This is a genomic window from Rhodococcus sp. MS16 (genome assembly GCF_013277795.1).
Classification (GTDB): domain Bacteria; phylum Actinomycetota; class Actinomycetes; order Mycobacteriales; family Mycobacteriaceae; genus Rhodococcus_F; species Rhodococcus_F globerula.
Window position 1 is genome coordinate 57,672 of sequence record NZ_VBTM01000019.1, and the last position, 56,595, is coordinate 114,266.

The following is a 56,595-nucleotide window of genomic DNA, read 5'->3' on the forward strand; positions in this document are numbered from 1 at the left end:
GACATCACCTTCACGCTGCCGACCGCCGACGGCCCCCGCGCCGTCGAGATCCTGACCAAGCGTCAGGAAGACATCGGCTTCACACAGATCTTGTTCGACGACCACATCGGCAAGGTTTCCCTGGTCGGTGCCGGAATGCGGAGCCACCCGGGCGTCACGGCCACGTTCTGTGAGGCACTGGCCAAGGCCGACATCAACATCGATCTCATCTCGACCTCCGAGATCCGCATCTCCGTGCTGGTCAAGGACACCGAACTCGACGACGCCGTGCGCGTTATCCACGCCGCTTTCGGTCTCGGCGGCGACGAAGAAGCTGTAGTACACGCAGGAACAGGACGGTAATTTCTGATGACAACAATCGCTGTTGTCGGTGCGACCGGTCAGGTCGGCATCGTCATGCGCACTCTGCTCGAAGAACGTAACTTCCCCGCGGACAAGGTGCGGTTCTTTGCATCGGCACGCTCCGCCGGTAAGAAGCTGACGTTCCGCGGCGAAGAGATCGTTGTCGAGGATGCCGCAGCAACGTCCGACGAGGATCTGAAGGGCATCGACATCGCCCTCTTCTCCGCCGGTGCGACGCTGTCCCGTGCGCAGGCTCCGCGCTTTGCCGCGGCCGGTGCGACGGTTGTCGACAACTCTTCCGCATGGCGCAAGGATCCCGAGGTTCCCCTCGTGGTTAGCGAGGTCAACCCGCAGGACGCGAAGAACCTGGTCAAGGGCATCATCGCGAACCCGAACTGCACCACCATGGCAGCGATGCCGGTGCTCAAGGTTCTGCACGACGAAGCCGGTCTGCAGCGATTGATCGTCTCCAGCTACCAGGCTGTGTCCGGTAGCGGCATCGCCGGCGTCGAGGAACTCCTCGGCCAGGTGCGCGCCGTTGTCGGTGACGCCGAGAAGCTGGTTCACGACGGCAGCGCTGTCGAGTTCCCGGCCCCGAACAACTACGTCGCCCCCATCGCGTTCAACGTCCTGCCGCTGGCAGGTTCGCTGGTCGACGACGGCAGCGGCGAGACCGACGAGGATCAGAAGCTCCGCAACGAGAGCCGCAAGATCCTCGGGCTTCCCGATCTGTTGGTTTCGGGCACCTGCGTGCGCGTACCCGTCGTGACCGGGCACTCGCTCGCGATCAACGCGGAATTCGCCAACCCGCTCTCGGTTGCTCGCGCCAAGGAACTGCTGGCCGACGCTCCGGGCGTCGAGCTGGTCGAGGTTCCGACGCCGCTCGCCGCCGCCGGTGGCAACGCGTCGCTGGTCGGTCGCATCCGTCAGGACGAGGGTGTCCCCGAAGGCCGCGGACTCGCGCTCTTCGTCTCGGGCGACAACCTGCGTAAGGGTGCCGCGCTCAACACGATTCAGATTGCCGAGCTGCTGGTCGGCTAGATCTTTCGTTCGGTATCGGCCCCGCACCTAGGTGTGGGGCCGATGTCGTTTCGATAGGGAGTTCTAGTCGAGTTCGGAAATAGCGACGAGTCCGCCGAGGTACTCGGCATCCGAATACGCCTTGGCGAGAAGCACACCGAGTTCACCAAGAGCTTCGTGGTCGCCGCCGTACGCAACAAACATGCCCGCTTCGGGATCGGTGCCGAATCGGCCCTCAAGATGTGGTGCGTCGCGACCCACCACTGCATGGGCCACCGAAGCCCAGTCGTAGCCGGAACCTTCGAAGCCCTCTACCTGCTCGAATACCGCTGCCACCTTGCCGAAGTGCTGGTCGGTGAGCATCAGTGACCAGTTTCCGGGAGATGTTTCGAAGAGCTGCAGCGGTTCGATCGATGGTGATGTCATGCGTGTATTGAAGCAGATCCGACCGACAGGTTTCAGTGGTCTGCTAACGCCCGACCGACTGAGCGAGCGCAACGGCAAAGGCGGAAAGTCGTTCTCGGGTATACGTTTCGGGGTCGCTGACGGCCAACCGTCCGAGCATTTCGGCAAACGACATCATCGTGTGTGCGAGTAGGACCGGATCAAGGCCCTCGAGCTTCGGTTCGAGGGCAATCCCGGCGCGGGCCAGTTCTTCGGCGCGGGCGAAGACAGCTCCGCGAGAGAGCTTCAGCAAGCCGTGATACTCGCTGGGGGCGTTTTCGACAGACGTCAGAATCAGGCGCCAGCGCGTCGGGTTCTCGAGTACGGCGTCGACGAAGGCGCCAACGGTCCCGGTGTATGACGCCGCTGGGCCGAGCTCGCTCAGATCTGTTGGCATGGTTTCGAGCACCTGAGTGATGGCTCGCTCGTGCTCGCGGCGTAGGAGTGCGGCGACGAGATCGGTCCTGGTGTCGAAAATCGTGTAGAGGACAGGCTTGCCGACGCCGGCTTCGGCAGCGACGGATTCCATGCTGAGGTTGTGCAGGCCAACGCGGCCGGTGACCTCGAATGCTGCGTCGAGGAGCTGTTCGCGTCGTTGCTCGGGCGCCATGCGAGGGGCGTATTTGCGTCGCGGTGTGTCCGTTGTGTCTGCCTGTGACCTGGTCATCGTGTGCCTCACCTCCGCTCCCACCCTAATCTGCCTGCCACTTCTTCGTGAATAATACGCAACCGTTGTATTCGGCGTCCGCAATTGTTACGGTGGCGTTGTATTCAATGGTGGTTGGTGGGGCGGCAGAGATGAAGGGGACCTCGAATGTCTGGACTGGCTATGGATCGACCGCGAGAGGATTACGGCTTCTTCGGCCCTGGATCACCCAGTTGGAAGATCTGGGCCGCGCCGACAGCATTGATCGGCTTCCAGCGGTCGGTGGTGCTCGAGCACTTCGACCCCTTCCTTGCCGCGGCGGTGGCAGATATGAGTGGTATCTACAGTGATCCAGCGGGGCGACTCGACCGAACACTGGCATACTTCCTGACTGTCGCGACCGCCGACGGGCGGACGGCGATGGCCTTGTCCGACCATCTCATGACGGTTCATGCTCAGGCCACGGGCATCGAACCGATCACCGGAACTCGTTACAGTGCAAACAATCCGGCCTCGCAACTCTGGATCCATGTGACCGGTTGGCATTCGGTGCTCAAGTGCTACGAAATGTACGGTCCGGGTCCACTTTCTGCCGTCGAAGAGCAGCGGTACTGGGAGGAATGTGTAGTTGCCGCACAGTTGCAGACATGCAAGGCATCCGACGTTCCACGCTCCCGCGAAGAGGTACGTGAGTACTTTGCAGAGATCAGGCCGAGGCTGTGTACGTCCGAGCGCGCCGACCGAGCGATGCACTATCTGCTGAGAACGCCCAGGGCGCAGGGAAAGACGAAGTTCGCGACTTTCAGTCGATTGGTCGCGCCGGCAACAATCGCGACATTGCCGGGCTGGATGCGAACCATGGGTGGATTTGATCAACCGGCGTTGCTGGACAAGGCAATTGCACCGGCAGTGCGAACTGCGGTGCGTGTGGGTAGTTCGCCGAAGAATATGACCGCTGCTCTGAAAGTCATTGCGCCGATGACCGGCAAGGTATTGGAGCGCCATCTGCGTGACGAGCAACCTCTCGACCCGAGGGTTGTCACGCCGGCGGAAATTCGGGAGCGATTCCCGCGCATCACCAGAGTTCCGCAGGCAGTCTGACTGAACCCACGGCTTTTGGCACCGCATCGAGGTCTCCTTCGATGCGGTGCTCGGCCGTGTTCTGTTGTGCCTGAGACGTTTTCTCAGGTTCGATAGGTGTTGTTTGCCGGTCTTGGGTGTTGCTGCGGGTCGATCGCCGGCGGCGGAATGAACCAGGGTTTGTTGTCGGCGCCCATCCGGATCTCCCATTTGCCAACAAATCCGGTTTTGCGGTGCATGAGCCGATGATGTGAACGACACAGCAGGACAAGGTTGTTCATCACCGTCGGCCCGCCGTTCGACCAGTGACGGATATGGTGGGCGTCGGTCCACGCCGGCACGCACTCACACCCTGGGAAGGCGCAGCCTTTGTCCCGGGCGATCAATGCGACCCGTTGTTCGGCTGTGACCAATCGTTTTCCGGGTCTCGCATCGAGTGGCGCTCCGTGGTCGTCGAGTAGGACTGTCGACAGGAAGCAGTCGCAGCCGAGCAGTCTGGTCTGCGAGACCGACAGTGGTCCCATCCACGGCATGTGGCCCACGTCGAGATCGGAGAGGTCCGGATCGAGTGAAGCTTCTTCCTCTGCAACGGCTTCTTGCGCCGCGCAGTCTCGATGCTCGGCGAGATCTCGGGCATTGATGTGCACGTTCAGATGCGGCCGCTGGCCGCCGTCGATACCGGTTTTTGCGCAATCGAGATAGCGGCGGATCAGTTCGGTGAATCCGTCGGCTGTTCGCTTGGCTGCCGAACGGGCATCAGGAGTTCCGTCCGGTGCTGGGGTGGGCATGGTCAGATTCGACAGGGCAGAGAGTAGCATTTCGCCGGTGACGGCGTCGAAATCGCCTCGAACGACAACCCGACCGTTCAACGTCGACGCGATCCGGAGCTCGTTCCGGTCGATATCTTCGGCCGGTGGAATGTTGTCGGACTCGAACATTCGCTCCAACGTGGCGATGACGTACCGCAGCTTGGTTGTTGTCGCGTCGACTCCTGATGCCGCAGCCAGGAGAACGTCGATGCACTGGGGAAGTGCCTCGGCCGGCATTCCTTTTGGTGGGGACTCGCAGAACGAAATAATCAGTGCCGCATGATCAAACGAGCAATCTCCGGCGTCGAAGCGTTGTGCGACTGCGGGAAACGCCCGCAGTGCGACGCCAAGGGCGGCGATCTTGTTTCCGGCAGGGATCTGCAGCATCGTATTTGCTGCCAGCCATCGGCCGACGCCGCGGTAGCAGAGCACATGGTCGTCCGGGCGCAGCGAGAGTTCGTCGACCACGGCCACGCGGATCGCTTCGAGTCGCAAAATCTCCGCGCTCGCCTCGATTGCGGCCGAACGAAGGTCAGCTACCGGCGCTTGCCACAGCCTTGACCGTAATCCCACGGCAGAACCGGAAACCACATCTGACGTATCGATTCTCATTGAATTCCCCCGATCCGGATCCCCCGATCCGCATAACTCCATCCTAATCGAACACAGTTTCGAGTTCAAGGGTTTTCTCGAACTCTCGACTCGGTCTCGTCGATCAGGATGTCGAGTCCTCGGCGGAAGGCAGTCGGTGTTTGACCTCGAAGCCGCAGGGGTAATCCGGTCCGGATGCCGTCAGCGATAGGGGCCTGTAGTGGATGAACCTGTGGTGGGCAAGCCGCACAAGATCCGTCGACGCGCGGTGCTGCAGGGCTTGGGATTGATGGCAGGACTTGGCGCGCTGTCGGTGGGGTCCGCTTCAGCTCGGGAATCTGCGCACGCAGCTTTGCCTGACATCGACCCGCTGCGGCCGCTCCAATTGCCTTCGCCACGGTTGGAACCCTTTCGTGAGGCGCTGGTATTTCCGCCGAAATTGGCCGGTAGCGACCTGGAGCTTCGTGCCGCGTCGTCGATGCACCGGTTCCATCCTGACCTGGCGCCTTCGCCTTCGCTGGGGTACGGCGGGATGGACTACCTCGGGCCGACGATCGAGGCTCATGTCGAGCAGTCGTTAACGCTGCGGTACGCCAACGACATCACCACGCATCCTCTTGCCGCTGATGTGGATTCGCGTCTGCACGGTCTCAGCGACAACGATCGGACACAGGTTCCCACGTCGCTGCACCTGCATGGCGGTGTCACCGCGCCGCAGTACGACGGGAATCCCGAGTTGATTCAGCGTCCGGGCGAAGGATTGGTGCACGAGTTCGGCAATGCCCCCGGTAACGGGAATCCCAGCGGTAGCGGTAATCACTGGTATCACGACCACGCCATGGGGATGACTCGGCTGAACGTCTACGCGGGCTTGGCCGGTATGTATCTGCTTCGCGACAACTACGACACCGGTACGGCCGGCAATCCGCTCGGCTTACCGTCGGGGGAGTTCGAACTGCCACTGATATTGCAGGACAAGGTATTCACCTCCGACGGACGGCAAAGCGTCAGGTCGACGTGGACAACACCACAGGGTGCCTGGGATCCAGCGACGCCCGGAGACGTTGGCGTGGTGAACGGCGTTGTGTGGCCCAGAATCGAAGTGGCGCGGGGGTTGTACCGCCTGCGTGTCCTCAATGCCGCGTCGTACTCGGTGTGGAATCTGTACTTCGGAAATCGTATGCGATTCTGGGTGATCGGCTCCGAATCCGGATTGCTCGCAGCGTCAGCGCCGACGGATCATGTGCGTCTGAGCCCGGGCGAGCGGGTTGATCTCCTGGTCGACTTCGGCTTGCTCGAACCGGGTACCAGTGTGGAACTGCGCAACGATGAACCGGTGCCTTTGGCTGTGGCGCAACGCGGTACGCAGGTGATGCCCCTGTTCGCGCGGTTCGACGTGAGTAGCGCGAAGGGTTTCACCGGGTCGGTGCCGCAGCAATTGAGTTCCGCTGCCCCACCACCCCCGGCCGTGCCCGACGTAGTCCGCAATCTGACGATCATGCAACTGTCCCGGCCGTCGAGCTATCCGTCGATCACCATGTCGCTCAACAACTTGCGGTATACCGACTCGGATATCGAATTGCCGCGTCAGGGAACCGTCGAGCAGTGGAATCTGATCAACGTCACAACAGAGCCGCATCCGATTCACCTACACCTGGTGACTTTCCGGGTCTTGGGTAGGCAGAGCATCAACACACCTGCGTACACGGCTGCGTACCCGTTGCCGGATCTCGGGACGCGCTGGACGCCGTCGGCGGACGATTTCGTGACCTCGCCGATGCGGGCGCCGGAAGTGTGGGAGACGGGCGCCAAGGATACCGTCATCGTGGATGCCAACTCCATCACGCGCATCATCGTGCGCTTCCCGACGGCCGACGAACTGGGCTTCGATCCCGACGCCACGTTCCCCCGAGCTGCGGTGGTAGATCCTGCGATGAAGGAACCTGCGATGGAACACAGTGGACACGGTGGTGGATCAGGCGATCTGCAAGGGTACGTCTGGCACTGCCACATGCTCGATCACGAGGATCACGACATGATGTTGAGGTATCGGCTGGTGACGTAACCTTTCGTAGGGAGAGACGTTCCCACGAGGAGGCTGCTGTGTCGGAAGGTGCGCCCACCGGGCCCCTGGACGGATACCGGGTAATCGAGCTCGGCACGTTGATTGCCGGACCCTTCGCCGGGAAACTGCTCGGCGACATGGGTGCCGACGTGATCAAGATCGAGTCGCCGGATCGCCCAGACCCGCTTCGCACCTGGGGACAGGCGGAGCAGGACGGTCACCGATTCTTCTGGACGGTCCACGCCCGCAACAAGCGCTGCGTCACGCTGGATCTGCGGGTCGAGAAAGGTCGGGAACTGTTTCTGGATCTGGTCGAACACGCGGATGTCGTGGTCGAGAACTTTCGCCCGGGCACTCTCGAGAAGTGGGGTCTGGGGTTCGACGTGCTCAGCGAGCGCAATCCGAAACTGGTGCTGGCCAGAGTATCCGGGTATGGGCAGACCGGGCCGAAGGCCAAGAGCGCTGGGTATGCCTCGGTGGCCGAAGCTGTCAGCGGTTTCCGGCATCTGAACGGTTATCCCGGCCAGGCACCGCCGCGTATCGCACTCTCACTCGGGGATTCGCTCGGCGGGATGTTCGCGGTACAAGGTGTGCTGGCGGCGCTTCTGTCCCGTGAGCGAACCGGCCGCGGCCAGGTTGTGGACGTTGCACTCACAGAATCGTGTCTGGCAGTGCAGGAATCGACGATTCCCGACTACGATCGCGGCGGCATCATCCGTCAACCCTCGGGAACCAGGCTCGAAGGAATCGCGCCTTCCAACATCTATCAAACCTCCGAGGGAAACTGGGTGGTCATCGCGGCCAATCAGGACACGCTCTTCGTGCGGCTGTGCACGATAATGGGTCGACCGGAACTGGCGCAGGACGACCGATTCTCCAATCATGTTGCGCGCGGCAAACATCAGGACGAACTCGACGAGTTGATCGGCGCGTGGGTCGCGCTGCAGGACCCCAGCAGTCTGGTGGAGCGTCTGACGGAGGTGGGAGTTGTTGCCGGACCGATCAATACCGTCGAAGACGTGGTCAAGGATCCACAGTTGATCGAGCGCGGAATGCTGGTCGGTCACTACGACGACCGGATCGGTGAGGACGTCCTGGGCTTGGGCGTTGTGCCGACCTTCAGTGAGACACCAGGTTCTGTGCGGAATGCGGGAGCGTCGTCGCCGGGTCAGGACAACGCCTCCGTCTGGGGTGGACTCCTCGGGCTTTCGGACGACGAGCAGGCAACCTTGCTCGAGAAGGGAGTGATCTGACATGACGGTTACCGACGTCAGCATTCGTGAGGTGGGTCCGCGCGACGGGCTCCAGATCGAGGCCCCGGTGCCATTGTCGGAGAAACTTCGACTCGTAGAAGCTCTTGTTGCAACCGGTGTTCCGCGCATCGAGGCCACGTCATTCGTGTCACCGCGCGCCGTTCCGGCTCTAGCCGACGCAGAAGCGCTGGCAGCAGAACTGCACCGGTGGCCAGGTGTCGAGTTCTCCGCGTTGGTGGCCGGAATCGGCGGCGCAAAACGGGCGGTAGCGGCCGGTATGGGAACTGTCGAATATGTCGTCTCGGCCTCGAACGGTCACAGTGAAGCCAATACTCGGTCCACCACCGAGCAGGCTACCGAGCGTATCGGGGAGGTGGTCAAGATTGTTCACGACGCCGGAGGTCGAGTCGAAGTCATCGTTTCGACGGCGTGGGACTGCCCGTTCGACGGACCTACCCATCCTGATCGAGTGTTGCGGATTGCGGAGCAGGCCAGGGAATTCGGCGCCGATCAGTTCTCGATCGCGGATACTATCGGCACGGCAACTCCGGGGCGCGTCGCGCAGTTGATCGATGCGGTTGACGCCCATGTCGGCGACTACAACCTGGGCGTTCATTTTCACAACACACGCGGCAGTGGTCTTGCCTGCGCGCTGACAGCGGTGCAGCACGGAGTTCGGAACCTCGATGCCTCCACGGGTGGGCTGGGTGGTTGCCCGTTTGCTCCCGGCGCCAGTGGAAACATCGCCACCGAAGAACTGGTCTACATGCTGGGCGACATGGGCATTGCGACGGGGATCGATCTGGACGCGTCCATCCGCGCGGCAGGTGTCGCGGAAGAGATTGTGGGTCATGCCGTTCCCAGCAACCTCCTGCGAGCGGGTGACCGGATCAGGTAGCGGGAGCGTCGAGGTCATCGGACCGTACGATATTTCAGCATCATGTCGTGGTCCTCGTGGTCGAGAATATGGCAGTGCCACACATAGCCCTGGATCTGTTGTGCCGCAGTGTGATGGCCAGGGTGAGCTGGGTCGTCCGGGCTGAATAATGCGTCCGGATCGAATCCGAGTTCCTCGGCGGTGGGGAACCTTACGATGATTCGGGTGACGGTGCCGCCGTCGATCCGCACGGTGTCCTTCCATCCGGACTCCCACGGCGCCGGCCCGATCATGGGGCCCCCGAGAAATTCGTCGGCAGCAGGCGTCCACTTGTAACCGATAGGCGGTTGAGGATGTGCCGCTTGATATTCGAGGGTCTTCAAGGGTGCGCGTCCGAGAATGCGGAACATCACAAGGTGAAGGTGGATGGGATGTGGATCGGGCGTGATGTTGACGATGTCCCATTGTTCTACGGTGCCCTGCCGGGGCATTTCGATGTCGGTGCTGTCGAAGCGCAGATTGTTGAGAGACATGATGGCCGGAGGCAGGCGGAGTGCGTACGGCTGAGAGACGGTCACCGTTCGGATCACCGTGGGAACCTCGAGCGGCGGAAGCGCCGACGGTTGCCGTGCGCCGCCGCGAAGCGAGTTCGGCACAGTGCCGATGAACCCACGACGGGAATCGGCGACAAAACGGCAGAACACCGGCATCGCTACCTCGCCGAGCATTGCAGCCTGGAAGGGTGGTTGCTCGTCGTTGATCAATTCGACGGCATCACCTGCGCGGAAGCCGGTGAAATCCACGAGCACGTCGATGCGTTCGCCGGGTGAAAGCCGAAAGCTTGTCGTGCGTACCGGAGCGTCGAGTAGGCCATGTTCGTTGCCGATGACCGCGAAGTGCATCCCGTTGCTGAAGTGCAGGTTCCACACGCTGTACGACCCGGCATTGATGATGCGGAAACGGTACAAACCGCGTGCCACATTCATCCGCGGCCACACCTTGCCGTTAACCACACCGACGTCTCCGACGGCACCGCCCTCCCAGGAACCCTGCGGGACGATCGGGGTGGAACGCACGGATTGATACCCGTCGGCCGTGAAGATCTTCTCCTGGAGAATCAGGGGCATCTCGTACTCTTCGGCGGGTAGTCCCAGTGGGTTTCCCTCTCGGCCGGTGTCGAATTCGTCACGCAGGAAATACTGACCGGCCAACCCGGCGTAGACATTCAAGCGGGTGATGCCCATGGCGTGATCGTGGTACCACAAATGGCCCGCGTGCTGTTCGTTCGGAAAATGGTGAGTGATGCTGCGTCCGGGAGCTATGGCTAGAAGCGGATGCCCATCGCTGCCGGGTGGTGTGACACCGCCGTGAAGGTGCAGCGACGACGGGGGAGCCAGCCGGTGATCTTCGGTGACTCCGTGGATACTGGTGTCCATGTCGTCTGCCAGTGGATGGCGTTCGAGCCGGTTGGTGAAGTTCAGTGTGAGTGCCTCTCCGACATGGCATTCGATGGTGGGGCCCAGGTAGTGGTCACCGCCGAACCCCAGCGACGGCACAGCATCGAAATCCCGGTGGAATTGGTGGCGGTGTACAGCGGCGTCGAGTGAGAGAGTGGTTCCGGAAATAACACGCGGCCGGGGGAGTTCGTCGACGAAGGGCGTCATGGGAGGTGAGTGAAAGATCAGTGGACTGCGCAGTTCGCTCCGGGTCGGAGTATGCGTAGCCGACACCAAAGCCGCGCTGGTTCCAGCGAGGCCGATCGCACGAAACAAAGCACGCCTCGTGAACCTTTGGCTCACCGATTGCACCTCCTCCGAGATTCAGTCTTCCATACCGCACCGTATGGTATGGACGTCAGCTATGTCCACAACTCGGTGAAATACAGCTCGGTGCAGAAGAATTCGAAACACCCGCGGCGTAGGTCAGGCAACGAACTGGCGCCGTAAAGGTGGACGTGGTGTCGCGCAGTGATGCGATGGACCAGCCGTAGGCATCTATGATCGAGGAGTGAGAGTGAGAACTGAACGCGCCCGCGAGAACGGCCTGCGCTGATGGCGCGGGCCAACCGTCTGAGCGTCGAGAGTTGGCTCGACGCGGCCTTTGATCTTCTCGTGCGAGAGGGGGTTTCCGGGGTCAAGATTTCCACGTTGTGCGACGAACTCGGAGTCACGAAAGGCAGCTTCTACTGGCATTTCGACGATCTCGGCGCGCTGATGGAAGCGATGGCCGACTATTGGTGCGGCACACAGAACGACGCTGTGCGAGGGCTCGCGTCCGTCGAATCAATTCCGGTGGAGCAGCGATTCGAGATGATGGCCCAACTGCTGATCGACGAGCGCAATTGGTCCGTCGAGATCGCGGTGCGAGAATGGGCACGAAGTGACGAGAAAGTAGCCGAGGCTGTACATCAGCTCGATCAACGAATCTTCGATATCATCCAGGAAGCACTGTTGGAGTTGAATTTTGACGCCGAAGGTGCGCGCCTGCGGGCAGGTGCTCTGGTGTATGCCGGAATCGGATTCGTGCACGGCCGAGGAAGTCTCCCGACGCCCACCAGCGCCGAACTCCGAAAAATCTTCACGCTGCTGACGCAGGAAAGCTGATGGCGCAACGTCCACACTCGAATGCCTCATCGCTCATTTGAGCGCAACCATCTCGTGCAGAGTTGATCCTGTCCGCTCGATCATTTCCCCGTCGATCGTCACCTTCAGAACGAAGTCGGAACGGAAACGAAAATATCCGGGGCGGCCGAGAAGTCGATTCAGTACGGGCTTGACCAGTCGGGTTCGGGCTACCGGAACGTCAGCCAGGAAGTCGTGCGCATGAACTACCTCGCGCACCGTCAGCGTGAGATCCACCGACCCCGGAATGTGCAGACGCAGCGTCGACGGAAACGAGCGATTCGCGACGTCGTGGAAGACCGTCGGCCCTTCGGTCATTTCCAGTTCACCGTTGCTCAGAACGACACTGTCACCGCGGGCCAGCATCAGCGGCAGCGACCAGTGCTCGCCGTATTTCTTCTGGGTGTGCACGGTGGCGTAGACCAGTGAGAAGTCGTCGACATACAACCGCCCCCAGTACCAGCGATCGATGATCCGCTTCATGTCCCCGACGCCCCAGTTGTGGTCGTGATAGCCGCGACCACGGGCATCGAGTGTGGCGCCGCCGATAGTGACGGTGCCCGTCACCGAGGCGCGCGGTGCGCCGACAACCCAGGCGAAGAACTCGGTGTCCCCGTACGTGGTCTGTCCGCGTCCGGGCATCCAACTCGGTACCTCGTTGCGAAATTCGAGATCGAACACAATGTCTTCTTCTTCGAGATGCACTCTGTGTACCGGCAGGTCTCCCGAATCGAATTCGGCTACAGCGCTGTTCGGGCCTATCCGAACATCGCACTTGTCCGTTGATGCACTGACGTCGGCGGAGGAATACGGCTTGACGACTTCCCGGCGCGTACCGTCCGGGGAATAGATATGGATTTCGATTCCGGGTTTGCGATTGACGAGTTCGCGCAGTTGTAGCATCGCAACCACGATGTGCCCACTGTCGAGGTGAGCGTCGAAGTACCAGTGTTCGAAAGCAAACTTGTTGTCTGATGGATGCGCGCCGTTGTCGCTCGGGTGCGTTCGAGTGATCTCACCGTCTTTGCGTCCCGGTCCGTTCCACGCTTCCACGATATTCATTGTCGTCATCGAGCGACTCCTATCGTCGTAGTGCGCCACTTGCATCGAATGTGGCCTCGCGGCCCTTCATTTGTGCCTGGTACCAGTTTTCGCGGTGCTTGACCATCACCTTTTCCACGATCGCGCCGGTTCCGGGGACGCAGCGCCTGATCAATTCCATCGCGGTGATGAGTGGCAATCTCAGGACGGGTATGAATAGCCAGGGAATGACACCGGGCATCCGGTACTTGCGCCGTGTACCAGGGGCCATGAAGATCGCGGCGTACACCGAATTGATGCGAAAGTTGTACGCCTCTCGTAGCCGGGTGAGTCCGCGGTGGCCGTCGCGTGGCGCAAAAGCCTTCGGGTAACTCTCGATCAACTCACTGCCGTGCTTGCCGGAGTCGTAGGACCGCGACACGATCGTCATGGCCAGTGCGCGTAGGGAATCCGTGGCAGTTTCCGGGTACCACGTGGTGCGCACCCCCAAAAGGTGTCCCATGTACTTCTGGAAGTGGATCAGAGCCCGGATCTCGGACGGCGTCGTGTGGTAGCCGAGTGTCCACAGTGCGAGGCCAGGGGTGACGCTGCCGGCGATCAAAGTCAGGAGCATGTAGCTCTGACTGATAGGAAGCCCCCACTTCGAGGTATCCCATTCCGGGTGATTGGCTACTCGCGACCGCACGGACACGTGCATCACGCGAACCTTGAGAGCTGTTGCGCGACCGGCAGATCCAGGTTGGAGAAGTGCTCTCGGTTGGGATACGTCGATCCAGAATCGGCAGGTTTCGAGGAACCGGCGCAATGCGTTGTCGCCCGCATACCCGCCGGCGAGGGAGAGCGGCGTGGCAACTGCGGATTCGGTGTAGATTTCCAGTGTTTCCGCTCCTGCGAAACTGAACAGCATTGTGCCCCAGCGCCGCCAGATTGCAGCGCCCTGCTCGACCAGTGCCGGATCAACCCAGTCCGGTACCGTTTCGAATTCCTCGAACAGTGCGCGCATGGATTCCGGAGCGTCCGGCACGGCGTCGAGGCCATGGGTAAGGGCGGTTTCGAGCATGGCGCGGCCGGTTTTCGCCCCGGTCTCGCCGCGATAGACCTCGTCGACAAATCGTTCGGCGACGGGATCTCCAGTGAAGAGATCATTACAGAACTGTTGTGCCTGTTCGGTAGTGGGGAAGATGTCGGCACCGGTCAGCTTTTTGACGATTGTGCGTGCGCGAGCAATTCCGGGTTTTTGTATGCCTTCCCAATAGGGGAATGCCGTAGGGGTTCGATCGCTTGCTGTCATGTCACCGCCTGATAGCAGAGTCGCGAGATTAACCATACTATACCGTATGGTACTGATTGAGAAAGTTTATTTGAAGTCAGCCTGGACTGTTTTATGTTTTCGATCTACAGTCATCATGTGACCGAGACCACTTCCGATGTGAAAGTAAGCCGTACGCAGGCAGAACGTACAGCCACGATGCGTGGGCGACTACTCGACGCAGCCATTGAATCGCTGGTCGAACTGGGTTACGCGCGGACAAGCACCCAGGAGATCGCTCGGCGAGCGGGTGTATCCCGCGGTACTCAGCTCCATCATTTCCCGACCAAGGAATCTCTGGTCGTCGCCGCTGTCGAATACCTGGTGGACAAACGGCTGGCGGAAATCCTTTCGGCAGAGGTGGACAGTGGCCGCGGACTGGAGATACTGGCCGACGCGTTTTCCGGTCCACTGTTCTATGCAGCCCTCGAACTGTGGGTGGCGGCGCGCACCGACCCCGCACTGCATGCGGCGACTGTGCCACTCGAGCGCAAGGTGAGTGAGGCGCTCGAGTTCGGTAGCGCCGAAGTCTTCGGTGATCGCTTCGACTCCGAGGCAGTCGAATTGACTGTCGAACTTGTCCGAGGGCTTGCGGTGTCAGCCCTGTTCCGTACCCCGGAAGCCGACGAAGCGCTGCGCGCGCGGCTGCTACCGGCCTGGCAATCCCGAGTGGAGAACAAGTGAAACTTCCCGAACATGTCGAAACACTGATCGTCGGTGCCGGATTCGCCGGTATGGGTCTGGCGGCCAGAGTTCTTCGCGATGACCCGGCAGCGGATGTGGTGTTGATCGAGCGAGCCGCCGACGTCGGTGGCACGTGGCGAGACAACACCTACCCCGGTTGTGCGTGTGATGTGCCGACGGCGTTGTACTCGTATTCCTTTGCCCCGAGCGCAGACTGGAGTCATACCTTTGCACGTCAGCCCGAGATCTATGCCTACCTGAAGAAGGTGGCCGCCGATACCGGCGTGGGAGATCGAGTGGTTCTGAACTGCGAACTCGAGGCCGCGATCTGGGACGAGGGAATGTCACTGTGGCACATACAGACGTCCCAAGGAGCGTTGACGGCGAAGGCTCTGGTCGCTGCGACCGGAGCGCTGTCCACGCCCAAGGTTCCCGACTTTCCCGGTCTCGACCAATTCTCCGGTACCACTTTCCATTCCGCGACGTGGAACCACGAGCACGACCTGCGCGGTGAGCGCATCGCGGTGATCGGTACCGGCGCCTCGGCAGTGCAATTCGTTCCCGAAATTGTGGAGGAGGCTACTCATGTCACCGTGTTCCAGCGAACTCCTGCCTGGGTGATTCCGCGGGCGGATAGATCACTCCCCCCAATTCAAAAGGCTCTGTACACCAAGGTCCCCGCTGCGCAGAAGGCTGTTCGCGGTACCGTCTACGGCTTTCGGGAAGCTTTGGGTGCGGCGATGTCGCATGCCACCTGGGTTTTACCGGCTTTCGAGATGGTGGCAAAGGCGCACCTGCGTCGGCAGGTGAAAGACCCCGGGTTGCGCCGGAAATTGACTCCCGATTTCACCATCGGCTGTAAGCGAATGCTCCTGTCCAACGACTGGTTGCGAACTCTCGATCGGGCGGACGTGAGCCTAGTCGACAGTGGGCTCGTCTCGGTCACCGAAGACGGAGTGGTCGACGGGCACGGAATCGAGCACAAAGTCGACACCATCATTTTTGCGACGGGATTCACGCCGACGGAACCACCTGTCGCACACCTGATAACGGGGAGGAGCGGTGCAACGCTGGCCGAACAGTGGAACGGTAGCCCCAGCGCGTACAAGGGAACGACGGTCAGCGGCTTCCCGAATCTGTTCCTGATGTACGGTCCCAACACCAACCTCGGCCACAGCTCGATCGTGTACATGCTCGAGTCTCAGGCCGAGTACGTCAACGACGCGTTGAACACCATGAAGCGGGAGGGGCTCGACGCCCTCGACGTCAATGAGTCGGTACAGGTGCAGTACAACAAGGGAATTCAGCACGAATTGAAGCGCACGGTGTGGAACAAGGGCGGCTGCTCGAGTTGGTACATCGATGCGGAGGGGCGTAACTCGGTGCAGTGGCCGACGTTCACTTTCACATTCCGTTCTCTGCTGGGGAATTTCGATCGGGAGAACTACTCGGCCCGGAAGATCGAAAGCGTCGAGGCATGACGGCAACGCACTACGACGTCGTAGTCATCGGGTCGGGGTTCGGCGGTAGCGTCGCCGCTCTTCGTCTGACGGAGAAGGGCTATCGCGTCGGAGTGCTCGAGTCTGGTCGCAGATTCGTCGACGACGAGCTCCCCGAAACCAGCTGGCGTCTGCGAAAGTACTTGTGGGCACCGTGGATCGGGTGCTACGGGGTTCAACGTATTCACCTGCTCCCGGATGTTCTGGTCATGGCGGGTTCCGGAGTTGGTGGCGGATCACTCAACTACGCCAACACCCTGTATCAGCCGCCCAAGCGGTTCTTCGAGGATCGTCAATGGGCGCACATCACCGACTGGCATGACGAGTTGGCGCCGTACTACGACCAGGCGAAACGAATGCTCGGGGTGCGAACCAACCCTTCGTTCACGCCCGCCGACGCCGTCATGAAGGAAGTCGCGGAAGAAATGGGTGTGGGCGAGACATTCACGTCTACCCCTGTTGGAGTCTTCTTCGGGGACGCCGGAGTGTCGGTGCCCGATCCGTTCTTCGGAGGCAAAGGACCGGAGAGAACGGGGTGTACCGAATGCGGTGGCTGCATGACGGGGTGCCGTGTCGGTGCGAAGAACACATTGGTCAAGAATTATCTGCACTTGGCCGAACATGCCGGGGCGCGAGTTCATCCGCTGACCACTGTGCGGGAACTTCGGCCACGCAAGGGCGGTGGGTATCAACTTCTCGCGCGCCGGACCGACGGTATTCGAAAGCGCGAACAGATTTTCACCGCCGACCAGGTGGTAGTGGCTGCTGGTACCTACGGGACAGCGCGATTGTTGCTCGGGATGAAGGAATCCGGAGCGCTGCCGCATCTGTCGAATGCACTGGGCACTGTGGTTCGCACCAATTCCGAAGCGGTGCTTGCGGCAACATCGAAGTCCCGTCGACGCGATTTCACGCAGGGCGTTGCGATCACGTCGTCGTTCCATCCGGACGATCACACGCACATCGAACCCGTGCGATACGGCAAGGGTAGCAATGCAATAGGTCTCCTGCAGACTGTTCTCAGCGACGGCGGCGGCAAGGTGCCGCGAGTCCTGAAGACGCTGGCAGTTGCCGCACGTCACCCGAGCGCATTTGCCCGGTCTTTATCTGTGCGGAACTGGTCCGAGCGGACTGTCATCGCGCTGGTCATGCAGACGGACGACAATTCGCTCGAACTGTCCAAGAACACAAGAAGGTTCGGGCGTTCTCTGACCAGTCGCCCCGGCCCCGGTGATCCGCCACCGACGTGGATTCCACAAGGTCACACTGCTATTCGTAAAGTTGCGCAGAAGATTGACGGTGATCCAGGTGGTTCCATCGCCGAAATCGTGAATATTCCGATGACGGCACACTTCCTCGGTGGGTGCGCGATAGGTGATTCGCCGTCGACCGGCGTGGTAGATCCTTATCTGCGCGCCTACGGGCACAACGGGTTACACGTGATGGACGGCTCGGTGGTGAGTGCCAATCTCGGTGTGAACCCCTCGCTGACCATCACCGCTCAAGCTGAGCGGGCGTGCGCGCTGTGGCCGAACGCCGGCGGAGATGACGCCCGGCCGGCTGTAGGTGATCCGTACGTTCGGCTCGTCCCGACGCCGCCGTCCAATCCGGTAGTGCCCGAGCATGCTTCGGGCGCCCTGAGACTTCCCCTGATTTTTCCAACCGAGAAGGTGCCCGATGTGGAGCGTCCCTGAATCTGCAAGCGAACGCACGGACTGGCCGGCGAGTGATCCGCCGCCGTGGCCGGCGCGGGTGCGGGCCACGTTGTGGTGGCATCGGAGCACGTCGGCGGCACGTGAACTCGGGCCGGAGGGCAGAACTATCCCGATGACCTTGGCGATGATGGTCGATTATCTGGACTCTCCGGTGGGGCCGTATCGAGAAATCTTGGCGAGTCCGGTCCTGCGGGCGCCGGGTAGGCGGATCGGGCCGATGCCTCGGATGGCGGTGCCCTTCATCGCGGTGGATTCGGAATCTTCGGTGCACGGTGGCCGCACCCATTGGGAACTACCGAAGGTTCTCGCGCAGTTCGACGGGGATGTCCTGGGCCGTGTGGCTGCGAAGGGGGACGGTTGGCAGGTGAACACCACTGCGCGGGCAAAGGGGCCGCGCCTGCCCATCGTAGGAGCTCTGGGCTTTGCGCAACCCACCGAGGGTGGTCGGTTGGCTCTCGCGTCGGCGCGGCTCACGGGCAGATTCCGTTACGCGCGCGTCGACGTCGAATCCGAGGGATCGACCTTGCCGAACTGGCTGGTAGCAGGCTCGCACCACGGAATCGTCATCACGGACGGAAGGATGAGGACGGGCCCCGCCAAGCGCGTCTAGACCGAGAAAAAGGTGAAGGCCGTACAGCAAAACGCTGTACGGCCTTCGGCGTCGACGCCCCACAGGCGCCTCTCGGCGGTAGGTCGCTCGCAGCGACAATGGGGTGGGGCCCGGGGCTTGTTCGGGCGCCGACGGAGTGATCAACGGACGCCCGAGCTGTTTTGTTCCCTGGCCAAGGCTATGAGCCGCGTCACTTATTTGGTTAGGGAACCCTTTTCTTGACTAATTCCAGAAAAGGCGCATACTGGAACCATGCAAGATGACGGGCAGGATCTCGACCTCCGGGCGCAACTGCGTGCGGCCGGGTTGCGAGTCACTGCGCCTCGTCTTGCAGTTCTGAATGCGGTTACAGCCCAACCGCATTCGGACGCAGATTCTGTTGCAGCGCAGGTGCGGCAACAGTTGGGATCCGTATCCACCCAGGCCGTTTACGACGTGCTGAAGGCATGCGTAAGCGCAGGGTTGCTACGACGCATCGAGCCTGCGGGTTCACCCGCACGATTCGAGACGAGAACCGGGGACAACCATCACCACCTCGTCTGTCGTAGCTGCGGCAAGGTCGTCGACGTCGATTGTGTTGTCGGCCAAGCTCCCTGCCTTGAACCGTCCGACCGTCACGGCTTCGAGATCGATGAAGCCGAGGTCGTGTTCTGGGGCCGTTGCAACGATTGCCTGAAGAGTTCTGCCGAGTCGGGCATTGTTTCCGACGCGGTTTCACAGAATCACGATGCAGCCCGCTAGCAGTACGGCCCATATTGCCGCACAGCCCATTTGACTTTTAGGAGGCTTCGCCATGACCAAGCCCACCACGAACAACTTCGGTATTCCCGTAGCCAGCGACGACGAGTCGTTGACTGCAGGTACTCAGGGACCGGTCCTGCTTCACGACCACTACCTGATCGAGAAGCTGGCCCAGTTCAACCGTGAGCGCGTCCCGGAGCGCGTCGTTCATGCCAAGGGCGGCGGCGCTTTTGGTGAACTGGTCATCACGAACGACGTCAGCAAGTACACCAAGGCCAAGTTCCTGCAGCCCGGGAAGAAGACCGAGTCGCTGGTGCGTTTCTCGACCGTCGCCGGTGAGCAAGGTTCTCCGGACACATGGCGCGACCCGCGCGGTTTTGCCATGAAGTTCTACACCGAAGAGGGCAACTACGACCTCGTCGGCAACAACACTCCCGTGTTCTTCATAAAGGACGCCATCAAGTTCCCCGACTTCATCCGTTCGCAGAAGCGTCTGCCGGGTTCGGGTCTGCGCGATCACGACATGCAGTGGGATTTCTGGACTTTGCGTCCCGAATCCGCGCACCAGGTGACGTGGCTGATGGGCGACCGCGGCATTCCGAAGACGTGGCGCAACATGGACGGCTTCGGCTCGCACACGTACCAGTGGGTGAACGCCGCCGGTGAGCGGTTCTGGGTGAAGTACCACTTCAAGACCGATCAGGGCATCGAGTTCCTGACGCAGGCCGAGGCAGACAGCCTCGCCGGCAGCGATCCCGACTACCACCGCGCGGATCTGTACAACGCAATCGAAGACGGCAACTTCCCGAGCTGGACGATGAACGTTCAGATCATGCCGGTCGACGAGGCCGAGGGCTACCGCTTCAACCCGTTCGACCTCACGAAGGTGTGGTCCCAGAAGGACTACCCCCTTATCGAGGTCGGCAAGTGGACTCTCAATCGCAACCCGGAGAACTTCTTCGCGCAGATCGAGCAGGCGTCGTTCGAGCCGTCGAACGTCGTGCCGGGCATCGGTTTCAGCCCGGACAAGATGCTCCTCGGCCGTGTGTTCTCCTACGCCGACGCCCATCGTTACCGCATCGGCACCAACTACGCCGATCTGCCGGTCAACGCACCGAAGAACGAGGTGAACTCCTACTCCAAGGAGGGCGCCATGCGTTACAGCTTCAACTCGCCGTCGACGCCGGTGTACGCGCCGAACTCGTACGGCGGACCGCACGCCGATCCGTCGGTTGCCGGTGACGAAGGCCTGTGGTCGTTCGACGGTGAAGCAGTTCGCGCCGGATACATCGAGCACGCTGAGGACGGCGACTTCACTCAGGCCGGAACCTTGGTCCGTGAGGTCCTCGACGACGCAGCGCGTGAGCGCCTCGTGAGCAACATCGTCGGTCACGCAAGTGCCGGAGTAAGCGAAGCAGTTCTGCTGCGCGTCTTCGAGTACTGGAAGAACGTGGACGCCGATCTGGGCAAGCGCGTCGAAGAAGGTGTGCGCGCCGGTCAGTAGCGGCCAATCCTCGTACGTAAGAATGCGGGCCGCTGCAAGGGAATCCAACTCCTTGCAGTGGCCCGCATTTTTCTCGTTCTACAACAGCCCCCACCAGTAGAACAGCGTTGCAAGAATGAATTCGACGACAAAATCCACGACGATTCTCCTTCACTTTTCACGTACATTCCATGATCCGCGCCAGCCGAGACTGTTTCGACTGAGGCTTCGGCGGGCAGTCGAGTCGTAGGACTGTCAGTGCGGCCAATTCGGCACTGCGCAGCCCTTTCGGCACTCGGGTTGAGGAGATGATCGGCCATGATGCGTATCGGCTACACGTTGATGACGGAGCAGGCTGGGCCAAAGGACCTGGTCCGACATGCGGTTCGGGCCGAGCAGGCCGGGTTCGACTTCGAGGTGATGAGTGATCACTACTCGCCGTGGCTGACCGAACAGGGGCACGCCCCGTACGCCTGGTCCGTTCTCGGAGCGATTGCGCACGCCACCGGATCGGTTGATCTGATGACGTATGTGACGTGTCCGAGTATTCGCTATCACCCCGTGGTGATCGCTCAGAAGGCCGCGACGGTGCAGATACTCGCGGATGGGCGGTTTACGCTCGGATTAGGGACCGGCGAGTGTCTCAACGAGCATGTGGTCGGTGACGGATGGCCGTCGATCGATGCCAGGATGGACATGCTGGAGGAAGCGGTTGCCATCATTCGGGCGCTGCATTCCGGAGATCTGGTGACCTGGAAGGGTGAGTACTTCGACGTTCAGTCGGCACGTATCTGGGACTTGCCCGAAATTCCTGTCCCACTCGCGATTGCGATGTCCGGTGACAAGTCCGTCGAGCGATTCGGGCCGATGGCGGACGATCTGATCGGTGTGGAACCTGATTCGCGGCTCGTTCATCAATGGAAGCATGTTCATGGTCGCGCGTTCGGACTTCCTCCGGCGCGCACGGCAATCGGTCAGATTCCGATTTCCTGGGATGACGATCGAGACGTCGCCATCGCCAGGGCCCATCAGCAGTTCCGATGGTTCGGTCTCGGCTGGCCCGTCAACTCCGAGCTGCCGACCCCGGCCGGGTTTGCTGCCGCGTCGCAGTTCGTCCGCAAAGAAGATGTGGCAGAAAACATCCCGTGCGGTCCAGATCTCGACGCGATCGTCGAAGCGGTCAAAGCCTACAAGGATGCGGGCTTCACCGATGTGGCGCTGGTGCAGATCGGTGGCGATACGCAAGACCGCTTTTTCGACGAGGCTGCAAAACCGCTGTTGGAGGCCCTGCACGTCGAATTGGGTTGATGGAGAAGGTCAATCGGGTTCCGCCGAGAGGGCTTGCGTCGAGTCGTGCGCTGCCACCGTGCAATTGAGCCTGTTGAGCGACAAGGGCAAGTCCGAGGCCGCTCCCGGACTCGCCTGCGCCGGTTCCGCGAACAAAGCGTTCGAACATCGCTTCCCTCTCGGCCGGGGCTATCACGGTACCGTTGTCGTCGACGAAGATCGTAGCGGATCCCGTGCTTACCCCGGCCCGGACGGTGATTTCGACCGCGTCGGCGTGGCCGTGCCGGACGGAGTTGGTAACGGCGTTGGTCAGCACCAGACGAATGCCTGCGGGAAATGCCTGGACCGAAAGCTCTTCCGGCGCTGTCAAACGAACGTCGACCTGGGGGTGCAGTCGAGCGACATCTGCGAGGGCGCGATCGGCTACCTCCACGAGATCGACGTCGGCGCAATCCTTCGGATCGGCCACGTCACCCAGGGCGAGTGTTTCCAGATCGGTGAGGGTGCGCTCGATCTGGCGCTGCGCCTCCAACAACTCGCCGGCCAGTTCGCGGCGTTGACTTTCCGTGAGGTCCAGCGTCGCGAGAACTTCCAGATCGGTGCGCATCGACGTCAGCGGGGTACGCAGCTCGTGAGCGGAGACGCGAGCGAAATCGCGTGCCGACTCCAGCGCTTCCTCGGTGCGGCTTCGATCGCTTTCGATCCGGCTGAGCATGCTGTGGATTGCTTCGGACAGTTCCTCGGCTTCGCGCGTCCCACGGACTGACGGTGCCCGGAGGGAGAGTCCTTCGACGTCGAGGTTGTTGCCGATCGAACTGGTGGTCTCGGTCAATTGCTGCAGGGGGCGGACAGCTCGGCCGGTGAGCAACCAACCGAGCCCGGCCGCGGCGAGAATCGCGACCACTGCCGCAGCCGCCACCTGGAACTGCTGCTCGCGGATTGCCTGCGCGAGTGGATCTTCGGGGATGGTGACGGCCAGTGCAGCTCCGCTGTCGCCCGGGAGGAGCACATCTCGACTGCGGACGTCGGTAGTAGCCAACGCGCTGATATCCGTGGCATTTAAGCCGGGGTCGACTACGAGCGGTTGTGTTGTTGCGGTGGGTGACTCGAACAGAATTGCAGCCGGAGAACTCGACGCAATGCCGAGAGTGACCGAATCGAGAGTGCGTTCCAGTTGTTCGGAGCCGCCCACGCGCAGGAAGACCGCAAACGCAATTCCGATCGCGGCAATGACGATGCCGGCGGCCAGACCCGACGCGATGGCTACTCGGGTCTGCAGTGACAGCGGCCGCTTCACCGTTCGGCCCTCAAGACGAAGCCGACCCCGCGGACTGTGTGGATTACCCGAGGTGCACCGTCGATCTCGAGTTTCTTGCGTAGGTAGGTGACAAACACATCGACGACATTGGTGTCGGCGGCAAAATCGTAGCCCCAGACGAGTCGCAGGAGTTGTGCGCGGTTCAGCACCACGCCGGCATGCTCGGCGAGGACGGACAACAGGTCGAATTCTCGTTTGGTGAGTTCGATTCGCCGGCCGCCGATATGGGCGCGATGACCGCGGAGATCCACCGTCAGAGGTCCCACCGTGATCGGGTGATCGAGAGTCGGGGCGCTTCGCGTCGTTCGTCGTAGCAAGGCGCGCAGTCTGGCAACAAGCTCCGCCAACTCGAAAGGCTTGGTGAGGTAGTCGTCGGCGCCCGCCTCCAACCCGGCAATGCGATCCCCCACCGAACTTCGGGCGCTGAGTACACAAATCGGAACTTCGTTGCCGATCGCCCGCAAGGCTGTCACCACCCCGACACCGTCAAGGCCGGGCATGTTGACATCGAGAACGAGGGCAGACGGGCACTGCTTGCTCACCGAGGCCAAGGCAGAACGGCCGTCTACCGCTGTTGCCGTGTCGAAGCCGGACAGTCGCAGTCCACGTTCGAGCGAATTCAGTACCTTTGCGTCGTCGTCAACGATCAGGATGCGCTCGCGTGTACTCACCCCAGCCATAGTGCCACCGGATTTCTGTCGACGGTCTCGCGCCGAGCGAGGGCCACCGCTTTCTCATCAACTCCTAAGAAACCGACAACAGATCTGCAGGGTTGGCTTCATAGCCTCGGGTTTCTCGGATGCGACCGCGCCGAGAATTCGAGAACGTTCGATCAAGGAGAGCAACGATGACGCGATTGACAGTGAACGGCAAGCGGGCCAGGCGGACCGGTGTGGTGGTGGCGTCCATGGCGGTACTCGGGCTGGCCGTGACTCCGGGAATCGCTTGGGCTTCCAACCCCATTGCCGACGGATCGCCGGTGGCCGTGCGATCCATCGCGACTGCTCCGTCCGAGCCCGGTGTGGAACCGGAAGCAGCGTGCGGTGCCGCGACGCCGATTTCCGACGAGGAGCTGCAGAAGCTCATCGACGAGGGCAAGGTTGTGCGCGCGGAGGAGGCCGGTACAGCGGCGCTCACGATTGAAGTACCGAGCGAAGCTGCGACCTTCATTGCACGTGAGGGAATGCCGGCGCTGCCGACCGTCGAGTGGGCCCCGGCGATCGAGGGTGTTCCGGCAGAAGTACTCGACGTGGCCGGGGTCGCTCCGCTGGTTGAAGGGGTTGCTCTGTCTTGCGCTGTCGCCGCGGGGTGACACGCGAAATAGCTCAGCGGGGTGACACGCGAAAGGAGCTACGCATGAACCGTTTTGACCGGGAACGGTACGACCGTACTGAACTCGAGAACGACGACGGTGAAGTCTGTCGGTAGCACTTGCTACGTTCGTGGCGGTCTCGGCGAACATGCCGAGGCCGTCGCCATCGGCGTCATGTGTGTGGTGTCTTGGGTCGAGTCCTCTTGACCTGACTCAGGGCGCGTTTCGAAAGGTGTTGTGTTTCATGGTCATGGGCCCCACCCACGCGATGTCCGGTGCTGCTGTGGGTCTGGTGGTTGCCGAACTCTTGCCCCTCGACTGGGGTGGGCCTACCTCCACTGCCGAAACCCTGACGTTTGCCGGGGTATGTGCGGGTGCTGCGTTGCTTCCGGATCTCGACACGAGCCAGTCGACGGTTTCCCGGTCGTTCGGGCCACTGAGCAAGGCGCTGGCACAGGGTGTGGACGCGATATCGGTTGCCTTCTATCGGATCACCAAAGGCAAGAAGGACGGTAAGCGGCGTGGTGGTCACCGGACACTCACCCACACGGCGTTGTTTGCGGCCGGGTTGGGCGCCGGCGTTTCCGCGCTGGTTGTCCAGTTCGGAAAGCCCGCAATCATCATCACGTTGTTCTTCTGTCTGGGGCTGGCGATTCGCGGTCTCGCGGGGGACTTTGCGAAGGACAAGGGTTGGCTGGTCGTCTCCGCGTTGGCGCTGGTCCTGTCTGCGGTGACGTGGCAGCAGTATCCGAGCGAGGCTGGGTCCACCGGATTGGGCGTCGCAGTTGCGCTCGGATGTGCGACGCATTGTCTGGGTGATGCCATCACCAAGGAAGGCGTGCCGTTTCTTGCGCCGCTCATTCCGCTGGGTGGCAAACGATGGTGGGAACAGCGACTTCCGTCGTTCCTGTCGATCCGCGCGGGTGGCAACCTCGAAAAGGTGTTGATCGGCCCGGCGCTCACGCTCCTCACTGTCTGGCTGATCGTCGGTGCGTTCGACGGTGCGTCCGAAGCCATCTATGCGGTGTTCTCACCGACTCCGTAACCTTTTATTACGGAACCACTGGCATCGTAATGGAACTTGTTCTAGGTTCATCTCTAACGTAAGTCCGATTCGGCAGAGACGAGTAGTCCGTGGAACGCAGCGGTTCAGCAGATCAAAGCGCAGTGGATCGACCATCCAACGCCGGATCCGTCAGCAGGCGGGGATTCCTGGCGGCCGGGGTCGGCGCCGCTGCGCTCGCAGGCCTGACCTGGTCGCCGGCCGGAGCGGTGCCATGGGGCCCACAATCCACCCTCGCCCCGCCGCCCGACTTCCCGGCCGGTATCCCGCTTTCCCAACAGGCCTACGCCAACTGGTCCAAGGAGATCGTTCTCGATCACGTGTGGACGGCAACGGCTCGCAGCTCCGATGACGTGGTGACCCTTGCCAACTGGGCGCACCGCAACGGGTACACCGTCCGCGCTCGCGGCACGATGCACGGGTGGAGCCCGCTGACAGTGGTCCCGGGTGCACCAGTGGATCGAGTGCTGTTGGTGGACACAATGGTTCACCTGAATTCCGTCGAGGTGCACAGCGACGGAGAGCAATCCGTCGTAACCGCCGGTGCCGGTGCCAGCATCGAGTCGATCCTCACGGCGCTGCAGGACCATGGCTTGGGTTGGGCCAACTCTCCGGCCATCGGGGATCTGTCCATTGCCGGCGCGCTCGCAATCGGAGCCCACGGCGCAACCTATCCTGCAGCGGGAGAAACCATTACCCCCGGACAGTCGTTCGGATCACTGAGCAACCTGATCACGGCCATGACCGTCGTGGTGTGGGACAGCAGTTCGGGTAGCTACACGCTTCGCGAATTCGCCCGCTCCGATGTCGAGAGCACGGCATTTCTGACCCATCTCGGGCGCACATTCGTCACCTCCGTCACCCTGCAAGCCGGCGAGAACTACCGGCTGCGCTGCCAGAGTTTCACCGATATCCCGTGGCAGGAACTCTTTGCACCGCCAGGATCGCCGGGTCGCACCTACGAGAGCTTTGTCGAAGCGTCCGGACGCGTCGAAGCTATCTGGTTCCCCTTCACGTCCACGCCGTGGCTGAAAATCTGGACACCGACGCCGGTCAAACCGCCCGAGTCGAGGGAAGTGCACGGCCCGTACAACTACTTCTTCTCCGATGCACTCCCCGAAGCAGTCACCACCCCACTCGGGATGGTGGCCAAGGGATTGCAAGCGGCTACGCCGCTGTTCGGCGCTTCCCAGTTCGGCGCCGTTGCAGCCGGATTGGTGCTCACGGACACCGACGACCTGTGGGGCTGGTCCAAGGACGTGCTGTTCTATCTGCGACACACCACGGTGCGAGTTGTCGCGGGCGGCGGTGCGGTCATCACGAAGCGTTCCAACATCGCCCGTGTCATCCACGAGATGGCAACGTGGTTGAACGAGCGGATGACGCACCTCGCATCGATGGGGCAGTATCCCGTGAACATGCCCTTCGAAGTGCGCCTGTGCGGCGTCGACGACAACGGCGAAGTCCTGGTGGACAGTGCCGGCGTGCCGGATCTATCGGCGGTGCGGCCGCGGTCGGATCGCGACGACTGGGACACCGCCATCTGGATGAATGTGGTGTCCATTCCCGGAACTCCGGGTTTGCCGGCGTTCCTTCGGGATATGGAACGGTGGATGGTCGCGAACTACTCCGGTGATTACGCCACCTTCCGGCCCGAATGGTCGAAGGGTTGGGCATTCACCAACGACGCCGCCTATCAGGACGACGAATTCCTCACGCGCACAATCCCTGCCACCTTCCGGGCGGGCGGTGACGGAAATTGGGACGCCGCCCTCGCGACCTTCGACAAATTCGATCCGCACCGAGTCTTCAGCAACACCTTCATCGACCGGTTCATGCCGTCTGCCTGAGTCTCACCGTGCAAGTTTTTCTGCGTCAGCCGACGTCCGCTGCTGCCTTCGTTTCCTGCTCGGGTGACGAGAACGGCTTGTTCGGGATGAGTGCCGTGGCGATCAGGCCAACTACAACAAATCCGGCCGCAAGGTATCCGCCGAGTGTGATGCCATGTGTCATTGCGGATTGGGCTGCGTCGGCAACGAAGGCAGTGCTCGGCGAGCCGGCCAGCGAGTCGATGGCCGCGCCGGCGCTGTCGGTGACCGCCCGCGTCAACTGATCGGCCTGAGCTTGGTCGACACCGGATTCGGTGAGGTCGTTGTTCAGAGTGGAATTGAGAGTGCTGAAGAAGACCGTGGTGAGGATGGCGATACCCAGTGCGGATCCGAGTTGGCGGAACGCACTCTGAATGCCGGAGCCTTGACCGGCGCTCTGTTCGGGAATTTCCTCGAGCACGACGTTGGTTACCTGCGCCGTCGCGAATCCGACGCCGATGCCGTAGAAGAACAGCACTGCGGCAATGGTCCACCAGGGGCTGTCTGTCGCAGCGATGAATCCGAGACCAGCGAGGCCGAGCGCTTCGAGAGCCAGGCCGATACGGACCAAGCCCAACGGCGAGACCTTCGATGCCAGTCCGAAACTGGCGCCACTGGCGACAAAGCTGCCGATGGCAATGGGGACCAGGGCGAGTCCGGCTTGGAGTGCGCTGTATCCAAGCGTGAACTGAAGCCAGAGTGGAAGCACCGCAACGATTCCGAACTCACCGAGTCCGATGATCAGCGTCGCGATGTTGCCGTTGCGGAACGACGAGATGGAGAACAACCGCACGTCCATCAGTGCCCGCGACGGATCGTCACTACGGGTGAGCATGGTTTGCCGGTAGGCGAATGCGCCGAGCGAGATGACGGCGAGAACTAGCGCGATCAGAACCGGGGACGGTCCGCTGGACCATGACAGGCCGAACAGTTCGAAGGGCTGCTTCGTGGTCAGCCACCCGTACGTACGTCCCTCGACGAGGCCGAAGGCCAGCATGCCCAGGCCGGCGATGGACAGTGCCGCTCCGGTGGCGTCGATGCGCCCAGTGGTGCGCGGCGAGGGAGCGATGAACAGCACTGCGCCGACGAGAATGAGCGCAGCAAGCGGAATGTTGATCCCGAATGCCCAACGCCACGAAGCGTGTTCGGCAAGCCAGCCGCCGAGCAATGGGCCGAGGGCGGAAGCTGCACCGATGGTGGAACCCCACACTGCGAATGCCTGGCCGCGGGCTTTGCCGGTGAACATCGCGTTCAGAAGCGACAGTGAGGTGGGCAGGATCATGGCCGCGCCGGCGCCCTGCAGGAATCGCGCCAGGATGAGCAGGCCGCCGTTCGGTGCCAGTCCGGCCAGCAGGCTCGTTGCGCCGAACACGACGACACCGGCGATGAAGACGCGACGGGCGCCGACCAGGTCGGCAACTCTGCCGACCAGAAGCAGGAGTGCCGCGAACACGATTGCATAGGACTCTTGGATCCATTGAGCCTGAACGGAATTGATTCCGAGATCTTCGATGATCGAGGGGACTATGACGTTGACGATGGTGGTGTCGACGACGATCAGTGCCACGCCGAGTGCAATGGCGATCAGGCCCAACCACTTGCGGGTGGTGGGTGAGATGTTCATGAATAAACCTCCATTGTGAAGCAACTTCACGATGAAGGTATATTTGGGACGGTAAGTTGTCAATGTGCGCGCTGGGCTCGACCGGCCGCCGTCTGGCACAGGAAAGGTGGGATCACCGAGGTGGAAGCACCGCGCGACATCTCCGTGGAGCGGGAGCGGCTGATGGATGAATTCCGCGCGTACGGTGCGACGTTCACCGAATTCAGCCATCGATTCGCGTCGTGGCTTGGTCTGCATTCCACCGACGCAACTGCTCTGATGGAAATCACCGCGGCTGAGGAGAAAGGTGCGCCGCTCTCACCCGCACGTCTTGGAGAGCGGATCTCACTGACATCGGGCGCCACTACCGCGTTGCTCAACCGCCTGGAGAAGGCGGGACATATCGTCCGGACCCGCGAGAATGCAGACCGTCGCGTGGTCACGCTGCACAGCAGTGCGCATGTGCAGGACCTGGCTGACGAGTTCTTCGGACCACTCGCCGTACGACTCGACGCCATGATGGAGAAATATCCGCCCGAATTACTGAGTCGATTCGAGGAATTTCTCGTCGACCTGCACTCGACGATGAACGAACACCTCGAGCAAGACACTCGCTGAACAAAAAATGCCACTCGACTCCGGAGAGTCGAGCGGTTCACGCCCTAGTTTGCAGCGGTCCCGCGATCCACCGTTCGATGTCGGCATGGGTCCGCAGGCGGACAATCGTGAGGTCCGGTCGCCGATCTCGCAGTGCCGCGATCCGGAGTGCACTCGTACGGTGCGTGTTCCAGGCCCAGCGAACGATGTGATCTCGGTCGGAGAAGAACGTGTGTAGTGGTGGCTCGATATTGCCGTTCCACAAGACTTTTCGCCCCAGCCGCCTCTGTACCGTCCGAACGATAACCTGGCGCATCACGGTGCAGCGCGACAGGTCCAGCCACACAAGAAGATCCGCTTCATCGGCGAGTAGATCGCGAACGGACCGGTACTGCCATTCCGTCACCCACCGCGGCGCCGAACTGAATGTTGTGACGTCGACCAGGAATTGCTCACGCGGTGTCCAGTTCGGGCCGTGATAGAGACCGTCGATCTCGACGTGTTCGATGCCGAGAAGCATTCCAATTCGGGAGGCCAAGGTCGTTTTTCCGGAACCGGATGTTCCCGCTACGAGAATGCGCTTCGGGCATCCGGGCAAGCGATCTTCTGGACCGACAAGAGGCACGAGAACACTGTAGCCATCGGCCGAATCAAAAAAACGGCGAGGGGAATAGCAATTCCCCTCGCCGTCTTCTGTCGTAACTACTTTCCGAGCTTGGCCTTCAGGTCCTCGAGAACCAAGTTGGCGCCTGTCGGTCCGAGACCCAGGAACCAGGTTTCGTCGCTGACTTCGCTGGCGCGACCGTCCTTGACGGCGTCCATCGTTGCCCACAAGGGGCCGGCCGTGACGGTGGTTTGACCGGTGTCAGCGGGACTTCCGTAACTGGAGTAGAAGATCTGATCGCCCTCGGCTTGGGTGATCGTTTCCGGGCTGACCTCGACGGCCAGTTCGTCGATGTCCTGGATTGCCGGACGGGGGAGTCCGACGTCCTTCAGGATGACGCCGATGAAGGACAGGTTTCCGTACAGACGCAGCTTGCCGGACATGAAGCGGACCAGCGAGATGGTCGGGGAACCGTCGATCGACGCGCGGACCTCGTCGGCATGGGTCTGGTAGTCGTTGAGGATCTGCTCGGCCTTCGTCTCTTCACCCAGCGCGTCACCGGCAAGGAGGAAGTTCTCCTTCCACGGGAATCCGGGACGGATGCTGAAGACCGTCGGCGCGATCGCGGACAGCTGCGGGTACAACTTGTCCTGGCGCAGTTTGCTGCCCAGGATCAGATCGGGCTTCAGGGCAGTGATGGCTTCGAGGTTGAGATTGTTGGTGGTGCCGACATCGGGGACGCCCACCAACTTGTCGGCGAGGTACGACGGCTGGCCGGCTGCGCTTTCCGGGCTGGCGATACCGACCGGGGTGATGCCGAGTGAGAGGACTTCGTCCAACTCTCCGCTGTCCAGGACGACGACGCGGGTCGGCTTCGTCTCGAGTGTGACCTCGCCCAGTGCATGTGTGACGGTGCGCGGGAACTCGCCGGGAGCGGAGTCACTACCGAGCTTCGCGGTTTCCGTGTCGGCGGTGCTGAACAGCTTGCCGCCGGTCGCGACGTCGGTGTTTCCGTTGGCGTTACTTCCGGCGTCGGAAGTTCCACAGGCTGTTGCTGCAAATACTGTCGCCAGCGCAACCATGGCGATCCGGACCGATGTGCGGGTCCGGAATGAAGTACGAGTGAGCATTAGGCAAGGCTACGCTTGTGGCATTGGGCACTTTTAGCTGGTCTCGGGGCGAACATTGCTGATCCCGACTAACGGAACCTACTCCGCATTTTGCATTCGGCGACTCGGTAAAAGTGTTAGCTTCGCGAAAGACCTGCCAATTGTGAGCGAAGACACGTGAGGAACCCGATGACCCTGAACGTTGCCGATCTGTTCGAGGCCGTTGCCGATGCGATTCCCGATCGAACACCGCTGATTCTCGAGGAAAGGCGCCTCACTTATCGGGAACTCGAACTACGGTCCAACCGATTGGCGCACCACCTTCAGTCCGTCGGCGTCAAACCGGGGCAGCACGTCGGAATCCACATGAGGAACTGCGTCGAATATGTGGAAGCGCTACTGGCCTGCATGAAGATCAGGGCCGTTCCGATCAACGTCAACTTCCGCTACACCGACGTCGAACTTGCGTACGTCTATACCAACTCGAAGATGGTGGCATTACTGGTCGAGGATGAATTCGCGGAGATTGCCCTGGGTGTTGTACCGCAGTGCCCCGAGATCGACCACGTTCTCATCGTCGGCGACGAGTACGAAACTGCACTGGCCGCAGCGTCCGACGTCCGGGATTTCGAGACTCGCTCAGACGATGACCATTTCATCATCTACACCGGCGGAACTACGGGGATGCCCAAAGGCGTTGTCTGGCGGCACGAAGACTTCTTCTTCGCTGCTCTGTCCGGAGCCAACCTCAGCGGACTGCCGCGTCGTAGTCTCGAAGAAGTGGTCGATGCGGCGATTGCGAATACCAATCCCACTGTGCTGCTGCTTATTCCACCGCTCATGCATGGTGCTGCCATCTACTCGCTGCTCACTGCCTTTCTGATGGGAGCGCCGCGAGTCCTGACCCGGAGCTTCGACCCCCTCGACGTGCTCAGGCTCGTCGAGGCCGAGAAGATCACCGGCATCACTGTTGTCGGCGACGCGATCGCCCGTCCGATCGCCGATGCGATCGCCGCGGCCGACGGTAAGTACGACATCTCCTCGTTGAAACTGATCGGATCCGGCGGCGCGCTGTTCTCACCGAACCTCAAGGAAGAGTTGAAGTCTCGAATTCCCGGGCTGGTGATCAAAGATGCGTTCGGTGCCTCCGAATCCGGTAACGACGGCGTCGTCGAATTCGACGAGGACGGAACGAAGCGAATTCGCTCCAACCCCAACATGATTCTGGTCGACGAGGAATTCCGTCGGATCGAACCGGGCTCGGATACCGTCGGCTACATCGCACGAGCGGGGCATGTGCCACTGGCTTACTTCGACGATCCGGAGAAATCAGCCGCGACGTTCCCCGTTGTCGACGGTGTACGGATGGCAGTTCTCGGCGACATGGGAACGATGGAAGTGGACGGCACGATCGTGCTGCTCGGACGCGGTTCCATGTGCATCAACTCGGGCGGAGAGAAGGTGTATCCCGAAGAGGTGGAACAGGCGCTCAAGACTCACCCAGCGGTTTTCGACGCCCTCGTGGCGGGTGCACCCGACGCGCGCTTCGGTGAAAAAGTGGCTGCGGTTGTCCAGATCAGGCCTGGGTTCGAAGATGTGGAACCAGACGCCCTGTCCGAGCACTGCCGGATTCATGTGGCGGGGTACAAGATTCCCCGTTCGATCGTTCTTGTACCGGCGATCCTCCGCTCACCGAGCGGAAAAGCGGATTACCGTTGGGCCAAGGAAACCGTCGCTGGGGTGTAAGCGCCGCGCAGCGGTTTGCGGACACCTGTGCTGGAGATCGCTGGGAGTCGTGTGTGGCTGGGAACGATGCAGGTGCAGGGCATGTGTTTGTTGTTCGCGGACGGCTCGAATCGGTTGACTGGGACGCAGCTGTCGTCTCGACGAGCGGTAGTTTCCTACCACGCGAGCACTGGTGGCCTGTGCTTGGACTCACTGCACAGTTGGACTTCGCACCGGCCGGCGCTGGTCGGGTTCGGTCCTTTCCGAAGGAGGGGCGTCCAGCTTGGCTGTTGAATGTCGCGTCGCGGATTTCGGTGGACTGGTTGGTGGAGGGCGTCTACGAAGTCCTTGACGTGATCGCCAGAACTGGAATTCAGCCGGGCGGTAGCCGAGTCAAACCACTCGTTGCATTGCCGACGTTCGGAGTGGGCTTGGGTGGCCAGGGTGGAGTACGCGGCCACGTAATCAAGGCACTGATCGACGCCGCAGCAGTGTGCGCCGACAAATACGACTTCGATATAGCATTTGTCGTTGCCAATGCCGCCGATTATGCTGCCTACCAATCTGTTCGGCGTGGGCATCTGTGTAGCGCCGGAGTACCTCCCCAGGTCCAGCAGCTAGCAGATCGACTGCGTGCCGGTGACGTCTCGTTGTTGTTGGGTGCGGGAGTCAGTATTCCGGCCGGATTGCCTTCGTGGGACAGTCTCCTTGACCGGATTCGAAGCGAAGCGCTTCCGTCTATCGATGCCGAATTGTTCTCCGGTCTCGGAGTTTTGGATCGCGCACAACTGCTGTCCAAAGCATTGCATCCTCAAGGATTGGGCGCCAGCGTTGTCGAGTTGACCGGGGGTGGCGCCAAGCCGACGCTGTCTCATTGCCTACTTGCTTCACTGGGCGTGACCAAAGTGGTCACCACCAACTACGACTCGCTCTACGAGAAAGCTTTCGAATCTGCTCACGGCCGAGGTTCGATAGCGGTGCTCCCAAGGGAGGAAGCAACCGCAAGCCGCCCCTGGATACTCAAGATGCATGGCGACAGCGGAGACCCGGACAGTATCGTGCTGAGCAGACGAGATTTCGTCAGATACGACGCGGAGCGGCGCCCGCTGGGATCAATTGTTCAGTCCCTCATGGCTACTGGTCACCTGGTTGTTGTCGGGGCTTCAATGACCGATGACAACGTGCTCAGGCTTGCTCACGAGGTGCTCGCTCTCGACGAACATAACGGTCGACAGAGAAAGATCGGAACAGTGATAACTCTGCGTCAAGACAATCTGCGAACTGAATTATGGAAGAATGACTTCGACTATGTCGCGGCGTCGGAAGCAGATAACGACTCTGCTGCCGCTCGCGATCTCGAGATATTTCTCGACAACCTTGCAATTCTGACAACCGTCGACACGCCGTATCTCTTGGATGTGAACTACAGCGGGTTGCTCGATGGTGAAGAGATCGCACTTGCAGATTCCTTGCGCGAAGTTGCCAAGATCGTTCGTTCTCTGCCGGAAGCAAGTCGCGAACGATGGGGAGTTCTGGAAGCGACGCTGCACAGGTTGGGTGCGGAGACGCAGCCTATGCGTCGTCGCCGGGGTGTAAACGATCGGGCGAACATTTCGCGAAGCGGGTAGTGGTTGTTTACCCTTTTCATGCCCGCTTTGTCTCGATTATGCTGGATCGGAGATTTGTCGTGCCTGCCAAACAACTGACTTCAGTGGATTTCGAATTGATTCCCGCAAATATGGAAACCCGCTCCACTGATGTCCTGACGATTTTCCTGTTCGATTCGGGTGACTCGACTCCGCTCGACAAGAAGGAACTACTCGAGTTCCTCGGTGCACGCGCGTCGAGGATCCCACAATTGCGGTGGACCGTGACCACAGTTCCCGGCGGGTTCGGGTTTCCCTATTGGATCGACTCCGCACCCTTCGATATCACCAAGCATGTCGAAGACAATGTCGAAATATCCTCGTGGAAAGGTGTTTTCGAATACTTCGCCGACATTGCCGCACGGATCGTCGATCCCTACGAATGTCTGTGGCGGCTGCACGTTGTTCGAGGTGTTCGTGATGCCCCGGGGGTGCAGGGTGAAGCAACGGTGGTGATCCTGAAGGGCTCGCATGCATTAGGTGACGGGCATGTGTACAACGCGATTGTTCACGACCTGTTCTCGTCGAAGCATTTACCCGACTTCATTCCGGAACTCACGGCGCCGAACCCGTGGTGGTCGTCCGTCAAAGGACTCCTCGGAACTCCGCGCCGGTATGTCCGCGCATTTCGTGCTCTGCCGGAAACCCGGAAATACGACGCACCGGATTCCGGCGGTGGTGCCGTGACCTTTACGGGCAAGCGGTCGGCTGCCGCGATCATGCTCGATCTGGTGGCGATTCGAGAAGCCAAGAAAATGTGGCCAGGCGTGACAGTGACGGCTATCGCCCAGACGATCATCTCGTTGTCGCTGGAAGAACATTTTGGTGACAAGAGTCCACGCTCGATGCAGGTGATGTCCGGCGCCCCCGTAGGGGCAGAGGTGCGCGGACAAAATCACATGGGTTGCTATCACGTCGATCTGGCGATGAACAAACAAGATATTGCGGAACGACTTGCCGCGATCACCACAAACAACAACCACGGCAAAGCGGAATATCCTGACGCATACCGGGCCGTACGTGCGCTGCAATACGAACTTCCGGCTATTGCGGTCAAACCTGAATTGTCGTCGGATCCGAAACTGGGAACTGTAGCGAGCAGCGTCAATCGTGGACCGGCCGTCATGACTCTCGGCGATTCAAGAATCGTTTCGACCACGTCATTTCCGTACGTGTCGCCGCGGAGCCCGTTCAATCACGGGATCTACTCGGTGGGTGACGTGCTTGCGATCTCGGTACTCAGCGGAACCCCGGACAGCGGTGACATCGACGTCTACGCGGCTGTCCTGGAGAAGAACGCGGCCCGCGTCCTGGCGTGCCTCGAGGAACGAAGTGCTAAAGCCACGGCTCGATAGGCTTCTTCACCCACATGATCTTCTCGTCGGCGTGCGTGCGCTGCGCCTCAGCGCGATCAGGATGCGCCGCTGCCCACTGATCCTTCTCGTCGATGAGATCGGCTGCGATGGTCCAGGTCTCCCGGGTGCTCGGGGGATTCGCGTCGGCGGCACGCGCGAGTTTGCGCAGTCGATCGTCGGGCATGTCGAGTAGTTCGGCGGCGGTGATCCCACGATTCCATGCGAACTTGGCCAGACCCACCGCCTTCTCACGTCGACTGCGACTGGCGATGTCGTTGTGCGCGAAGTCCTCGTTCTTGCCCATGGGTAACCACCTCCTGGAGAGCACGGTACAACAAAAGAAGGCACCTTCTCCGCGAGGAAAAAGTGCCTTCTTCAAGTTCTTCACTGTCGGGGTGGCGGGATTTGAACCCACGACCTCTTCGTCCCGAACGAAGCGCGCTACCAAGCTGCGCCACACCCCGTGTCGAACCTCGGTTAGCTTACAGCACGAAGTCGGCAGGCATTAAATCCGCAGGTCAGTTGCGTAAAACCGGCGCAGCTGAGTGAGCGGAACCGCGCTCGGTGGAGTGCTCCGGTTCGCGGCCGGTAGACGGCACCAACGTCAACAGGGTTGCCTCGGGGCGGCAGCAGAAACGTACCGGAGCCCACGGCGAGGTTCCGATGCCGGCAGACACGTGAAGCTGTGTGTGAGCACCCCACTTGGACGGGCCCTTCACGCGGGAGCGGTCCAACTCGCAGTTGGTGACAAGCGCGCCGTAGAACGGCAGGCACAGTTGCCCGCCGTGTGTATGGCCGGCGAGAACAAGGTCGTAGCCGTCCTCGGCGAACCGATCCAACACCCGGGGTTCGGGGGAGTGCGTCAAACCGAGCTTGAGCTGAGCCAGGGGATTGGGCGGGCCCGCGATGGTGTCGTAACGATCGCGCTTGAGATGCGGATCGTCGACGCCGGCCGTGGCGATCTTGATGCCAGACACCTCGAGTTCGCGTCGTACATGCGTCACGTCTAGCCAACCACGTTCGGTAAATGCAGCCCGCAGGTCTCCCCACGGCAGCGGATCGCCCGTGATGCGCTTCTTCTTGTCGAAGAGGTAGCTCAACGGGTTCTTCGGCTTCGGAGCGAAGTAGTCGTTGCTGCCGAACACGAATAGACCGGGGCGTGCGAGCAGGTCGCCCAGTGCCTGGACAACTGCGGGGACACTGCGCTGGTGCGACAGGTTGTCGCCGGTGTTCACCACGAGATCCGGGTCGAGGCTTTCGAGCTCACGCAACCAGTTCTGCTTCAATCGCTGGTTAGGCATCATATGCAGATCGCTGAGGTGGAGAACCCGCAACGACGACGACCCCGGCTCGAGTACGGGCATCGTCACCTCGCGCAACGTAAAAGCATTGCGTTCGATGCCGGATGCGTACCCGATTCCGAGTGCAGCGACGCCCGCGGCACCAAGTGCGGTGCGGGTCAGGTTGGTGCGGAACTGGTCAGACACCAGTCAAGGATATAACTAAGGGGACGGGAGGCGGGGCGTGCGCGTAGCGTTTCCCCCATGTCCGACACGACAGCAACGCTCAAAGACAAACTCCGTTCCGACATGGTCGCATCCATGAAGGCCAAGGATCCGCTTCGCACCGGCACCCTCCGGATGCTCATCGCAGCAGTTCAGACCGAAGAGGTTGCCGGTAAGGAAGCGCGAGTCCTCACCGACGAAGAAATCATCAAGGTTCTTGCCAAGGAATCGAAGAAGCGCGGGGAATCCGCCGAAATCTACACCGAGAACGGCCGTGGTGAACTTGCCGCGAAAGAGCGCGCCGAAGCGCAGATCATCGACGAGTACCTGCCGACGCCGTTGACCGACGCAGAACTTGTCGACGTCGTCGACACGGCGATGGCGCAGGTAGCCGAGGAGCTCGGCGAGCGTCCGGGTATGCGTCAGATGGGTCAGGTCATCAAGGCCGCCAGTGCTTTGGCCAAGGGTAAGGCTGATGGCGCGCGTATCTCCGCTGCCGTGAAGTCTCGCCTGTAGGCGTCACCGACAGCGCTTGTCAGCTCCACCGACAGCGCTTGTCAGCTCCAGCGACAAAAGAGAACGGCCGCAACCTCGTGTGAGGGTGCGGCCGTTCTTTCGTGCGGGTGTTAGCGCGGTTGTGGCGCTCCGGGTGCCGGCGAATCGGGTGCCGGTGAGGCCGGAGCAGGTGAGCCGTCCGGTGCCGCCGGTGCCGCCGGTGCGCGTACCGACCCGTCACTGATGTAGATCGTGATGGTGGAACCCGGTATCGCCGAGCCGGACGGAGATGCGCCGGTGACAGTTCCGGCACGCGCTCCCGATGCGGACGTCACCGCGTTGACGGTGAATCCCGACTCCTGCAGGCGGGACGTGGCAGCGGACTGGCTCAATCCGACAACCTCGGGAACCTGTCCGTTCTGCGAGCCACGTGCATACTTCTGATCGATCGGCGGAAGCGCCGTCGGACCGAAATTGTTGGCAACCGGCATCATCGCGGCGAACCAGCTCCGAGCCGGTTCGGTACCGCCGTACAGGTTTCCGCTGTAGCACGGGCGAAGCGGAGTCGAGCAGATCTCACCCGGAGTCGGGGAGTCGCCGAAGATGTAGACGGCCGCGGCCAGATTGTTCGTGAAGCCGAGGAACGCCGAAGACTTGTGGGTCTCCGTGGTACCGGTCTTACCGGACATCGGCAGAGACCATCCAGCGCTGCCTGCGGCACCCGCAGATGTACCTGCACCCACGTCGTCGCGGCTGAGCGCATTGGCGAGGGTATCGGCCAATCCGGGCTCGACTACCTGCTCGCAGCCCTGTTCCGTGACCGTCACCGGCTTGCCGTTGCGGTCGACGACGGAATCGATCGGACTGGGCGGGCACCACTTGCCGTGCGACGCCAATGTTGCCGCGACGTTCGACAGTTCGAGCGGATTGATCCAGGTCGGGCCGAGCGTGAACGAGCCGAGATTCTGTTCCTTCTGGAAGTCGGCCATGCTGCGATCGTCGAAGCCCGACGTATTGGGCTCGGCGTACGAACGCAGGCCGAGACGCACGGCCATATCGACTGTCGGCGTCACACCGGTTGCTGCGATGAGCTTCACGAACGCGGTGTTGGGCGACTGCGCGAGAGCATCCGTCACCGACATCGTCGCCGGATAGTTACCGACGTTCTCGACGCAGTACGTGGACACCGGACATCCCGCCGCGCCGCCACTACCGAAGCCCTTGGCGTCGAAGCGGCGGGGAACATCGAGCATCGCGTCGATGCCGAGGCCCTTCTCCATGGCGGCGGCGGTGGTGAAGACCTTGAACACCGAGCCGGCACCGTCACCTGACAGTGAATACGGCTGAGCCAGGACGGTTTCGCTGGCGTCGGCGTCGAGACCGTACGTGCGGCTGCTGGCCATCGCCACGACCTTGTGCGAGTCCTGGCCGGGCCGAATCACGCTCATGACGTTGGCGATGCCGTCGAGGTCCGCCTTGGCGTTTGCGTTGAGACCAGCCTTGGTGGATGCCTGCACCGCCGGGTCGAGCGTGGTTTTGATGAGGTAGCCGCCCTCATTGATCTGCTCGCGACTGATCCCGGCGTCCGAGAGGTATTTGAGTGCGTAGTCGCAGAAGAATCCGCGGTCACCGGCAGCGATGCATCCGCGCGGCAGCGTGTTGGGGGTGGGTAGAACACCCAACGGTTCGTCTTTGGCCGCCCGGAACTCGTTGGCCTGGTCGGGAATGTTGGTGATCATGGTGTCGAGCACGGTGTTGCGGCGCTCGGTGACACCTTCGACGTTGGTGTACGGGTTCAAGGCCGAACTCGACTGAACCATGCCGGCGAGCATCGCGGACTGCGGAACGCTCAAGTCTTTGGCGTCGATGCCGAAGTACGTCTGAGCGGCATCCTGGATTCCGAAGGAACCGTTACCGAACGGCACCAGGTTCAGGTAGCGGGTGAGGATCTCGTCCTTCGTGAGTTCCTTGTCCAGGGTGAGCGCCATCCGGATTTCGCGGATCTTGCGAGCCGGAGTGGTCTCGATAGCGGCGCGGCGCTCGGCATCGGTTTTTGCGACGACCAACAGTTGGTAGTTCTTCACGTACTGCTGATCGAGCGTCGACGCGCCCTGCTGGACCTCACCGGAGGTGGTGTTGGTCAGGAAGGCGCGCAGCGTTCCCTGCCAGTCCACTCCCTTGTGATCGGGGAATCGACGGTCCTCGATGGAGACGATCGCCAACTTCATGTTGTTCGAGATCTGGTCGCTCGGGACTTCGAACCGGCGCTGCTCGTACAGCCAGGCGATGGGATTGCCCGCCGAATCGACCATCGTCGATACCGCGGGGACCGTGCCGTCGACCAACTCCGCTGAAACGTTGTCGACCGTGTCCGCGGCTCGATTGGATGCGAATCCGAGTCCGCCTGCCAGCGGAAACATCACTCCGGCAACGAGGACACCGGCCAAGGCAGAGCTTCCGGCGAGCTTCGCCACTGTTTTTGCAATCGACACGATCTACAGAGTACGTGTGCGCACCCCATGGACGTGGCACGCGAAGAATTCGTGCCGAATAAAACGTCCTGAACACCCGGTTTGTACTGCCGTACCAAAAAAGGTGGACGCCCGTCTTGCGTCTGGGCGTTTCTTTACCTAAATTGTGTGAACGGTGTGATTGACATAACACTCGATCACGAATGTGTCTCAGCTTTCGTCGTGATATCCCGCGACGGAAGCAGAGATGTTGTGCTGCTCGCCCTCGAGGCGACGGACATACTTTGTAGAGGGGACCAGAGAATGTACACAGCCACCCCGAGTAGCCGTTTGGATGTCGAACAAGCAGAGGCTCGCATCGCCTGGGTAACACAGGCGCGGTGCCGCGAAGTAGATCCGGATCAGCTTTTCGTTCGAGGTGCCGCGCAACGTAAGGCAGCAACAATCTGCCGACACTGCCCGGTCCTGATGCAGTGCGGCGCCGACGCTCTCGACAACCGCGTCGAATTCGGAGTGTGGGGCGGGATGACCGAACGCCAGCGACGCGCTCTCCTCAAGCAGCACCCCGACGTCGACTCGTGGTCCGAATTCTTCGAGGATCGACGCCACCAGCAGTCAACTGCTGTCTGACCTAGCTTTTTCTGGTCTAGCCTTTCCTGATCTAGCCCTTCCGAGTGAGCTGATCGCCCACGGCGCGCAGTGCCTCGAGGTCTGACACCTCGAACGGCAGTGACGGAACGCCGATCAGCGGCACCCTCGGATGAGCTGCGGTAAACCGGCTCAGCAGCGCCACCTCACGTTTGGCGATTGCTGCGCGGTGAGCATGAATGCGAAGCACCGCCTCCGTCAGTGCCTCGGCGTCGGTCGGATTCTCCTTGGCTGCGAGTTTGTCCGCGGCCGTTGCCGCGTGATCAGCCGGCAGTGCGGTCAGAGTCGGATGTGTTCGGTTCAACACCAACCCGGCTAGCGGCATCGAATCTCCGGCCAGGCGGTCCACGAAAAACGCCGCTTCCCGCAACGCGTCAGGTTCCGCAGCAGCGATCACCAGAAAATGGGTGCCTGGCTGACGCAGGAGTTCGTACGTCTTGGTTGCGCGCTCACGGAAGCCGCCGAACATCGAATCGAGCGACTGAACAAACGCCGACGCGTCAGCGAGCATCGCGCTTCCGACGATCGTCGACACACCCTTGAGTGCCAATCCCATGGCGCCGGCAACAAGCTTGGTCAAACCCCGCCCCGGAGCTGAGAGCAACCGGATCATCCGGCCGTCGAGGAAGGTTCCCAGTCGCTGCGGAGCGTCCAGGAAATCGAGTGCGTTCCGGGACGGCGGCGTATCCACGATCACCAGGTCCCACTTGTCGTTCGACGCGAGCTGTCCCAGCTTCTCCATCGCCATGTATTCCTGAGTGCCGGAGAACGATGTGGCAACGGTTTGGTAGAAGGGGTTCGCGAGGATCTGCTGAGCCTTCTCGGGGCTGGAGTGCTCGAGCACCATCTCGTCGAACGTGCGACGCATGTTGAGCATCATCGCGTGCAACTCGCCCGTTGCTTCCGGACCGAGTTTCACCGGTTGCGGTGTGTTGTCGAGTTCCGCGACGCCCAGAGCCTGAGCCAGCCGTCTCGCGGGATCGATCGTGAGAACGACGACGCGTCGGCCCTGCTCGGCCGCCCGCAACGCCAGCGATGCCGCCGTGGTGGTCTTGCCGACGCCGCCCGCGCCGCAACACACCACAATTCGTGCGGTCGGATCGTTGATGATCGCCGAGATGTCGAGCACCGGAGCACTGCGGCGGCCGGTTCTGGAACTGCCGACCATGACATTGTCAGGGACCGCGTTTTCGGTGGTTTCGGTCATCGGACACCCTGTTCCATGAGGTATTCGGCCAGTTCGTAGAGGCCACCCAGATCGACGCCGTCGGCCAGAGTCGGCAAGTGCAGTCGGGCGCCGTCGATCTCCTGCAGTTTCTCCGCACTGGATTCCTGCGCTTCGAGAACAGACGCGTGCTCGATGGTTTCCGTCAGCAATCCGGCGAAGTCGTCGTCCGACAGTTCGAGGCCGACATCCGTGAGCGTGGATCGAATGGACGCGGCATCGATCTCTCCGGCCGCAGCACCCGCCAGAGTGCCCTCCGGCAGGAACTTCGGGCTGGTGCGGTTGACGATGATCGCGCCGAGATTGAGCTCGTCGCGCGCCAATTCCAAGGCGGCATCCGCGGTTTCCTGCACGGGCAGAGCCTCGAGTAGCGCCACCAGATGCACCACTGTTTCCGGCGAGTGCAGCAGTCGCACGACGCCCTCACTCTGCGAATGCACCGGCCCACCTTTGGCGAGATCGGCCATAGCCTTCGTGACGTCGAGGAAACTGCCGATCCGGCCCGTCGGCGGGGCGTCGACGACAACAGCGTCGTATACGCGCTTCCCGGTCCGATCGGTGCGGATGACGCACTCCTTGATCTTGCCGGTGAGCAGTACGTCACGCAGGCCAGGTGCAATGGTCGTGGCGAACTCGATGGCGCCGAACTTGCGCATCGCGCGGCCCGCGAAGCCCAGGTTGTAGAACATCTCCAAGTACTCGAGGAAAGCCGTCTCGATATCGACGGCCAACGCCATCACCTCACCGCCACCCTCGGCAGCTGCGACTTTCGTTTCCTGCGGGGGCAGCGGTGGCACGTCGAAGAGCTGCGCAATTCCCTGGCGGCCCTCCACTTCCACCAGCAGAACGCGTCGGCCGCCTTCGGCTAACGCCAGCGCCAAGGCGGCGGCTACCGTCGACTTACCGGTCCCGCCTTTTCCCGACACAAAATGCAGGCGGGCCTTCGATGCGGACTCCGGCCAGCTCTTGCTCAGCTCATCTTGGGATGCAACCACACCGCGAGCCTATAAGTCTGGGGCCGAAGATGTGCGCGGGATAGGCTCACCGCATGAGTGAATTGACTTCCTGGGAATACACCGTTACTCCGTTGCTGGTCCACAACCCGAAGGCCATCCTCGATAATTGGGGCGTCGACGGTTGGGAGCTGGTGACGGTTCTTCCGAGCGCGTCGGGCGAACAGCACGTCGCATACCTCAAGCGTCCGAAGGTTGCAGGCGCATGACCGAAACAACACAGACCTGGTCAGCGCGTCTCGCGGAACTCGGCATCGAACTGCCCGCGGTTGCGGCGCCGGTCGCTGCCTATGTCCCTGCGGTTCGTAGTGGCGATCACGTCTACACCTCGGGCCAGTTGCCTTTCGTCGACGGAAAGCTGTCGCTGACGGGCAAGCTAGGCGCGGACGCGTCGGATGCTGACGCAAAGGCCGCCGCGCGTGTCTGCGCGCTCAACGCTCTTGCCGCGATCAACGCCCTGGTTGGCATCGACAACCTGGTTCGGGTGGTCAAGGTCGTCGGATTTGTCGCCTCCGCGCAAGGCTTCACCGGTCAGCCCGGCGTGATCAACGGCGCGTCCGAATTCCTCGTCGAGGTCTTCGGCGACGCAGGCATTCACGCTCGCTCCGCTGTCGGTGTTGCAGAACTTCCCCTCGGCTCCGCTGTCGAGGTGGAACTGATCGTAGAAGTTCGCTGATGACAACGGTTCATCCCGCATACGCGCAGCTTCGCCGCGTCACCGACATCGCGTCGGTCATGCTCGAGAACAACCCGGGCATGATGACGCTCGACGGCACCAACACCTGGATTCTGCGAGCGCCGGGCAGTGACGAGTATGTAGTCGTAGATCCCGGTGACAACGACGAAGAACATCTGCAGCGAGTGGCCGGAGTCGGCGCGGTGGCGTTGGTCCTGATCACGCACCGGCACTTCGATCACACCGGCGGAGTGAGCCGTTTTCACGAATTGACTTCGGCGCCAGTGCGTTCCGTTTCTCCCGAGTTCCTGCGCGGCAGCGGTACGACGCTTGTCGACGGTGAACTCATCGAGGTTGCCGGGCTGCGCCTGCGTATCGTGGCAACTCCTGGTCATACCGCGGACTCCGTCTCGATCGTCATCGAGAACGAGGGCAGTGTGCTGACGGGTGACACGATACTCGGCCGTGGCACAACGGTTCTCGATGATTCGGACGGTGATCTGGGGGACTACCTCGCATCGCTGCGTGCGCTCATCGAACTCGGTGACGGGCGAACCGTTCTGCCTGGGCATGGTCCGGAATTACCTGACCTGCAAGAGATTTCGAAGCACTACCTCGCGCATCGCGAAGAACGGCTCGATCAGGTGCGAGCGGCATTGGTCTCGCTCGGCGATTCCGCGTCGGTACGCGACGTGGTCGAGCACGTCTATTCGGATGTCGATCCGAAACTCTGGCCGGTGGCAGAAAAATCGGTCAACGTGCAGCTGGCGTATCTGCGTCGTTGAACTGTGTTGCGGAACTGCCGCCGGGGCGAGCGAAGCGACGGGGATGTGCCTGTTATGCCAATCGCGGTATAGCTGGCGGCAGTTTTTGCATTTGTTTGATATGGGTTCGGGGCCAATAGTTAGTCCATGACCTCACAATGCGACGGATGGATCCGCAACTACGTGGATGGCTCCTACGTCGAACCCGACGCGTCGTCGAGCTTCGACCAGGTGGACCCCGCAACCGGCCGTGTTCTTGCCAAGGTCCACGAGGCCGACCGGGCCCTGGTCGATCGGGCTGTGACCTCGGCCAGACGTGCTCTGGACAACGGTTGGGCGGATACACCGGTCCGGGAGCGCACCGCGCTGCTGCGACGGGCCGCGGATCGGATCGAGGAGCGGTTCGAGGAATTTGTCGCCGCGGAGATGGCGGATACGGGCAAGCCGATCACGCAGGCGCGCGAACTCGACGTTGCTCGTGCCCTCACGAACTTCCGTACGTTTGCCGACATCGTCGCCGCAGCGGGGCAGGAATCGTTTGTCACGGATCTGGCCGGCGGCAAGCAGGCGCTGAACTACGCGATCCGCAAGCCGCTCGGTGTGGTTGCGGTCATTGTGCCGTGGAACCTGCCACTGCTTCTCCTGACCTGGAAGGTGGCGCCCGCGCTGGCGTGCGGAAACTCCGTGGTGGTCAAGCCTTCCGAAGAGACGCCGGCGACGGCGTCGTTGCTGGCCGAGGTGCTCGAAGAAGTCGGCCTGCCTGCCGGCGTCTACAACGTCGTGCACGGATTCGGTGCGAATTCTGCGGGCGAGTTCCTCACCACCCACCCCGGTATCGACGGTGTCACCTTCACCGGATCTTCAGCAACCGGCTCGCACGTGATGAAAACCGTTGCACCACGGGTGCGTCCGGTCTCGTTCGAGCTCGGCGGCAAGAACGCCGCGATCGTGTTCGACGACGTCGACATCGACGAAGCGTTGACGGGTCTGACCAAGTCGGTGTTCACCAACACAGGCCAGGTCTGCCTGTGCACCGAACGGGTGTACGTGCACCGCAGCATTTTCGACGACATCGCCGGTGGGCTGGTCGAGCGGGCCGCAGGATTGCGTCTGGGTGACCCGACGCTCACTGCGACGACGACAGGCCCGCTCATCTCGCAGGCGCACCGGAAGAAGGTTCTCGACTACTTCGAGATCGCCGAGCAGGAGGGCGCGAAAGTGCTTACCGGTGGCGGAATTCCGGATCTCGGGCAGGATCTGTCCGGTGGATCGTGGATCGAACCCACCCTGTGGACTGGCTTGACCAACAAGAATCGCGTCGTGCGCGAGGAGATCTTCGGACCCGTCGCAGCACTCATCCCGTTCGATACCGAGGCAGAAGCGATCGCCTTGGCAAACGACACCGAGTACGGCTTGGCGGCCTCCGTGTGGACCAACGACCTGCGCCGCGGGCACCGCGTCGCGCAGAAGATGAACGTCGGAATCTCCTGGGTCAACACGTGGTTCACCCGTGAACTGCGGTCTCCCTTCGGCGGCATGGGCCTGTCCGGCATCGGGCGTGAGGGTGGCGAGTCCTCGCTGCACTTCTACACCGAACCGACAAATGTGTGTGTGCAACTGTGAACATCGAAACCGCAGGAAGTTCCAGAGAAATGAGCGAGGCGTGATGACAGCCCCAGAAGACACCGTATCCGCGCTCGCGCGTCGGCTCGACGACGCTGCGCAGAGCCGTACCGACACTCCGAGCCTCGCCGACGATCACACTATCGACATCGACGACGCCTACCGGATTCAGAACGAACTCATCGAACGACGCACTGCCCGTGGCGAATCGGTGGTGGGCATCAAGCTCGGCTTCACCAGCCAAGCGAAGATGGCGCAGATGGGTGTCTCCGAAGTGATCGTCGGGCAGTTGACCGACGCGATGGCGGTGACGGACGGCGGTGACCTGGAACTATCGACGTTCATCCACCCCAAGATCGAACCCGAAGTTGCGTACCGACTGTCGAAGGACGTCGATCTCGACGACCCGAGCGTGGACATCGAATCCTGCGTCGACGCGGTTGCTCCGGCGATGGAGATCATCGATTCGCGCTACCGCGACTTCCGCTTCACCTACACCGACGTTGTCGCCGACAACACCAGTGCCGCTGGATATGTCATCGGCCCGTGGCAGCCGATGCGCAGTGCCGCGAACTTGGTGGTGCGCATGGAGGTAGGCGGCGAAACGGTTACCGGTTCCACGGCAGCAATCCTCGGAGATCCCGTGCACGCGTTGCATGCCTTAGTGGATATCGCCCGCCGTCGGCACATTCCGCTCCGGGCCGGCTACGTGATTCTGGCCGGCGCGGCGACTGCCGCCGTGCGACTCGACGAGGGAGTCGCACAGTGCAGCATCGACGGACTGGGTACCGTCTCGGTGAATGGTGTACGGCGATGAGTGGGGCACAGGTCATCGAGAAGATGGCAAAGCCGCGCGGAAAGTTCCCGCACGTCAAGGTGGTAGGTGACTTCGTCTACGTATCCGGTACCAGTTCACGTCGACCCGACAATACGTTTGTGGGCGTCGAAGTCGACGAGATGGGCACCACGGCGCTCGACATTCGGGCGCAGACACGCGCAGTCATCGAGAACATCGCGGCGATCCTCGCCGAGGTGGGTGGTGAACTGCGTGATCTGGTTCAGGTCACGTCATACCTGGTGTCGATGAACGACTTCGGCGGATACAACGAGGTCTACGCCGAGCTGTTCGACGAAAACGGACCGACGAGAACCACAGTGGCAGTTCATCAATTGCCGCATCCGCACTTGCTTATCGAGATATCCGGTGTGGCCTACGTGCCCGCCTCCCGACGGCTGTCAATCGAGAACCCCGCCGCCCGACGGCTGTCAATCGAGAACACGGAGAACGCATCATGACCACCATTCCTCCCGTCATCGACTTCAAGAAATGGATCGACGACAACCGTCACCTGCTGCAACCACCCGTCAACAATCAGACGATGGCACTCGGAGACGACTTCATCGTGCAGGTTGTCGGTGGGCCCAACCAACGGACCGACTACCACCTCGACCCGTACGAGGAGTGGTTCTACCAGGTCGAGGGCGACATCCACGTCAACGTCATGACCGAAGACGGACCGGTGCGGGTCGACATCCGCGAGGGCGAGAGCTGGTTGCTGCCGGGAAACCTGCCGCATTCACCGCAGCGCCCCACCGCAGGATCGATCGGCCTGGTGATCGAAAGAGTGAGACAGGAAGGAACATTGGAGCACTTCCAGTGGTACTGCCTGGAGTGCAATCACAAGATCTACGAAGTCGAACTTCAGGTACGCGACATCGTGGCCGACCTTCCGCCCGTCTTCGTCACGTTCTACGAGAGTGAAGACGCCCGCACATGTGACAACTGCGGCACGCTCCATCCCGGCAAGGGCTGAGCGATGAGCAACATGATCGACATTCACACCCACTACGTACCCAACGGGTGGCCTGATCTCACGGCTGATGCCGGCCCGGACGCGCCGTGGCTGAAAGTGGAGTCGGAAACCGAAGCCATGATCATGATGGGCACCAAGGAGTTCCGACGGATCCAGTCCGACGCCTGGGACGCCGAGGTGCGCCTGCGTGACATGGATGCCGACGGTATCCATACCCAGGTCGTCTCGCCGACGCCGGCATTCTTCAACTACGGCCGAACAGGCGAGCAGGCCAGTCGTATCTCTCGGATTTTCAACGACCTGGCGCTCGAGATCGTCGAACCGGCAAAAGATCGACTTATCCCGTTCTGTCAGGTTCCGTTGCAGGACACCGATGCTGCGTGCCGCGAACTCGAACGATGCATCGCCAACGGGCACCGAGGCGTCGAGATCGGCAATCACGTCGGCGACCTCGATCTCGACAGCGAAGGAGTCGTGACATTCCTGCAGCACTGCGCGTCACTGGATGTTCCGGTCTTCGTGCACCCGTGGGACATGGCGTCCTCGCCGCGCCTGGATCGGTGGATGGCGCAGTGGCTCACCGCAATGCCCGCAGAAACGCATCTGTCGATACTCGCGCTGATCCTCGGCGGCGTGTTCGACAAGATCGACGACCGACTCAAGATCGGATTTGCCCACGGTGGCGGATCTTTCGCGTTCTGGCTCGGCCGGATGGAAAACGCCTGGCACGGTCGCAACGACATTATCGGTACATCGGAATTTCCGCCGTCACACTATCTGGGCCGGTTCTACGTGGATTCTGTCGTCTTCGACGAACGTGCACTGCGACTACTGGTCGACACAGTGGGCGTCGACCGGGTGATGGTGGGAAGTGATTACCCGTATCCCCTCGGCGAGCGACCGGTAGGTGAGGTGGTGCGCAAGAGTGAGTTCTTGGACGAGACTGCACGCCAACTGATCTCGCGGGGAAATGCGGAACGCTTCTTGGGGATCGGCTGATCCTTCAGCTATACCATTTCCGGTATGCCGCACGGTGATTTCGGCATTTGTGAGTCATGTCTCTAATGAGCATAATTCAGACAACCTTTGAAACATGCTCGGCAAAAACAGATTTCACCGTACCGTACTGCCACTCATCCAATCGATAGGTATCCGCGATGACCACAAGCGTAACCAGTGACGGAAAGCCGTTGCCGGAGAAAGCTGCCCGCAGCCGGGTTGCCATGGCAACCCTCGCCGGCACAACCCTCGAATGGTACGACTTCTTTCTTTACGGAACAGCCGCAGCGCTGATCTTCAACAAGCAGTTCTTCCCGAGTCTGAGTCCGACCGCCGGCACCCTCGCAGCCTTCAGCACCTTTGCGGTCGGGTTCATCGCCAGGCCCGTCGGCGGCTTGGTGTTCGGGCACTTCGGTGACCGGATCGGTCGCAAGGCGACGCTTGTGGTGTCTCTGGTGATGATGGGAGTCGGGTCCACACTGATCGGACTCATTCCGAATTACGATTCCATCGGTTTCTGGGCGCCGGTACTTCTGGTGGCGATGAGAGTTGTCCAGGGCATCGGCCTCGGCGGTGAGGGCGCCGGTGCCACGCTGATGTCGATGGAGCATGCACCAGCCGGGCAGAAGAACCTGTATGCGGGTTTCCCACAGATGGGCACCCCAGCCGGACTTGTTCTGGCCAATGGCATCTTCCTGACCACCAGTGCATTGATGTCGGACTCGGCCTTCCAATCGTGGGGTTGGCGCATACCGTTCCTGCTCAGCTTCGTTCTGGTGGCGATCGGTCTGGTGATCCGGTTGCGGGTTACCGAATCGCCCTCGTTTGCCGGGATCATGGAGAAGGGCGAGATAGTCCGGTTCCCGCTGCGTGAGTCGCTCAAGGTCGGGTTCCCCCGGTTGTCACTGACGCTGGCCGCGTGTTTGGCGAACTCCGCCGTGGCATATGCCTTCATGGTGTTCACTCTGTCGTACGGAACTCAACATCTGGGCTACGACAAACAATTCCTGGTGCTCAGTGTCACCGCGGCAGCGGTCCTGTGGTTCCTTTCCATCCCGATCTGGACCAAGGTGGCCGACAAGTACGGTCGACGGCACATGTTCATCGGAGGATCCGCCGCAATCCTGTTGTGGTGCATCGCGTTCTTCCCGCTGCTGAACACCGAGAACAAGGTCGTTGCAGTTGTGGCGTTCCTGGGAATGGGACTGATCATTCCGGTGACTCATTGTGTCCAGGGAAGCATCATTGCCGACACGTTCCCGGCCAAGGTTCGATACTCGGGTTCGTCGTTGATTCTGCAGAGTGGTGCAATTCTGGGCGGCGGATTGGCTCCGATGATTGCGACGGCTCTGCTGGACGCCACGGGATCATCTGTGGGCGTGACGTGGTACCTGGCGTCGATCTGCTCGATCAGTCTGGTTGGCGCGATAGCGCTGTTCAAGGTGGTGCCCGACTCATCGCGGGGATTGCAGCACGAAGAGCACCGGGTGGCAGAAAACGCCTGACGTGTAACGATATTCGAAGCCCGCTCCCGCTCCGGGAGCGGGCTTTCGAACGTTTACTGGTTCATGAGTTCTTCCGCGAAACTGCGCAACGACGCGATTAGTGCCTGTGCCGATGGACTGGACGTCCTCGTCGCCGACGACGTGAGACCGACGCTGTGACCGATGGGATCCAGGGTGATCGGGAGTGTGGTCAAGCGGGTGTCGTCGCGATGAATCAGACTCGGAAGGACAGCGATCATGTCGGTTTCCAGCAAGAGCTGTCGCACCGTGAGGAAAGACGTTGCCTCTACCCGGTTCTCGGGTAAGGGGAGACCGTTCCTGGCGAAGAACTCCTCGAGTTCGCGTCGGAGCACCGTTTCGACGCCGGGCAGGATCCAGGGGAACTCGCGGAGTTCGTCGAGCTGCACCTCGTCACGGTTGGTCAGTGGATGATCCACGCGGGTAACAAGTTCAACTGACTCGGCGTAGAGATTGCGTCTGACGGCGCGGTCGTCTGTCGGTGCTGTGAGTCGGCCGACGATGAGGTCGATACGACCGGCCTCCAAGTCGGTGAGTAACTGCTCCGGAGTGCCTTCGCGGACGATCACGGTCAGTAGCGGATGCTGAACTTTCAGCCGCGCAATGGCGCCGGGCAGCAAGACGTTGGAACCGGCGAGATGTGTTCCCACGATGACGGTTCCGCGGTGTGCGTCGGCCAATTCGACGACGTGTCGACCCGCTTCGGTGAGCTGAGCGATAACCGCCCGAGCGTGGGTGGTGAAGGCATCGCCGAATATTGTCGGGGTGATGCCGCGTGGTCCGCGATCGAACAGGGAGACGCCGAGGATGGACTCTATGTCGTGGAGGCTGCGGGTTGCCACAGGTTGTGTGATGTGCAGTGCGGCAGCGGCGCCGACCACGCTGCCCTGACGGCTCAGGGCGTCGACCAGAAGCAGGTGGCGAAGTTTGAGTCGCCCGTCGAGGAGCTTGGGCATGTCCATATCTGCAATCCTAGCGGGGATTGCCGCCCGAAGTTGCTCAGGTGAAGGTGATTCCGATCGGTTCGTCGGTCGAGAACTTCTTCCAGGTGTTCTCGTTGTCCGGACTTCCGTTATGTGCAAACGAAGTCCAGAGCGTGCGGATGCGTCTACCCATTTCGTCGACGGTGGTCCAGTCGGCTATGCCCAGCATGGGTGAACCGTGCCAAGACTTTTCGGTGCCGAGGATGAACGGAAGTTCGATGCAATGCGTAGCACCGAAGATGTTCTCGGGAGGTGTCCAGTCGAATCGGTAGGTGTAGACCGAGGTACCCGCCTGAGTGAAGGTATCGGCCAGTTCTGCGACCGTCTCGGCAAACATGTTCTGCGTCAACGTGGTTTCGTCGGCCATGGAGCCGCCGGGGAGCCCGCGAACGAAGGCGGATCCCTCGTCGTGGGTATACCCGATGACTACCTCTGTCACGCCACTGTCGGCGCTTCCGGTAAGTGGTGCAACGTCGGATATCGGGGCAAAGGGTGGCTGAACAACATTTTCAGACCGTCTGCCGAACTCGACGGCTGTGGCGCGGAAGGCGTCCAGGATTAGGGGGAGGGGAGCGGTATTCGGATCGCCGTCGAGCAGTCGGGCAAAGGTCTCGCCGTTCTCGATCGCAGCGGTCTTGGTGAAGTTGAGGTCCAGCCGCGGGGTGCTTTGCAGAATTGCTCGGTGGAACAAAGGCCGAGAGTTATTACTGTTCAACAGGTTCACGATGGAATGAGCGCCGGCGGACTGGCCGAACACGGTGATCGAATTGGGATCACCACCGAATCCCGCGATGTTCTCGCGTACCCACTCGAGGGCCGCGATCTGATCGTGGACGCCGAGGTTGCCGTCGCTGACGCCCTCGAGGAGGAGATAGCCGAGTACGCCTACGCGATAGTTGACCGATACGACCACGACATCGCCTTCGGCCGACAACGCGCCGCCGTCGTACCACGCCAGTGAACCTCCGCCGCTGGAGTATCCACCGCCGTGCAGCCACACCATGACGGGCCGGCTACCGGACAACGAGGGCGTCGTGACGGTGACGGTGAAACTGTCCTCACTCTGCTCAGGCTCGGGGTGCGGCGCTCCCATGACACGCTCGAGTCGCGACGGTGGTTGAGGAAACACGGTGCCTGGCCTGGTGGCGTCGAGAATGCCGGTATGAGATGCGGCAGGTTCGGGCCGTTGGAATCTGGCCGCGGTTGCGTAGCGGATCGCGCCGAAATACAACGAACCGTCGCGTCGGATGCCGCGGAACTTCCCCGCAGCAGCGGAAGCGATTATCTCGGACATGCATCCCCTTGGAGTCGTATTTGCCTCCATCGAGCATGCCAGCGCTCGCACGTGACACAAATGCCTATGTGGTTGCGCGCTATACCCGTCGCGCCGAGCGTCGGAAACGACTTCGGCCGCCCCCACCGATGTGGGAGCGGCCGAAAGAGTCGAGACGGTAGAACTAGCGTGCGCGACGCGCGAGACGCTCGGAATCCGAAATCAGGACGCTCTTGCCTTCGAGGCGCAGCCATCCGCGATGAGCGAAGTCGGCCAGAGCCTTGTTGACGGTCTCACGGGAAGCGCCGACCAGCTGGGCGATCTCTTCCTGGGTGAGGTCGTGAGTGACGCGCAGCGCGCCACCTTCCTGGGTGCCGAAGCGCTGTGCGAGCTGCAGCAGTGCCTTGGCGACACGGCCGGGAACGTCCGTGAAGATCAGGTCGGCGAGCGTGTTGTTGGTACGACGCAGGCGACGTGCGAGAACGCGGAGCAGCTGCTCGGCGATTTCGGGGCGCTGCTGGATCCAAGCCTTGAGAGCGTCGCGGTCCATGCTCACGGCACGAACCTCGGTGACGGTGGTGGCCGTCGAGGTGCGGGGACCCGGGTCGAAGATGGACAGTTCGCCGAACATGTCGGACGGACCCATGATCGTCAGCAGGTTCTCGCGACCGTCAGGTGAGCGTCGACCGATCTTCACCTTGCCGGACACGATGATGTACAGGCGGTCACCGGGTTCACCCTCGTTGAAGATGACATGTCCACGGGGGAAGTCGACGGGTTGCAGCTGCTTGGTCAGCGCCGCTACCGCTGAGGGCTCGACTCCTTGGAAGATGCCGGCTCTTGCCAGGACGTCGTCCACGTGCGCTCCTTGTTGGGATTTGTTCGTTTGTGGTGTCATTTTTTGCGCTATCTAACTTTGTACCCGGTTGTGCTTGGTTTGTACTCACGAACCGCCCAGACGCAGGCCTTCACTCGTGCGAGCGAGACGCTGCGTCAGACACAGTCCGTGTTGAATACAACAGGTACGGCATCGAAGTCTACGTCCCACGCGCTCGGCACGAGTGATTGATGCCACGAAAGCGTCGAAATTATCCTGATGGCGAATAAAATTGACTACCTTGTATGCCTCTTCGATCGCCTTAGCGAGTGGGCAGTTCTTCTGCGCCCGATTGCCGCGGAGCGATGGCCGGTCGACCCTTCCGGCGCAGGTGGAAGCGGGCAAACGCATGCGGGAACCCATCGGTCGCCAGCGACGCGACGTCGTCGGGACCAGCCTGGTCGAGGAACTCCGCCACCTCGTTCTCCCGAACCGAGAGTCGACGCAGTCTCCGTTCGACCCGTTCCATGGCCAGCGCAAAAAGCATCAACAGCACTGGGAAGAGAATCACGGCGAGTCCTTGCATAGAGGAGAGTAAACACGGCCAACATCTCGGAATCGACACGACCAAATGTCATGTCGGGGAGTATCCGTACAGTTGTCTGAGTGCAGACCACCCCGACCGAGCGCTCAGCGACCCGCCGGTCTGCCGGCGCTCGCGACGAGGAATCCCATCTCGCGCTGGTCCGTCGCGCGCGTCGGATGAACCGGAAACTAGCCGTTGCCTTCCCGCATGTGTACTGCGAACTCGACTTCACGACGCCCCTCGAGTTGACGGTGGCGACAATCCTGTCGGCGCAGTGCACTGACGTCCGCGTCAATATGGTCACCCCGGCGTTGTTCGCCCGTTATCCCGACGCCAAGGCCTACGCCGAAGCCGACCGGACCGAGCTCGAGGAGTACATCCGGTCAACGGGCTTCTACCGGAACAAGGCCAACTCGCTGATCGGATTGGGTCAGGCGCTGCTCGAGCGTTACGACGGCGAAGTGCCGAACAAACTTGCAGACCTCGTGACGTTGCCGGGAGTCGGTCGCAAGACAGCCAACGTGGTTCTGGGAAATGCGTTCGACGTCCCGGGAATCACGGTCGACACCCACTTCGGGCGTTTGGTGCGTCGGTGGAAGTGGACGGAGGAAGAAGATGCCGTCAAGGTCGAACATGCTGTCGGGGCTTTGATCGAACGTAAGGAATGGACCCTGCTGTCACATCGTGTGATCTTCCACGGACGACGCGTCTGTCACGCGCGTAAGCCGGCGTGCGGAGTGTGCGTTCTGGCCAAGGACTGCCCGTCCTACGGCCTTGGTCCTACCGACAAAATTGAAGCTGCTGCGCTGGTGAAGGGCCCGGAGACGGAGCATCTGCTCGCTCTGGCCGGGTTGTGACCCAGATGTCCAATGCTGCTCGGTGGTCCCTTGTTGTGCTTGCGGTTGTCGTTGCGCTCGCTGTTGCGATCTGGCCGCGCGGGGGAGATGACACCCCGGTTTCGTCTGGCGGTTCCTCGACGTCCGCCTATCGGCCGCCGACGTTCACCCCGTCGTCCGAATCGCTCGATCAGCTTCGTGGGCAAGCGGGACTGACAGCGTGCCCGACGCCTACCGCCGAAGCTCCGGCCGGCGCCGCACTCGCTGGGATCACGCTCGACTGTGTTGCAGACGGAAGCTCGGTCGATCTTGCTGCCGCGCTGGGAGGTAAGCCCGCGCTGCTGAATTTGTGGGCGTACTGGTGCGCGCCATGCGCCGAAGAACTGCCGCATTTGCAGGAATTTGCGGATCGCGCGGGGGACAGTATCACTGTGCTGACCGTGCATTCCGATCCGAACCAGGAAAACGCTTTGACCCGACTGATCGACTATTCCGTTCGACTACCCGGAGTTCAGGACGGTTCGAGCAAGGTGCAGATTGCCGTCGGCGCGCCACCTGTGCTGCCGGTCTCTGTGCTCATTCGTCCCGACGGAACCGTCGCGAAGGTGTTGCCTCAACCGTTCCGCAGTGCGGATGAGATAGCTGCCGCCACGGCGCAGTATTTGGGAGTTGTCGTATGAGCTCATCCGTTCCCGAATGGTTACGTGCTGTAGCCAGCACCCAACCCACTGATCCACATCGACTCAACCCCGTGCTCGACCGTCGCCCGCCGCGCGGGACGACCACCAGGCCAGCCGCGGTGCTCGTCCTCTTCGGAGGATCCCGAGAGGCTGATCCCATGTGCCTCGGTGGGATGCCGGACGACGCTGACGTACTACTGACACAACGCGCGTCGACTATGCGCCAGCACAGTGGACAGGTCGCTTTCCCCGGCGGTGCCGCCGACGACGGTGACGACGGTCCGATCGGCACAGCGCTGCGCGAGGCGCAGGAAGAAACAGGTCTCGATCCGCGCGGGGTGCTCCCG

Annotated in this window: 55 protein-coding genes and 1 tRNA gene (2 of these 56 running past the window's edge); 35 read left to right on the forward strand and 21 right to left on the reverse strand. The window is 61.4% G+C overall.

The window, feature by feature from the left end:
* On the forward strand, window positions 1-342 hold the final stretch of the coding sequence (locus tag FEZ60_RS29245; RefSeq protein WP_019746567.1) for an aspartate kinase. It extends 924 nt beyond the left edge of the window; 342 of the gene's 1,266 nt are visible here — the last part of the coding sequence; the start codon falls outside the window, past its left edge; the stop codon is at window positions 340-342.
* Window positions 343-348: 6 nt separating this feature from the next.
* Window positions 349-1,383, forward strand: coding sequence for an aspartate-semialdehyde dehydrogenase (locus FEZ60_RS29250; protein WP_045066523.1), 1,035 nt, complete (start codon window positions 349-351; stop codon window positions 1,381-1,383).
* 63 nt (window positions 1,384-1,446) lie between these two features.
* On the opposite strand, the gene FEZ60_RS29255 is transcribed toward FEZ60_RS29250, so the two are convergent.
* Window positions 1,447-1,788 (reverse strand): Imm51 family immunity protein, encoded by a 342-nt coding sequence (locus FEZ60_RS29255; protein WP_033235895.1) that lies wholly within the window; start codon window positions 1,786-1,788, stop codon window positions 1,447-1,449.
* A 43-nt stretch (window positions 1,789-1,831) separates the two neighbouring features.
* The gene (locus tag FEZ60_RS29260; RefSeq protein ID WP_172937701.1) at window positions 1,832-2,473 is read right to left on the reverse strand and encodes a TetR/AcrR family transcriptional regulator; all 642 of its coding nucleotides are present in this window, start codon (window positions 2,471-2,473) and stop codon (window positions 1,832-1,834) included.
* Between the two features lie 147 nt (window positions 2,474-2,620).
* On the opposite strand from FEZ60_RS29260, the gene FEZ60_RS29265 reads away from it, so the two are divergent.
* Window positions 2,621-3,553 (forward strand): oxygenase MpaB family protein, encoded by a 933-nt coding sequence (locus tag FEZ60_RS29265; RefSeq protein ID WP_095887727.1) that lies wholly within the window; start codon window positions 2,621-2,623, stop codon window positions 3,551-3,553.
* Between the two features lie 83 nt (window positions 3,554-3,636).
* On the opposite strand, the gene FEZ60_RS29270 is transcribed toward FEZ60_RS29265, so the two are convergent.
* Window positions 3,637-4,953: an HNH endonuclease signature motif containing protein gene (locus FEZ60_RS29270; protein WP_045066527.1), complete on the reverse strand. Its 1,317-nt coding sequence runs from the start codon at window positions 4,951-4,953 to the stop codon at window positions 3,637-3,639.
* A gap of 268 nt (window positions 4,954-5,221) precedes the next feature.
* On the opposite strand from FEZ60_RS29270, the gene FEZ60_RS29275 reads away from it, so the two are divergent.
* From FEZ60_RS29275 to FEZ60_RS29285, 3 genes are read left to right on the forward strand one after another with little or no spacing between them, the layout of a single operon-like run.
* Window positions 5,222-6,997: a multicopper oxidase domain-containing protein gene (locus tag FEZ60_RS29275; RefSeq protein WP_172937728.1), complete on the forward strand. Its 1,776-nt coding sequence runs from the start codon at window positions 5,222-5,224 to the stop codon at window positions 6,995-6,997.
* Window positions 6,998-7,035: 38 nt separating this feature from the next.
* Window positions 7,036-8,250 (forward strand): CoA transferase, encoded by a 1,215-nt coding sequence (locus FEZ60_RS29280; protein WP_172937702.1) that lies wholly within the window; start codon window positions 7,036-7,038, stop codon window positions 8,248-8,250.
* A 1-nt stretch (window position 8,251) separates the two neighbouring features.
* Window positions 8,252-9,148 (forward strand): hydroxymethylglutaryl-CoA lyase, encoded by an 897-nt coding sequence (locus FEZ60_RS29285; protein WP_172937703.1) that lies wholly within the window; start codon window positions 8,252-8,254, stop codon window positions 9,146-9,148.
* 14 nt (window positions 9,149-9,162) lie between these two features.
* Here the strand turns inward: FEZ60_RS29285 and FEZ60_RS29290 are convergent, their stop codons facing one another.
* Window positions 9,163-10,791, reverse strand: coding sequence for a multicopper oxidase domain-containing protein (locus tag FEZ60_RS29290; protein ID WP_317544851.1), 1,629 nt, complete (start codon window positions 10,789-10,791; stop codon window positions 9,163-9,165).
* Between the two features lie 387 nt (window positions 10,792-11,178).
* Between FEZ60_RS29290 and FEZ60_RS29295 the strand changes: the two genes are divergently transcribed.
* The gene (locus tag FEZ60_RS29295) at window positions 11,179-11,730 is read left to right on the forward strand and encodes a TetR/AcrR family transcriptional regulator (RefSeq protein ID WP_172937705.1); all 552 of its coding nucleotides are present in this window, start codon (window positions 11,179-11,181) and stop codon (window positions 11,728-11,730) included.
* 33 nt (window positions 11,731-11,763) lie between these two features.
* Here FEZ60_RS29295 and FEZ60_RS29300 read toward each other — a convergent pair whose 3' ends face one another.
* Both FEZ60_RS29300 and FEZ60_RS29305 read right to left on the reverse strand, forming a co-directional pair.
* Window positions 11,764-12,819 carry a lipocalin-like domain-containing protein gene (locus FEZ60_RS29300; RefSeq protein WP_095887731.1) on the reverse strand — a complete coding sequence of 352 codons (1,056 nt, stop codon included), beginning with the start codon at window positions 12,817-12,819 and terminating at the stop codon, window positions 11,764-11,766.
* A gap of 10 nt (window positions 12,820-12,829) precedes the next feature.
* The gene (locus FEZ60_RS29305; protein ID WP_172937706.1) at window positions 12,830-14,080 is read right to left on the reverse strand and encodes an oxygenase MpaB family protein; all 1,251 of its coding nucleotides are present in this window, start codon (window positions 14,078-14,080) and stop codon (window positions 12,830-12,832) included.
* 177 nt (window positions 14,081-14,257) lie between these two features.
* Between FEZ60_RS29305 and FEZ60_RS29310 the strand changes: the two genes are divergently transcribed.
* From FEZ60_RS29310 to FEZ60_RS29340, 7 genes are all read left to right on the forward strand, one after another.
* Entirely contained in the window at window positions 14,258-14,782 is a 525-nt protein-coding gene (locus FEZ60_RS29310) for a TetR/AcrR family transcriptional regulator (protein ID WP_230590310.1), read from the forward strand.
* Complete coding sequence (locus FEZ60_RS29315) at window positions 14,779-16,263, forward strand: NAD(P)/FAD-dependent oxidoreductase (RefSeq protein ID WP_172937708.1); 1,485 nt, start codon at window positions 14,779-14,781, stop codon at window positions 16,261-16,263. Before FEZ60_RS29310 ends, FEZ60_RS29315 begins: the two co-directional genes overlap by 4 nt.
* Window positions 16,260-17,975 carry a GMC family oxidoreductase gene (locus tag FEZ60_RS29320; RefSeq protein ID WP_172937709.1) on the forward strand — a complete coding sequence of 572 codons (1,716 nt, stop codon included), beginning with the start codon at window positions 16,260-16,262 and terminating at the stop codon, window positions 17,973-17,975. Before FEZ60_RS29315 ends, FEZ60_RS29320 begins: the two co-directional genes overlap by 4 nt.
* The gene (locus FEZ60_RS29325; protein WP_172937710.1) at window positions 17,959-18,606 is read left to right on the forward strand and encodes a hypothetical protein; all 648 of its coding nucleotides are present in this window, start codon (window positions 17,959-17,961) and stop codon (window positions 18,604-18,606) included. The genes FEZ60_RS29320 and FEZ60_RS29325 overlap by 17 nt, the downstream gene beginning before the upstream one ends.
* A 252-nt stretch (window positions 18,607-18,858) precedes the next feature.
* On the forward strand, window positions 18,859-19,347 hold the full coding sequence (locus FEZ60_RS29330) for a Fur family transcriptional regulator (RefSeq protein ID WP_045066537.1): 489 nt from the start codon (window positions 18,859-18,861) through the stop codon (window positions 19,345-19,347).
* A 52-nt stretch (window positions 19,348-19,399) separates the two neighbouring features.
* Window positions 19,400-20,851, forward strand: coding sequence for a catalase (locus FEZ60_RS29335; protein ID WP_172937711.1), 1,452 nt, complete (start codon window positions 19,400-19,402; stop codon window positions 20,849-20,851).
* A 297-nt stretch (window positions 20,852-21,148) separates the two neighbouring features.
* Window positions 21,149-22,138, forward strand: coding sequence for an LLM class F420-dependent oxidoreductase (locus FEZ60_RS29340; RefSeq protein WP_033235910.1), 990 nt, complete (start codon window positions 21,149-21,151; stop codon window positions 22,136-22,138).
* Here FEZ60_RS29340 and FEZ60_RS29345 read toward each other — a convergent pair.
* Both FEZ60_RS29345 and FEZ60_RS29350 read right to left on the reverse strand, forming a co-directional pair.
* Window positions 22,035-23,414 carry an ATP-binding protein gene (locus FEZ60_RS29345; protein WP_172937712.1) on the reverse strand — a complete coding sequence of 460 codons (1,380 nt, stop codon included), beginning with the start codon at window positions 23,412-23,414 and terminating at the stop codon, window positions 22,035-22,037. The genes FEZ60_RS29340 and FEZ60_RS29345 overlap by 104 nt on opposite strands.
* Window positions 23,411-24,115, reverse strand: a complete 705-nt coding sequence (locus tag FEZ60_RS29350) for a response regulator transcription factor (protein ID WP_092805847.1) — start codon at window positions 24,113-24,115, stop codon at window positions 23,411-23,413. Before FEZ60_RS29350 ends, FEZ60_RS29345 begins: the two co-directional genes overlap by 4 nt.
* Before the next feature lie 167 nt (window positions 24,116-24,282).
* Here FEZ60_RS29350 and FEZ60_RS29355 point away from each other — a divergent pair, with 167 nt between their 5' ends.
* From FEZ60_RS29355 to FEZ60_RS29365, 3 genes are all read left to right on the forward strand, one after another.
* The gene (locus FEZ60_RS29355; RefSeq protein ID WP_045066540.1) at window positions 24,283-24,747 is read left to right on the forward strand and encodes a hypothetical protein; all 465 of its coding nucleotides are present in this window, start codon (window positions 24,283-24,285) and stop codon (window positions 24,745-24,747) included.
* Between the two features lie 244 nt (window positions 24,748-24,991).
* Entirely contained in the window at window positions 24,992-25,792 is an 801-nt protein-coding gene (locus FEZ60_RS29360; RefSeq protein ID WP_033235971.1) for a metal-dependent hydrolase, read from the forward strand.
* 122 nt (window positions 25,793-25,914) lie between these two features.
* Complete coding sequence (locus FEZ60_RS29365) at window positions 25,915-27,660, forward strand: cholesterol oxidase substrate-binding domain-containing protein (protein WP_346343425.1); 1,746 nt, start codon at window positions 25,915-25,917, stop codon at window positions 27,658-27,660.
* Window positions 27,661-27,685: 25 nt separating this feature from the next.
* Here FEZ60_RS29365 and FEZ60_RS29370 read toward each other — a convergent pair whose 3' ends face one another.
* Window positions 27,686-29,302 (reverse strand): DHA2 family efflux MFS transporter permease subunit, encoded by a 1,617-nt coding sequence (locus tag FEZ60_RS29370; protein ID WP_095887738.1) that lies wholly within the window; start codon window positions 29,300-29,302, stop codon window positions 27,686-27,688.
* 162 nt (window positions 29,303-29,464) lie between these two features.
* Between FEZ60_RS29370 and FEZ60_RS29375 the strand changes: the two genes are divergently transcribed.
* Window positions 29,465-29,899 carry a helix-turn-helix domain-containing protein gene (locus FEZ60_RS29375; protein WP_202026646.1) on the forward strand — a complete coding sequence of 145 codons (435 nt, stop codon included), beginning with the start codon at window positions 29,465-29,467 and terminating at the stop codon, window positions 29,897-29,899.
* 37 nt (window positions 29,900-29,936) lie between these two features.
* Here FEZ60_RS29375 and FEZ60_RS29380 read toward each other — a convergent pair whose 3' ends face one another.
* Window positions 29,937-30,503 carry an AAA family ATPase gene (locus FEZ60_RS29380; protein ID WP_172937714.1) on the reverse strand — a complete coding sequence of 189 codons (567 nt, stop codon included), beginning with the start codon at window positions 30,501-30,503 and terminating at the stop codon, window positions 29,937-29,939.
* Between the two features lie 77 nt (window positions 30,504-30,580).
* Window positions 30,581-31,612, reverse strand: a complete 1,032-nt coding sequence (locus tag FEZ60_RS29385) for an iron-siderophore ABC transporter substrate-binding protein (RefSeq protein WP_172937715.1) — start codon at window positions 31,610-31,612, stop codon at window positions 30,581-30,583.
* A 168-nt stretch (window positions 31,613-31,780) separates the two neighbouring features.
* On the opposite strand from FEZ60_RS29385, the gene FEZ60_RS29390 reads away from it, so the two are divergent.
* The 3 genes from FEZ60_RS29390 to FEZ60_RS29400 are packed head-to-tail and all read left to right on the forward strand — an operon-like array spanning window position 31,781 to window position 36,317.
* Complete coding sequence (locus tag FEZ60_RS29390) at window positions 31,781-33,337, forward strand: acyl-CoA synthetase (protein ID WP_172937716.1); 1,557 nt, start codon at window positions 31,781-31,783, stop codon at window positions 33,335-33,337.
* Window positions 33,338-33,390: 53 nt separating this feature from the next.
* Window positions 33,391-34,944 (forward strand): SIR2 family protein, encoded by a 1,554-nt coding sequence (locus FEZ60_RS33210; RefSeq protein ID WP_172937717.1) that lies wholly within the window; start codon window positions 33,391-33,393, stop codon window positions 34,942-34,944.
* 59 nt (window positions 34,945-35,003) lie between these two features.
* Entirely contained in the window at window positions 35,004-36,317 is a 1,314-nt protein-coding gene (locus tag FEZ60_RS29400; protein WP_172937718.1) for a wax ester/triacylglycerol synthase domain-containing protein, read from the forward strand.
* Here the strand turns inward: FEZ60_RS29400 and FEZ60_RS29405 are convergent.
* The 3 genes from FEZ60_RS29405 to FEZ60_RS29415 form a co-directional block, all read right to left on the reverse strand.
* Complete coding sequence (locus tag FEZ60_RS29405) at window positions 36,298-36,621, reverse strand: hypothetical protein (RefSeq protein WP_172937719.1); 324 nt, start codon at window positions 36,619-36,621, stop codon at window positions 36,298-36,300. The genes FEZ60_RS29400 and FEZ60_RS29405 overlap by 20 nt on opposite strands.
* A gap of 86 nt (window positions 36,622-36,707) precedes the next feature.
* Window positions 36,708-36,781 (reverse strand) — tRNA-Pro (locus FEZ60_RS29410).
* Window positions 36,782-36,835: 54 nt separating this feature from the next.
* Entirely contained in the window at window positions 36,836-37,804 is a 969-nt protein-coding gene (locus FEZ60_RS29415; protein ID WP_033235920.1) for a metallophosphoesterase, read from the reverse strand.
* A gap of 57 nt (window positions 37,805-37,861) precedes the next feature.
* On the opposite strand from FEZ60_RS29415, the gene FEZ60_RS29420 reads away from it, so the two are divergent.
* Window positions 37,862-38,338, forward strand: coding sequence for a GatB/YqeY domain-containing protein (locus FEZ60_RS29420; protein ID WP_033235921.1), 477 nt, complete (start codon window positions 37,862-37,864; stop codon window positions 38,336-38,338).
* 110 nt (window positions 38,339-38,448) lie between these two features.
* Here the strand turns inward: FEZ60_RS29420 and FEZ60_RS29425 are convergent, their stop codons facing one another.
* Complete coding sequence (locus FEZ60_RS29425; protein ID WP_172937729.1) at window positions 38,449-40,791, reverse strand: transglycosylase domain-containing protein; 2,343 nt, start codon at window positions 40,789-40,791, stop codon at window positions 38,449-38,451.
* Between the two features lie 300 nt (window positions 40,792-41,091).
* Between FEZ60_RS29425 and FEZ60_RS29430 the strand changes: the two genes are divergently transcribed.
* Entirely contained in the window at window positions 41,092-41,418 is a 327-nt protein-coding gene (locus tag FEZ60_RS29430) for a WhiB family transcriptional regulator (protein ID WP_033235923.1), read from the forward strand.
* Window positions 41,419-41,449: 31 nt separating this feature from the next.
* On the opposite strand, the gene FEZ60_RS29435 is transcribed toward FEZ60_RS29430, so the two are convergent.
* Both FEZ60_RS29435 and FEZ60_RS29440 read right to left on the reverse strand, forming a co-directional pair.
* Window positions 41,450-42,604, reverse strand: coding sequence for an ArsA family ATPase (locus FEZ60_RS29435; protein WP_095888109.1), 1,155 nt, complete (start codon window positions 42,602-42,604; stop codon window positions 41,450-41,452).
* Window positions 42,605-42,639: 35 nt separating this feature from the next.
* Window positions 42,640-43,656, reverse strand: a complete 1,017-nt coding sequence (locus tag FEZ60_RS29440; RefSeq protein WP_045066548.1) for an ArsA-related P-loop ATPase — start codon at window positions 43,654-43,656, stop codon at window positions 42,640-42,642.
* Between the two features lie 53 nt (window positions 43,657-43,709).
* On the opposite strand from FEZ60_RS29440, the gene FEZ60_RS29445 reads away from it, so the two are divergent.
* From FEZ60_RS29445 to FEZ60_RS29485, 9 genes are all read left to right on the forward strand, one after another.
* The gene (locus tag FEZ60_RS29445) at window positions 43,710-43,883 is read left to right on the forward strand and encodes a hypothetical protein (RefSeq protein ID WP_092805866.1); all 174 of its coding nucleotides are present in this window, start codon (window positions 43,710-43,712) and stop codon (window positions 43,881-43,883) included.
* Window positions 43,880-44,350: a RidA family protein gene (locus FEZ60_RS29450; RefSeq protein WP_033235926.1), complete on the forward strand. Its 471-nt coding sequence runs from the start codon at window positions 43,880-43,882 to the stop codon at window positions 44,348-44,350. Before FEZ60_RS29445 ends, FEZ60_RS29450 begins: the two co-directional genes overlap by 4 nt.
* Window positions 44,350-45,135, forward strand: a complete 786-nt coding sequence (locus FEZ60_RS29455; RefSeq protein WP_172937720.1) for an MBL fold metallo-hydrolase — start codon at window positions 44,350-44,352, stop codon at window positions 45,133-45,135. Before FEZ60_RS29450 ends, FEZ60_RS29455 begins: the two co-directional genes overlap by 1 nt.
* A gap of 126 nt (window positions 45,136-45,261) precedes the next feature.
* Window positions 45,262-46,737: a 2-hydroxymuconic semialdehyde dehydrogenase gene (locus FEZ60_RS29460; RefSeq protein ID WP_045066550.1), complete on the forward strand. Its 1,476-nt coding sequence runs from the start codon at window positions 45,262-45,264 to the stop codon at window positions 46,735-46,737.
* A 43-nt stretch (window positions 46,738-46,780) separates the two neighbouring features.
* The gene (locus FEZ60_RS29465) at window positions 46,781-47,554 is read left to right on the forward strand and encodes a 4-oxalocrotonate decarboxylase (RefSeq protein WP_172937721.1); all 774 of its coding nucleotides are present in this window, start codon (window positions 46,781-46,783) and stop codon (window positions 47,552-47,554) included.
* Complete coding sequence (locus FEZ60_RS29470; protein WP_045066553.1) at window positions 47,551-48,033, forward strand: RidA family protein; 483 nt, start codon at window positions 47,551-47,553, stop codon at window positions 48,031-48,033. The genes FEZ60_RS29465 and FEZ60_RS29470 overlap by 4 nt, the downstream gene beginning before the upstream one ends.
* Entirely contained in the window at window positions 48,030-48,551 is a 522-nt protein-coding gene (locus FEZ60_RS29475; protein ID WP_095887754.1) for a 3-hydroxyanthranilate 3,4-dioxygenase, read from the forward strand. The genes FEZ60_RS29470 and FEZ60_RS29475 overlap by 4 nt, the downstream gene beginning before the upstream one ends.
* 3 nt (window positions 48,552-48,554) lie before the next feature.
* Window positions 48,555-49,550 carry an amidohydrolase family protein gene (locus FEZ60_RS29480; protein ID WP_033235931.1) on the forward strand — a complete coding sequence of 332 codons (996 nt, stop codon included), beginning with the start codon at window positions 48,555-48,557 and terminating at the stop codon, window positions 49,548-49,550.
* A gap of 224 nt (window positions 49,551-49,774) precedes the next feature.
* Window positions 49,775-51,055, forward strand: a complete 1,281-nt coding sequence (locus tag FEZ60_RS29485) for an MFS transporter (protein ID WP_242484908.1) — start codon at window positions 49,775-49,777, stop codon at window positions 51,053-51,055.
* A 53-nt stretch (window positions 51,056-51,108) separates the two neighbouring features.
* On the opposite strand, the gene FEZ60_RS29490 is transcribed toward FEZ60_RS29485, so the two are convergent.
* The 4 genes from FEZ60_RS29490 to FEZ60_RS29505 all read right to left on the reverse strand — a co-directional run bounded on the left by FEZ60_RS29490 (window position 51,109) and on the right by FEZ60_RS29505 (window position 54,732).
* Window positions 51,109-52,035 (reverse strand): LysR substrate-binding domain-containing protein, encoded by a 927-nt coding sequence (locus FEZ60_RS29490; RefSeq protein ID WP_045066557.1) that lies wholly within the window; start codon window positions 52,033-52,035, stop codon window positions 51,109-51,111.
* 37 nt (window positions 52,036-52,072) lie between these two features.
* Window positions 52,073-53,350, reverse strand: coding sequence for a carboxylesterase family protein (locus FEZ60_RS29495; protein WP_172937723.1), 1,278 nt, complete (start codon window positions 53,348-53,350; stop codon window positions 52,073-52,075).
* A 163-nt stretch (window positions 53,351-53,513) separates the two neighbouring features.
* Window positions 53,514-54,188, reverse strand: coding sequence for a Crp/Fnr family transcriptional regulator (locus tag FEZ60_RS29500; RefSeq protein ID WP_003943506.1), 675 nt, complete (start codon window positions 54,186-54,188; stop codon window positions 53,514-53,516).
* A 280-nt stretch (window positions 54,189-54,468) separates the two neighbouring features.
* A complete protein-coding gene (locus FEZ60_RS29505; RefSeq protein ID WP_033235936.1) occupies window positions 54,469-54,732 on the reverse strand; it encodes a hypothetical protein in 264 nt (87 codons plus the stop codon).
* Between the two features lie 80 nt (window positions 54,733-54,812).
* Here FEZ60_RS29505 and nth point away from each other — a divergent pair, with 80 nt between their 5' ends.
* The 3 genes in view from nth to FEZ60_RS29520 are tightly spaced (at most 5 nt apart) and all read left to right on the forward strand, a layout consistent with a single transcriptional unit that may run on beyond the window.
* Window positions 54,813-55,589, forward strand: coding sequence for an endonuclease III (nth, locus tag FEZ60_RS29510; protein ID WP_095887757.1), 777 nt, complete (start codon window positions 54,813-54,815; stop codon window positions 55,587-55,589).
* 5 nt (window positions 55,590-55,594) lie between these two features.
* Window positions 55,595-56,248, forward strand: coding sequence for a TlpA disulfide reductase family protein (locus FEZ60_RS29515; RefSeq protein ID WP_172937724.1), 654 nt, complete (start codon window positions 55,595-55,597; stop codon window positions 56,246-56,248).
* Window positions 56,245-56,595, forward strand: partial view of a CoA pyrophosphatase gene (locus FEZ60_RS29520; RefSeq protein ID WP_045066561.1) — the 5' end (the start) only. The gene runs 369 nt beyond the window's last position; only the first 351 of its 720 coding nucleotides appear in the window; it begins with the start codon at window positions 56,245-56,247; its stop codon lies beyond the right edge, outside the window. The genes FEZ60_RS29515 and FEZ60_RS29520 overlap by 4 nt, the downstream gene beginning before the upstream one ends.

Bases quoted from the DNA above. Each gene is read 5' to 3' on its own strand.
- FEZ60_RS29370 (WP_095887738.1), bottom strand. From the start codon at position 29,302: ATGAACATCTCACCCACCACCCGCAAGTGGTTGGGCCTGATCGCCATT.
- FEZ60_RS29255 (WP_033235895.1), bottom strand. From the start codon at position 1,788: ATGACATCACCATCGATCGAACCGCTGCAGCTCTTCGAAACATCTCCC.
- FEZ60_RS29475 (WP_095887754.1), top strand. From the start codon at position 48,030: ATGACCACCATTCCTCCCGTCATCGACTTCAAGAAATGGATCGACGAC.
- FEZ60_RS29420 (WP_033235921.1), top strand. From the start codon at position 37,862: ATGTCCGACACGACAGCAACGCTCAAAGACAAACTCCGTTCCGACATG.
- FEZ60_RS29265 (WP_095887727.1), top strand. From the start codon at position 2,621: ATGTCTGGACTGGCTATGGATCGACCGCGAGAGGATTACGGCTTCTTC.
- FEZ60_RS29285 (WP_172937703.1), top strand. From the start codon at position 8,252: ATGACGGTTACCGACGTCAGCATTCGTGAGGTGGGTCCGCGCGACGGG.
- FEZ60_RS29270 (WP_045066527.1), bottom strand. From the start codon at position 4,953: ATGAGAATCGATACGTCAGATGTGGTTTCCGGTTCTGCCGTGGGATTA.
- FEZ60_RS29445 (WP_092805866.1), top strand. From the start codon at position 43,710: ATGAGTGAATTGACTTCCTGGGAATACACCGTTACTCCGTTGCTGGTC.
- FEZ60_RS29350 (WP_092805847.1), bottom strand. From the start codon at position 24,115: ATGGCTGGGGTGAGTACACGCGAGCGCATCCTGATCGTTGACGACGAC.
- FEZ60_RS29355 (WP_045066540.1), top strand. From the start codon at position 24,283: ATGACGCGATTGACAGTGAACGGCAAGCGGGCCAGGCGGACCGGTGTG.
- FEZ60_RS29375 (WP_202026646.1), top strand. From the start codon at position 29,465: ATGGATGAATTCCGCGCGTACGGTGCGACGTTCACCGAATTCAGCCAT.
- FEZ60_RS29330 (WP_045066537.1), top strand. From the start codon at position 18,859: ATGCAAGATGACGGGCAGGATCTCGACCTCCGGGCGCAACTGCGTGCG.
- FEZ60_RS29405 (WP_172937719.1), bottom strand. From the start codon at position 36,621: ATGGGCAAGAACGAGGACTTCGCGCACAACGACATCGCCAGTCGCAGT.
- FEZ60_RS29290 (WP_317544851.1), bottom strand. From the start codon at position 10,791: ATGACGCCCTTCGTCGACGAACTCCCCCGGCCGCGTGTTATTTCCGGA.
- FEZ60_RS29490 (WP_045066557.1), bottom strand. From the start codon at position 52,035: ATGGACATGCCCAAGCTCCTCGACGGGCGACTCAAACTTCGCCACCTG.
- FEZ60_RS29360 (WP_033235971.1), top strand. From the start codon at position 24,992: ATGGTCATGGGCCCCACCCACGCGATGTCCGGTGCTGCTGTGGGTCTG.
- FEZ60_RS29450 (WP_033235926.1), top strand. From the start codon at position 43,880: ATGACCGAAACAACACAGACCTGGTCAGCGCGTCTCGCGGAACTCGGC.
- FEZ60_RS29390 (WP_172937716.1), top strand. From the start codon at position 31,781: ATGACCCTGAACGTTGCCGATCTGTTCGAGGCCGTTGCCGATGCGATT.
- FEZ60_RS29465 (WP_172937721.1), top strand. From the start codon at position 46,781: ATGACAGCCCCAGAAGACACCGTATCCGCGCTCGCGCGTCGGCTCGAC.
- FEZ60_RS29470 (WP_045066553.1), top strand. From the start codon at position 47,551: ATGAGTGGGGCACAGGTCATCGAGAAGATGGCAAAGCCGCGCGGAAAG.
- FEZ60_RS29460 (WP_045066550.1), top strand. From the start codon at position 45,262: ATGACCTCACAATGCGACGGATGGATCCGCAACTACGTGGATGGCTCC.
- FEZ60_RS29515 (WP_172937724.1), top strand. From the start codon at position 55,595: ATGTCCAATGCTGCTCGGTGGTCCCTTGTTGTGCTTGCGGTTGTCGTT.
- FEZ60_RS29385 (WP_172937715.1), bottom strand. From the start codon at position 31,612: ATGCTCACTCGTACTTCATTCCGGACCCGCACATCGGTCCGGATCGCC.
- FEZ60_RS29325 (WP_172937710.1), top strand. From the start codon at position 17,959: ATGTGGAGCGTCCCTGAATCTGCAAGCGAACGCACGGACTGGCCGGCG.
- FEZ60_RS29495 (WP_172937723.1), bottom strand. From the start codon at position 53,350: ATGTCCGAGATAATCGCTTCCGCTGCTGCGGGGAAGTTCCGCGGCATC.
- FEZ60_RS29430 (WP_033235923.1), top strand. From the start codon at position 41,092: ATGTACACAGCCACCCCGAGTAGCCGTTTGGATGTCGAACAAGCAGAG.
- FEZ60_RS29485 (WP_242484908.1), top strand. From the start codon at position 49,775: ATGGCAACCCTCGCCGGCACAACCCTCGAATGGTACGACTTCTTTCTT.
- FEZ60_RS29275 (WP_172937728.1), top strand. From the start codon at position 5,222: ATGGCAGGACTTGGCGCGCTGTCGGTGGGGTCCGCTTCAGCTCGGGAA.
- FEZ60_RS29335 (WP_172937711.1), top strand. From the start codon at position 19,400: ATGACCAAGCCCACCACGAACAACTTCGGTATTCCCGTAGCCAGCGAC.
- FEZ60_RS29250 (WP_045066523.1), top strand. From the start codon at position 349: ATGACAACAATCGCTGTTGTCGGTGCGACCGGTCAGGTCGGCATCGTC.
- FEZ60_RS29320 (WP_172937709.1), top strand. From the start codon at position 16,260: ATGACGGCAACGCACTACGACGTCGTAGTCATCGGGTCGGGGTTCGGC.
- FEZ60_RS29305 (WP_172937706.1), bottom strand. From the start codon at position 14,080: ATGACAGCAAGCGATCGAACCCCTACGGCATTCCCCTATTGGGAAGGC.
- FEZ60_RS29340 (WP_033235910.1), top strand. From the start codon at position 21,149: ATGATGCGTATCGGCTACACGTTGATGACGGAGCAGGCTGGGCCAAAG.
- FEZ60_RS29295 (WP_172937705.1), top strand. From the start codon at position 11,179: ATGGCGCGGGCCAACCGTCTGAGCGTCGAGAGTTGGCTCGACGCGGCC.
- FEZ60_RS29310 (WP_230590310.1), top strand. From the start codon at position 14,258: ATGCGTGGGCGACTACTCGACGCAGCCATTGAATCGCTGGTCGAACTG.
- FEZ60_RS29480 (WP_033235931.1), top strand. From the start codon at position 48,555: ATGAGCAACATGATCGACATTCACACCCACTACGTACCCAACGGGTGG.
- FEZ60_RS29300 (WP_095887731.1), bottom strand. From the start codon at position 12,819: ATGACGACAATGAATATCGTGGAAGCGTGGAACGGACCGGGACGCAAA.
- FEZ60_RS29455 (WP_172937720.1), top strand. From the start codon at position 44,350: ATGACAACGGTTCATCCCGCATACGCGCAGCTTCGCCGCGTCACCGAC.
- FEZ60_RS29505 (WP_033235936.1), bottom strand. From the start codon at position 54,732: ATGCAAGGACTCGCCGTGATTCTCTTCCCAGTGCTGTTGATGCTTTTT.
- FEZ60_RS29435 (WP_095888109.1), bottom strand. From the start codon at position 42,604: ATGGTCGGCAGTTCCAGAACCGGCCGCCGCAGTGCTCCGGTGCTCGAC.
- FEZ60_RS29260 (WP_172937701.1), bottom strand. From the start codon at position 2,473: ATGACCAGGTCACAGGCAGACACAACGGACACACCGCGACGCAAATAC.